The following is a 57119-nucleotide window of genomic DNA, read 5'->3' on the forward strand; positions in this document are numbered from 1 at the left end:
GCCGATCACGCAGTGCCCCATCATCGCGCCCGAGTACGACGACCCGCGTGGCGTGCCGATCTCGGCCATCCTGTTCGGCGGCCGCCGCGCCACCACGATCCCCCTGGTCACCGAGGCGCGCGACTGGACGCACGGGGTGTTCATGGGCGCGACGCTCTCGTCGGAGACGACCGCCGCGGCGGCCGGCCAGGTCGGCGTCGTCCGGCGCGACCCGATGGCCATGCTGCCGTTCATCGGCTACAACGGCGGCGATTACTTCGGGCACTGGATCGGCCTCGGCAAGGACGCCGACGCGGCCAAGCTGCCGAACATCTACTACGTCAACTGGTTCCGCAAGGACGACGACGGCGACATCGTCTGGCCCGGGTTCGGCGAGAACGGCCGCGTGCTCAAGTGGATCGTCGAGCGCCTCGAAGGCACGGCCGCGGCCACCGAGACGCCGATCGGCCACGTCCCGACGCGGGACGCGCTGGACGTCGACGGCCTCGGCATGACCGACGACGAGGTCGGCGAGTGCCTGCGTGTGGACGCCGAGGAGTGGCGGGCCGAGGTGCCGGGAATCACCGAGTGGTTCGAGAAGTTCGGTGACCACCTGCCGACCTTGTTGTGGGCCGAACTGGACGGGCTCAAGGCGCGGCTGGGGATGCTGTGACGTAGCCCGGGTGCCGGCGCGGGCCGAGGCGTCGGCACCCGGTCACATTCGTCCAAGCGCACCGTCGCCAGCGGGTTCTACGGTCGTGTCCAGCGGATCCACATGCAACGGAGGGACCTGAAATGACCACCGTCACCCCGTACCTGTGTGCCAACGGCGCCGTCGACGCGCTCGAGTTCTACGTGCGGGCGTTCGGCGCCGAGGAGACGTCCCGATGGACCGACCCCGACACCGGAACGATCGGTCACGCCGAGTTCGTCGTGGACGGTGCCCGGTTCTACATCGCTGACGAGTGGCCGGCCGGCGGCGTGTACGGCCCGACGCCCGGCCGCACGTCCGTGTCGCTCGTGCTCCAGGTCGACGACGTCGACGCGTTCTTCGACCGTGCCGTGGCGGCGGGCGCGACGGTCGACCGGCCGGTCACCGACTCCCCGCACGGCCGCGGCGGGTGGCTGTTCGACCCGTTCGGCCACCGGTGGCACATCACCGGCGTCGTGCGGCCGATGTCGGCGGACGAGCTGCAGCAGCGGGTCGGCGACGAGTACGTCATCAGCTGACGCTGCAGTACGCGGCCGGCGGCCGTGCGGACCTCGCCGTCGCGACGTGCTAGAACCGTCGGCGTGGAGTTGATGCACAGCGGCAAGGTCCGCGAAGTCTACCGGGACGGCCCGGACGAGTTGATCCTGGTGGCCAGTGACCGCGTCTCGGTGTACGACGTCGTCCTGCCCACGCCGATCCCCGACAAGGGCAAGCTGCTGACGGCGCTGTCCCTGTGGTGGTTCGAGCAGCTCGGCGACATCGTCGCGAACCACGTGATCTCGGCCACCGACGTCCCGGACGAATGGGCCGGGCGCGCCATCCGGTGCCGCGCCGTGGACATCGTCCCGGTCGAGTGCATCGCCCGCGGCTACCTGGCCGGTCTCGGCTGGGAGGCGTACGCGAAGGACGGCGCCATCTCCGGTGTCGAACTGCCCAGCGGGCTCGTCGAGGGTGACCGGCTGCCCGAACCGGTGTTCACGCCGACGACGAAGGTGGCGCCGGAGGACGGCCACGACGAGCCGATGACCTTCGACGAGGTGTCCGACCAGGTCGGAACCGAGCTCGCGGAGCGCCTGCGCGCGCTGACCCTGCAGCTGTACCGCCGTGCGGCCGAGCGTGCCGAGTCGCGCGGCGTGATCCTCGCCGACACCAAGTTCGAGTTCGGCTTGACGCCGGATGGCGACGTGGTCCTCGCCGACGAGGTGCTGACCTCGGACTCGTCGCGCTACTGGCGCGCCGAGGACTGGAAGCCGGGCGGGCGCCAGGTCGGGTTCGACAAGCAGTACGTCCGCGACTGGGCACGCGACCTCGGGTGGTGGGACCGTACTCCACCCGGCCCGGAGATCCCCGCCGACGTGGTCGAAGAGACGGCGCGCCGGTACCGGGTGATGTACGAGCGCATCACCGGCCTGACCTGGAACGGCTGACCCTTCTACAGTTCGCCTGTCCCGTGATCCCGGACAGGATCGCTCAGTGGTGTCGGCAAGGGGCGGGGAATTGGCGGGTCAGCTCCTCCGCCGGTACCTACCGGGCGCCATTTCGTACATTCGTTTGAACGCGTTGGCGAAGGCGAACTCGGATGTGTAGCCGACATGGGTGGCGATGGATCTCAAGGGTGCGTCCGATGTGCGCAGCAGCCGTGCTGCCGTGGTCATCCGCCACCAGGTCAGGTAGCCGAGGGGCGGTTGACCTGTCAGCAGGGTGAAGCGCCTGGCGAACGGGGCCCGGGAGAGCCCGGCTTCCGCCGCCAGTTTCGCCACTGTCCACGGCGCAGCCGGGTCTCGGTGGATGGCGTGGAGGGCGGCGGTGACCGCGGAATCGTTGAGTGCGGCGGCCCATCCGGTGGTGCTGCCCAGGGAAGACTGCCCGTCGAACCAGATGCGCAGGATGTAGAGCAGGAGCGCGTCCAGCAGCCCGGGGATGGCTGCGTCTGTGCCCGGACGCGGGTTCTCCACCTCCGCGGCCAGCAGCTCCACGGCTGAGCTCAGTTCCGGATGGCGGCCCTCTTGTGCCGGCAGATGGATCAGATCCGGAAGGGTCAGCAAGAGCGGGTGAGTGCGCGACGGGTCGAGTTGGTAGGCCCCGCAGAGCACCACGGTGACCGGGCCGTCGTCGCCGCTGCGGTCGACGCTGTCGGAGGCGTAGGTGGCGGACAGCTGGTGATCATCGGGGCCGCAGGCACGGCCCGTCACAGGGGTTTCGGGGCTGTCGGCCAGGGTGTGCCCGCTGCCGTGGGGTAGGAAGACGACATCGCCCGCGCCCAGCTGGACGGGCTGGGCCTCGGCGGGCAGCAGCCAGCAGGATCCCTGCAGGATCACCTGGAAGCCTGCCGATCCCGGGACGGATGTGAACTCCTGTCCCCACGGGGCGTGCCACCGCACGTGCGCCGACCGGGCGCGGCCAGTGCGCGTCACCGCGACCACGTCGCTGAGTACGTCCATGCGCTGAGCGTACGTTTACGGGACGTACGCGTATGAACCGAGCGCTCTGACGCATGGATCGTCTCCGTGAGCGATCGTAAGTTCATTGACATGATGATGAAGGCCGCACGTATCCACGAATTCGGCGATGCGTCCGTGATCCGCCACGACGCAGTTCCGCGCCCGCGACCCGCCTTCGGTGAAGTGCTCATCCGTGTCGCCGCGACCTCGTTCAATCCCACCGAGGCCGCGTTGCGCGCCGGAATGCTGCAGGCGTTCCTTTCTGTGGACCTGCCCTACACGCTCGGCTGGGACGTCGCCGGCACCGTGGCCGAGACCGGTGCGGGGACGCAACGGTTCGCCGTAGGCGACCGGGTCGTCGGGCGGCTCGACGGCGGAGGGGCCGCGGAATACGTACGGGCTCCCGTCGACGTACTGGTCACGGTGCCGGACGCCGTGCCTCTCGCGAACGCGGCGGCTCTTCCCGTGGCCGGCCTGACGGCATGGCAGTCGGTCTTCGAGCACGGGAAGGTAGCCGCTGGTCAGCGTGTGCTGGTCAATGGTGCAGGCGGCGGCGTCGGCGGCTTCGTGACGCAGCTCGCGAAGCATGCCGGAGCCGAGGTGATCGCCACGGCGGGTGCTCGAAGTGCCGAGGCGGTCCGGAGGCACGGCGCGGACCTGGTGATCGACTACACCACGCGGCCGGTGGGCGCCTCGCTCGACGGCCCGGTGGACACTCTGCTCAACCTGGTCCCGCTGAGCCCACCGGACGCCGCAGCTCTGGCGTCTCTGGTTCGGCCGGGCGGGCGTATCGTCTCGATCGCGACCCCGGTCGAGTCGCCTGCCGACGCAGAGGTGACCGCGACGCACATGGTCGCCCGAAACGATGTAGCGCATCTGGCGGCGCTTGTGGAACTCGTTGAGGCGGGCGCAGTCGCCATCGACATCAGCGAGTCACGCCCGCTGGCCGATCTTGCAGACGTCCATCGCCTCAGCGAGGCCGGCCGGACCCGAGGCAAGGTCGTCATCGTTCCGTGAAGCCCAGGCCACAAAGGGGACAACGGGCACCACCACGAAGACATGATCAACTTCACGTTACCCGAGCTCGGCCACCACTCGGGCAGCTGCCCGGACGTACGGGTCGAGTTCGCGAACGGCGACGATTCCGGCCGTTCGCTGGAGAAGTCACCGAACCCCGCTTCTTCGGTGGCTGCTGGGCACGGACGAACGTGCCTCTGCCGGCCTTGATGTCGTTCGTCGATGCAGCAAGCACGTGTCCGTAGGCGACCAGAGGTGCCTGTGGGTCAGCGAATCACGCGAACGGCAGACCTGATCGGCGGTCGCGGCGTTCCGAAACGTCGCGCGGTCTGGTCACGTATGCGCGACCATGGTGGCTGTCGATCAAGGGTGGTGGCCACGTTGAGACGGAATCAGCTGCTGGACGCTGCGCTGGGCTACGCCGGACTGGGAATGGCGGTGTAACCAGCTGCTCCCGCCGTTCGGCGGACGTCCAAGTGGTGGATGCGCAACGCTTGGACGTGCGGTTGTGGGCACAGCGACTGTGTCGCTCCGGGCGAGCATGTGCTGGAGGACGGCAGCCGGCAGGCGTTGACGGATCGAGCGGAGATCGAATCGGTCTGGGGTGTCAGCCAGCCGCCGAACCTACGGGTTTCCGCGTCGCCGGATATCGACGTGTGGGACGTGCCGCGAGAGATGGCGCGCTGGGTATGCGTGTGCTGGAACAACAACGTCTGACCATCTGGCCGCCCGTGATGCAGACACCCTCGGGTCGCTGGGTGTGGTGCACGCCGCACGTCGACGAGCCGGTCCCGCCCATTGCGGCGTTCGGCAGTGGCGTCCGACGGTTGGCCGAAGCGCAGACCATCTTGGTGCCACCGTCGCGTCGTCCTGGCGGCAAGCTCAGGTGGGTGTGGTCACAACGCTTTCCGCGTACGCCGCTCCCACGGCCATGGCCGATCCTGTTGGCGTTGGCGTCGGCGGCGGAGCGGTTGCATTCGTGGGAGGTTCACGATGAAGGGCCTCCACCGCGGTCGGCGCCCACGGCGTGACCTTGTCGCGACGGGTGGATACGACCGTTTCCCCGCGGTTCTGAGACTACGCATGGTTCGGGCCGGTTCCTGGTGTGGAACCGGCCCGGGTGTTTGTGCTGGTTGGGGCGGAGGCGGCGGGATTTGAACCCGCGAGAGGGTTTGAGCCCTCAACCCGCTTAGCAGGCGGGCGCCATAAACCAGGCTAGGCGACGCCTCCCCACCCGTCGCGAACAACGGGCGTCGCAAGAGTACCCGGCTCCGGGTGGGCGCGGCAAAGTGAGGGCTGAAGTGGATCGTGCGACAGCGCCCCGATCGGTCCGGCGAGCTCGTCTGCCGGGGGAATCGGGCCGTTATGCAACTTCTGAGCCGCCTCGAGCGTCTTCTCTCATGACCGACCTGATACGACGGTTCTCGGTTTGACTTATGGTGGCTCCGGCAACTGGCGAGGCGTGAGGGGTGAGACACCGCGTGGACAACGCCCGAGGTGGCTCCGGCGCGCGGCGCTCTCGACTGAACTCGCGCCGACGGCAGCGGAACGAGCGGTACGGCCGGTTCATCGGACTGACCGCGCTGGGGACCCTGCTCCCCGGCAGTGGGCTGGTCGCGGCCGGCAGGCGCCGGCTGGGCACGTTCATCCTGATCCTGCTCGGGCTCGCGCTCGTGGTCGCATTGGCGGTCGTGGTGCTGGTCCCGCAGTCCCGCCTCGCTTCGTACGCAGGCGACCGGCAGATGATGCTGCTGCTCGGCGGCGGGCTCGCCATCCTGGCGGCGGTGTGGATGCTCATCGCGCTGGGGACGCATCGTTCGCTCGAGCCGGACGGGCTGTCGCCGGGACGCCGCTTCGGCGGGGCGCTGGTGGTGGTGCTGGCCGCGTCGCTGGTGGTCGCGCCGATGGCACTCGGGTCGCGGTACGCGTTCACGCAGCGCGACCTGATCGGCTCCATCTCGTCCGGCGGGGAGAGTCACACGACGCCGGAAATCGACGAGAAGGACCCGTGGGCGGACAAACCCCGGCTGAACGTGCTGTTCCTGGGTGGCGACGCCGGCGATGGTCGGGAAGGGTTGCGTCCGGACACGCAGATCGTCGCGAGCATCGACACCGACACCGGCGAGACGACGATGATCTCGTTGCCCCGGAACCTGGAGAACGTGCCGTTTCCCGAGGACAGCCCGCTGCACGAGGTCTACCCCGACGGCTTCCAGGGGCCGGGGGACCAGCTGGAGTGGATGCTCAACGCGGTCTACCGCAACGTCCCGAACGCTCACCCCGAGGTGTTCAAGGGCGTCGAGCACCCGGGGGCCGACGCGAACAAGTGGGCCGTCGAGGGCGCGCTCGGCATCGACATCGACTACTTCATGCTGGTCGATCTGGCCGGCTTCGAGGCCGTCGTCGACGCTCTCGGTGGCATCACCCTGGACGTTCCCCACGACATCCCGATCGGCAACAAGACCCTGCCGAACGGTGAGTGCTCCGAGCCAAGGGGATACGTCGAGGCCGGCGAGAACCGGCACCTCGACGGCGACGAGGCGCTGTGGTTCGCGCGGTCTCGTTGTCCGGGCGACGACTACGTGCGGATGGCGCGCCAGCGGTGTGTCATGGACGCGATCGTGGCCCAGGTCAAACCGACGACGCTGATCAGCCGCTATCAGAAGCTCGCCAACACGGCCGGCGACATCATCACCACCGATGTGCCGGAGGGCATGTTCCCCGCCCTGATCGAGCTGATGCTCAAGGTGCAGAACGCCAGCCTCGAGAGCCTCACCCTGGACCGGGAGTTCTTCGAGAGCATGGGCACCACCTCGGGCGATCCGGACTACGACGCGCTGCACGAGCGCGTCGACGAGATCCTGAACGGTTCGTCGGGACAGTCGTCGCCGGGCGAGTCGCCGACCGGCTCCGGCGAGAACACGTCCGAGACCGACGACACCACCGAGGCGGCAGAGCGCACCTCCGGCGACGGCGCCGGCACGATCACGCAGGTCTCGGAGAGGACCAGCGACACCGGGTCCGAAGACGGCTCCGGCGACGGGGGCGAGGCCGAAGCGGACGAGCCGGTCGATGCCGGCAAGGTCTGCTGACCCTCACCGGCCGTCACTCGTAGAGCACGTAGTCCGGCGTCGGCTGTAGGGCCAGGACCTGCTGCGGTGTGATCAGTTCAGACCGGGAGGATTCTGTGACCGTCGCCGTCGTACCGCTGCGTGAGCTCGCCGAGCTCGCCGAGCTCGGCGGCGGCGCGGTCGAGGCCGGGCGGTGAGCCGTCCGAACGACGGCGAACGCCCGCCCGCGAAACCGATCAGCCGGTGTTCGGGCAGCACGCTGGTTCCGCCGCCGGGCAGGGTCGCCGCGTCCGGCGCACCGGGAGGTGGACGCGTTCCCGACGGCGGGCGGCTCCGGCCGAGGACGGTCAGGCGGGTTCCTTCGGTGGCGTGAGCGGACGGTAGCCGCGGTCGTCGTTGAGCCGTTTCCGCAGCTCGCGGGCGAGGGGCCGGGCTTCGACGCCGAGGGCGCTGGTGCGGACGAGGCTCTGCCGCCCGCCGGCGAGGTCGATCGAGACGATGGATCCGTCGGTCTGCACGCGGCGGACGTCGCGCCAGGCGCCGCGGCGCGCCCCCAGGCGGTAACCGGTCGTGTTGGTGAACCCTTCGTCGTCGAGCACCAGCCGCGTCCCGCGGCCGAACACCCGCAGCACGCCGACGACCAGGACGACGGCGCACAGCAGCCCGGCGACGGCGATCAGCACCACCGCCGCGACGGTGAGCCACGTCGGGAGGTCCGCCGCGAGCAGCAGACTCAGGGCGATGGTGAGGACGCCGACGCCGACGGCGCCGACGCCGACACCGCGGACCGCCACCGCCGTCGGCGGGCCGTAAACCGTGCGAGTCACGCCCTCCAGTGTGACACCGTGCAGGTCACCGTGTGGCACCGGTCATCGTGTGGCACCGGCGGTGCCGGTGTGCGTCAGCCGGGTGCGGCTCTCGGCGATCATGCGGCACAGCGGGCACAGGTCCATGCCGTGCCGCCGGCTCCAACCGTTGAGGACGGTGCGCGCGTCGTGCGGGGTCGACCCGACGTTTCCCAGGTCGCCGCACTGATCGCAGACGATGGCTACCTGTGCGCTCATCTTGCTCCTCGTTCTCCGCGTCCATGCCCTTCGAGGCAGTGGTCTCACTCGAGTCAAGTCTGCCTGACAGTGAGTGATCACGCCGGAAAACCCGGTGAATCCACGGTCGCGCGCAGGTGTCGACGCAGGCGCCGGAGGTGGTCCCGGCACTCGGCCGTGCGGACCACCTCGGGCGCGTTGAGCGGAGGGCATGGGATTCGAACCCATGAGGACGGAGAGGGCCCCGCCCTAGAACTTTTCAAGAGTTCCCCGTTCGGCCACTCCGGCAGCCCTCCCGGCCCTGTCAGTGTGCCACGGCCCGCGGGTGCGGATCGAGCCGCCGGAACGTCAGCAGGACCGACCGCCGCCGCGACCACTGCGGCACGGGCGGCCGACGGTGTTGTGACAGGATCGCAGGCGGTGACCGAGGAGCCCGAACCGATGCGCGACGGGGCCGCTCTGCCCGGCGGGAACGTCAGCGGCGCTCGCCGCAGCGGCGACGTGGTGCTGCGCCCGGCCGGTCCCTGGACGCCGGCGGTCCACGCGCTGCTGGGTCATCTGCAGCGTGCCGGGCTCGACGGCGTCCCGCGGGTCGTCGGCGTCGACGAGGGCGGACGCGAGATGCTGACGTACATACCGGGCCGCAGCATCGACCCGGACGCGGAGATCGTCAGCGACGCGCTCCTGGTCAGCGGCGTGCGGTGGCTGCGCCGGTTCCACGACGCGGTCCGCGACTTCCGGCCGGCCGGTCCGGTGCGGTGGCGGCACGGCACGCGGGAACTGGCTGCCGACGAGATCGTGTGCCACAACGATCCGGGCGCCTACAACTGGATCGCCGACGGCGACCGGGTGGTGGGCGTCATCGACTGGGACATGGCCGGTCCGGGTGTGCCCACGGACGACCTCGCGTTCATGGTCTGGATGTCGTTGCCGTTGCTGCGCCCGCTGCCGCTGCACGACGTCGTCCGTCGGCTGCGGCTGATGGCCGACGCCTATGGCGGACCCGCGCCGGGTGAGATCCTGCGACAGGTCGATCGGCGGATGACTCTGGCCGCCGACAACATCGAGGCCGGGCAGCGACGGGGCGACCCCGGCCTGCTCAATCTGGCCGCGATCGGTGAGCCGGAGCGCACCCGTACCGCGCTGCGCGGACTGCGGGCCAGGCTGCCGGAAATCGAAGCGGCGGTGGCATCATCCGGCTCCGCCGGCGGGGTCGGGCCCGGTGGCGACGGGACGACGCGGATCGGCGGACCACTGGGACCATGAACCCGGGTACAGTGCCGCGTCGATGCCGGCCGCCGCGAGCGCCGCGACCTCGTGCGCGGCGGTGACGCCTGAGCCGCAGTAGACGGCGACGGGACGGGAGCCGTCCGCGCCGAGTTCGGCGAAGCGCCGCCGCAGCTGTTCGGCGTCCAGGAAGTGGTGCGCCTCGTCGAGGTTGCCGGTGGTCGGTGCGCTGCGTGCGCCCGGGATGTGACCTGCGCGCGGATCGACGGGCTCGGCCTCGCCCCGGTAGCGCTCGCCGGCGCGGGCGTCCAGCAGCACGCCGTGGCCGGAGTGCTCGCCGGCGTCTTCCGGTCCGATGACCGGCATCCCGCCCGAGGTCAGTTCGACGTCTCCGGGTTCGGGCACCACCTCGCCGCGTTCGACCGGGAGGCCGGCCGCCCGCCAGGCAGGGAGTCCGCCGTCCAGGATCCGCACATCGCTCAGACCGGCCCACCGCAGCAGCCACCAGGCTCGTCCCGCCGAGGTCCCGCCGGCGTCGTCGTAGACCACGCAGGTGTCACCGGCGCGGACTCCCCATCGCCGCGCCGCCGCCTGCAGGTCGGCCACGTCGGGCAGCGGGTGCCGGCCGGCCTCCGCCGACGCCGGCGCAGCCAGCTCCGTCTCGAGGTCGACGTACACGGCGTCCGGCAGGTGCTCACGCAGGTAGTCGTCGCGTCCGTGCGGGTTGCCGAGTGCCCAGCGCACGTCCAGCAGTACGGTGCGCTCACCGGAGTCGAGGCGGCGCCGCAGCGTGTCGACGCCGATCAGCACGTCGGTCATGGCCGCTCCCTTCATCCGAGCGTGTCCGCGGGGGTGTCGTCCGGCAGGCGGGTCCACGTCTCGTGCGTCGCGATGAACGCGCTCGAGTGCGGCTGCTCGCCGTCGCCGTTGATCTCCGGACGGGCGAGCACCCGGGCGCCGTCGACCTCGAGCGTGGCGTCGGTGCAGAACGTGAGCAGGTTCGTCAAGGTCCACGACGCCGCGCCCAGGCGCCACCGCAGCGCGAGACCCGGGCGCGACTGCATCGGTTTGCTGATGGCCGCGATGACGCTGGAGCCGTCGGAGCCGAGCACCCGGGCGCGGGCGCTGTCGTGCCCGATCTGCCAGTCGAGCACGTCGCAGTCCACCGGCTCGGCGATCTCCGGGAGCCCGTCCAGCTCGGGGAAGTGCCGGGTGAACGTCTCGGCCAGCCAACTGCCCAGCTCACGGTCCGGCGTCAGCAGGCGCACGGCCTCGTCGCCGTCGACCCAGGCCAGAACCGCCACGCCCGGGCCGCGCACGCTCCATTCGGCTTCCCACAGCGAGACGAAGCCCGCGCGGGACTCGGCGCGGAACAGTGTCGCTCCCGGGTTGGCACCGATGAACTCGACTGGCATCACTCGAGGGTAGTGACGTTCAGGTCGTCGTGTGCGTATGCCGTGCGGATGATCTTCTTGTCGAACTTGCCGACGCTGGTCTTCGGGATCTCGTCGACCACCGCCCAGCGCTCGGGCAGTTGCCAGCGCGCGACCCGTCCGGCCAGGTAGTCGCGCAGCTCCGGTGCCGCCGCCTTCTCGCCGTCCTTCAGCACGACCGCGGCGAGCGGACGTTCACCCCAGGTGTCGTCGGGCACGGCCACGACGGCGGCCTCGGCGACGGCCGGGTGGTCCATCAGCTGGCCCTCCAGGTCGACCGAGCTGATCCACTCACCTCCGGACTTGATGACGTCCTTGACCCGGTCGGTCAGCCGCAGATAGCCGTCCGGGGTGATCGACCCGACGTCACCGGTGCGCAGCCACCCGCCGTCGAAGGACGTCTGGTCGTCCTCACCGTGGTACGCGCCGGTGATCCACGGGCCGCGGACCTCCACCTCGCCGACCGACTCGCCGTCCCAGTCGACGATCTCCCCGTCCGGGCCCACCAGGCGGGCCTCGACCGGTGCGACGAAACGTCCCTGCGACAGCCGGTAGCGACGGGCGTCCTCGCCGGTCACACCGGCCGGCGGCCGCGCCAGCGTGCCCAGCGGGCTGGTCTCGGTCATGCCCCACGCGTGCAGCAGCGTGATGCCGCGCTCGTCGTAGGCGCGCAGCATGCCCGGCGGGAGGGCAGAACCGCCGACGACCAGCTCGGTCAGCGACGAGACGTCGGTGCCGGGGTTCTCGTCCAGGTGACGTTGCAGGCCGCCCCAGACGGTGGGGACGCCCGCGCCCTTGGTGGGGCGCACCTGCTCGATGAACCGCGCCAGCGGATCCGGCGCGAGGAAACGGTCGGGCATGGCCAGCGACGTGCCGGTGGCGAACGCGGCGTACGGCAGCCCCCAGGCGAGCACGTGGAACTGCGGCACGACGGTCAGCAGCAGGTCGTGCGCGTGCAGCGCGAAGACGTCCGGCAGCGACTGGGTGATCGCGTGCAGGTAGATGGACCGGTGGCTGTAGACGACGCCCTTCGGGTTCCCGGTGGTGCCGGACGTGTAGCACATGGCCGCCGCGGCGCGCTCGTCCACGTCCGGCCAGTCGACCGTGCCCAGGTGGGCGGCGACGAGCTTCTCGTAGTCGTGCACGCCGACGCCGGTGCCTTCGAGCACCGACAGGTCGGCCTGTCCCGCGACCACGACGTGCCGGACGCTCTTGAGCGACGGCAGCAGCTTCGCGAACCCGGGCAGCAGCGAGTGGTCGACGATGACGACGCGGTCGGCGGCGTGGTTGGCGATGAAGGCGATCTGCTCGGGGAAGAGGCGGATGTTGAGCGGGTGTACGACGCAGCCCATGGCGGGGATGCCGAGGTAGGCCTCGACGTGCTCGGCGTTGTTCCACATGAACGTGGCGACCCGGTCGCCGGGGCGCACACCCAGTTCGCGCAGCCCGGCGGCCAGGCCTGCGGCACGGGTCGCCACGTCGGCGAAGGTGACCGACCGCGCCTCCTCGTCGGTGGCGGTGACGATCCGGGCGGTGGCGTGCACGGTCGCACCGTGCTCCAGCAGGCGACGGATCTGCAGCGGAACGTCCATCATCGTGCTCTCGGTCACGGCAGCCTCCCCAGTGAGGACATGACGACACGGCCGGCGGCGGAGCCGACATCCACGCCAACCCTGCCGCAGAATCCGCGACCGGGGAAGCCGCGGTCCCGCATTCCGCGGGTGAAGGACGGCAGAACATGTGCATACCGCGCCATGTCCGGTGAATTCTCCGGCGATTAACACGGCCGACATGTCCGTGTCGTCGCGACACGACCTTGTAACCAGGTGCGCGTCCTCATGAAACGTCCGGCACGGACGCTGACGGACGTCTGCGTTGCCGCAGTGTGGCGGCTCGACACACGGCGGACCGGACGTGGCCGTACATCGGCGCGTCGTGGTCCGGCCGGCGTATCTGCGATGGGAGGGACGGCACTCGATGGATACCGGAGACACCGCCTGGATCCTCGTTTCCACGGCGCTCGTCATGCTCATGACCCCGGGCCTCGCCCTGTTCTACGGGGGCATGGTCCGCGCCAAGAGCGTCATCAACATGATGATGATGAGCTTCGGCGCGCTCGGCGTCGTCAGCGTGCTGTGGATCATCTTCGGCTACTCGGTGGCGTACGGCGAAAGCATCGGCGGAATTCTCGGCAACCCGGGCGACTTCTTCGGCCTTTCCGGGCTGCTCGACAGCGCTGACGGCATTCCGACACTGGTCGACGTCGGGTTCCAGGCCATGTTCGCGGTCATCACGGTCGCCCTGATCTCGGGATCGATCGCCGACCGCGCGAACTTCTGGACGTGGCTGGTCTTTGCCGCGATCTGGATGACGGTCGTCTACTCCCCGGTCGCGCACTGGGTGTGGGGTGTCGGCGGCTGGATCGGTGACGAGCTCGGCGCGGTGGACTTCGCCGGCGGCACGGCGGTGCACATCAACGCCGGAGCGGCCGGGCTGGCGCTGGCTCTGGTGCTGGGACGCCGCCGCGACTTCGGCAAGGGTTCGCACCGGCCGCACAACCTGCCGCTGGTCATGCTCGGAGCGGGACTGCTGTGGTTCGGCTGGTTCGGCTTCAACGCCGGCTCGGCGTACGGCGCGAACGTCGCGGCCGGCGTCGCCCTGGTCAACACGATCGGCGCCACCGCCGCGGCGATGCTGGCCTGGCTGGTCGTCGAGAAGCTGCGTGACGGGCACGCGACGTCGCTCGGCGCGGCCTCCGGCGTCGTCGCCGGCCTCGTGGCCGTCACCCCGGCGTGCGGCGCGCTGAACCCGATGATGTCGATTGTGCTCGGCATCGCGGCAGGCGTCGTCTGCTCGCTGACGGTCAGCCTGAAGTTCCGGCTGCGCTACGACGACTCGCTCGACGTGGTCGGCGTGCACCTGGTCGGCGGTCTGGTCGGCACGGTCGCGATCGGCTTCCTGGCGACGGCGGACGCGCCGGACGGTGTGGACGGGCTGTTCTTCGGCGGTGGCCTCGACCTGCTGGGACGGCAGATCCTCGGTGCGGTCGCCGTGCTGGCCTACTCGTTCGTCGTCACGTACGCCATCGGATGGGTGCTGCAGAAGACGATCGGGTTCCGCGTCGAGGACGACCACGAGGTCGTCGGCGTCGACCGCATCCACCACGGCGAGTCCGGCTACGAGATCGGCAACGAGGAGGTCCCGGACGACGTGCTCGCCCGGGTCGAGGCCCCGGCCGCCGGCGCGGGCGCCGCAACCGCCCCGCCGGCCGCCTCCGGCCGGGTGCTGGGTTCCTCCGAGGGCGGGATGTCGCCGGCCACCTGATCTCCCTCATCCGAGGAGCCGGATCAGCTGTGCGGCTTGGTCCGTGGGTGTCCTCAGGACTGCCGTCCTGGCCCGCCGCGCTGGGGTGCTTGTTCGGGCGCTGGAGAGTTGACGGCGAGAACGCTGTCAACTCTCCAGCGGGCCGACACGTACCGGCCAGTGCTGCGTGACCGGGGTCGGGACGCCGACCCAGCAGCCCGCCCGAGACGTGCTCTGTTCGCAGTGCGGCCGGCGGCACCGTTCCGCGGCGGAGTCAGCAACGTCCGGCACTACGGCGAACGCCGTCCACGAGCGTCTATGGTGAGGAACGTCCCTGCGAGCGACCTCGTCGAAAAGGTGACTCGACCCGATGACCGTGGCACACGAGACCATCACATTGACCGGCAACCTCATCATCGGCGCGCAGGACGTCCGCGGCACCGACGGTGAGATCGCCGCGGTCGACCCGCGTACCGGACAGGCGCTGGAGCCGTCCTACGGGCTCGGCGGCGCCGCGGACGTCGAACGCGCCACGACGCTGGCCGCGGAGGCGTTCGCCACGTACCGGCAGACCGACCCTGACGTCCGCGCGGGCTTCCTCGAGCGGATCGCGGAGCGCATCGACGGGCTGGGCGAACAGCTCACCGAGCGGGTGCAGGCCGAGACGGGCCTGCCGCGTGCCCGGGCCGAGTCCGAGCGGGCGCGGACGACGAACCAGCTGCGGCTGTTCGCCTCGGTGCTGCGCGAGGGCAGCTGGCGCGGCGCGCGCGTCGACCCCGGGCAGCCGGAGCGTGAGCCCGTGCCCAGGCCGGACGTGCGCCAGCGCGCGGTCGCCCTCGGCCCGGTGGCCGTCTTCGGCGCGAGCAACTTCCCGCTCGCGTTCGCGGTGGCCGGCGGTGACACCGCGTCGGCTCTGGCGGCTGGCTGCCCGGTCGTGGTCAAGGCCCACGAGGCGCATCCCGGGACGTCGGAGCTGGTCGCCCGGGCGATCCAGGCCGCGGTGCGCGACAGCGAACTGCCGGCCGGGACGTTCTCGCTGCTGTTCGGCTCCGGCCCGGGCCTCGGCACGGCCCTGGTGACCGACCCGCGGATCAAGGCCGTGGGCTTCACCGGGTCGCGGTCGGCCGGGCTGGCGCTGACCGCCGCGGCTGCCGGCCGCGCGGAGCCGATCCCCGTGTACGCCGAGATGTCGAGCGTCAACCCGGTGTTCATCCTGCCGGACGCGCTCCGGCAGCGGCCGGAGGAGCTGGGCGCCGCCTACATCGCCTCGGTCACCACGGGTGCCGGGCAGCTGTGCACCAGCCCCGGGCTGGTCTTCGTCCAGGACGGCGAGGGCGCGGACGAGTTCCTGGCCGCGGCGGCGGAGGCGACCGGGCACACGGCGGCGGCGCCGATGCTCACGTCCGGTATCCGGGAGGCCTACGACCGTGGGGCGGACGCGCTCGCGTCCCGCGAGTCGGTACAGCGTGTCGCGGTGGGCTCCGCCGCCGACGACATCGCGTGCGCCGGACAGGCGCGACTGTTCGCGACCACCGGTGACGCGTTCCTCGCCGAACCGGAGTTGCACGGGGAGGTCTTCGGCGCGACGTCGCTGGTCGTGCTGGTGCGCGACCGCGCGCAGCTCGAGCGGGTCGTGGACGCGCTGGAGGGCCAGTTGACCGCCACGATCCACGCCACCACCGCCGACCACGACCTGGCCGGCGGCCTGCTGCCGGCGTTGGAGCTCAAGGCCGGTCGGGTGCTGTTCAACGGCTGGCCGACGGGTGTCGAGGTGGGTCACGCCATGGTGCACGGCGGTCCGTTCCCGGCGACCTCCGCGCCCCGGACCACCTCGGTGGGAACGCGTGCCATCGAACGGTTCCTGCGGCCGGTCGCCTACCAGAACGTCCCCGGGGAGCTACTGCCCGACGAGCTGCGTGACGGCAACCCGCTCGGTCTGTGGCGGCGGGTCGACGGCGAGCTGGGCCGGCACTGACGCCCTGTCTCCGAGGGAGGATGACCGGATGATGCGGGTCGCGCTCACCCAGCTGGCCGCTGACGTGGACGCCGAGCGGAACCTCGACACCGTCCGGAGGCTGACGACGGACGTCGAGGCCGACCTGATCGTGCTGCCGGAAGCGACGATGCACGACTTCGGCGACCCGTCCACCCCGCTCGGTCCGCCGGCGCAGGCGCTGGACGGCCCGTTCGTGACGGCGCTGGCCGCGCTCGCGCGCGAGCATGCGGCCACGGTCGTCGGTGGCATGTTCGAACGCTCCGACGACCCCGAGCGCCCGTACAACACGCTCGTGGCGCTCGGCCCCGACGGGACGCTCGTCGCGACCTACCGCAAGGCGCACCTGTACGACTCGTTCGGATACCGCGAGTCCGACCGGTTGCTCGCCGGTGCGCCCGTCCCCGTGGTGCTGACGGTCGGCGACGTCACGATCGGCCTTCTGACCTGCTACGACCTGCGATTTCCCGAGCAGGCGCGGGCGTTGGTGGACGCCGGCGCCGACGCGCTCGTGGTGCCGGCCGCGTGGGTGCGCGGCCCGTTGAAAGAGGACCACTGGGAGACGCTGCTGCGCGCCCGCGCCATGGAGAACACCGTCTACGTGGCCGCCGCGGCCCAGTGCGGACGCAAGTACTGCGGGCGCAGCATGCTCGTCGACCCGCTGGGTGTGGCGGTCGCCGCGGCGGGCGCGGACGAGAGCAGCACGCAGGCCCGGCTGGACCCGGCGCAGATCGCGGCCGCCCGCGAGCGCAACCCGGCGCTGCACCACCGCAGGGCCTGGCCCGTCGCCCCCGCCCGGCCGGCGGACGGCGCGCGAGACCCGTCGTGACGCCACCGCGGAGCGCGCGGTGACACCGCCGTGGGCGGCGCTCGTGCTCGCCGGAGGAGGCGCGCGCCGGCTCGGCGGGCGGGACAAGCCGGCTCTCGTCGTCGGCGGACGGACGCTGCTCGACCGTGCCGTCGACTCGTGCGTCGATGCCGGCGAGCTGGTGGTGGTGGGGCCGCCGCGGCCGACGGACGGGACGCCGCTGCGCTGGACCCGCGAGGAACCGCCGGGCAGCGGGCCGCTGGCGGCGCTGGCGGCCGGGCTGGACGCGCTGCTGACCGACCCGCCGGTCGTCGTGGTGCTGGCGGCCGACCTGCCCGCGGTCACGCCGGAGCTCGTGCGCGGACTGGTGGAGGCGCTGCCCGCGGAGGCGGACGCGCTGCTCGTGACCGATGCCGACGGCCGGTTGCAGCCGTTGCTCGGCGTGTACCGGAGGCCGGCGCTGACCGCGGCCCTGCGCGGCGTGGGCGACCCGAGGGGCCGGCCGTTGCACCGGATCCTGCCGTCGCTGACCGTGGCCACGGTTCCGGACGCGCGGGCCTCGTCGGACATCGACACCGCTCAAGACCTGGCACGATGGCAGACTCGTCCCGCCGAAGGGAACGACGGCGCACCGACCGACATGGAGCGTGATGACTGATGGAGCCGTGGGTGGCCGCACTGTGCGAGCAGCTGGGCGTGCCGGTCGACGACGTCGACGTCGGCGCGATCCTGGAGCTCGCCAAGGACGCCGCGCACCAGGTGGAACGCCCGGCCGCGCCGGTCACCGCGTTCGTCGCCGGGTACGCGGCGGCGTTGAAGGGCGGCGGCCAGGCGGCGGTGGCGGCGTCCGTCGGTACCGCGAGCGAGCTGGCGTGGTCGTGGAACGCCGGGCCGGACCCGTCGACTCCGACGCTGTCCTGATCTGGCCGCGTGGCCCGCGCGCCGGCCCGCGAGCTGTCCGCTAGCGTCGAGGACCGTGGAGACCAAGGGTTCTGTCCACCTGCCGAACGTGGACGAGGAGATCGACCCGCTGCGGCAGTTCAGCAAGCGCGTCCTGATCGCGGTCGGGGTGCTGCTGGCGACCGGCCTGATCGTGTGGCTGGACCGCGACGGCTACACCGACAGCATCGACGGCAACGTCAGCCTGCTCGACGCCTTCTACTACACCACGGTCACGCTGTCGACCACCGGCTACGGCGACATCGCGCCGATCACGGACGAGTCGCGGCTGATCAACATCGTTCTCATCACCCCGATGCGGGTGGCGTTCCTGATCATCCTGATCGGCACCACGCTGGAGACCCTGACCGCCCGCAGCCGGGAGCAGGTGCGGCTCAACCGCTGGAGGAAGAAGTTGCGTGAGCACACCGTCGTCATCGGTTACGGCGTCAAGGGGCGCAGCGCGGTCGCGACGCTGCTGGCCAACTCGGTGCCCATCGAGTCGGTCGTGGTGGTCGACCCGGACCCCGCGGCCATCACCGAGGCGAACGACGCCGGCCTGGTCGCGGTCCTCGGTGACGCCACCCGGGCGGACGTGTTGCGCCGTGCCGGGGTGCCGGCGGCGCGCAGCGTCATCATCACCACGGCTCGTGACGACTCCAGCGTCCTGGCGACGCTCACCTGCCGGCAGCTCAACCCGGAGGCGGAGATCATCGTGTCCGTCCGTGAGGCGGACAACGTGAACCTGGTGCGGCAGGGCGGTGCGAACGAGGTGGTCACCTCGTCGGACGCGGTGGGGCGCATCCTCGGTCTGGCCACCGTCAGCCCGGCACTGGGGCACGTCCTCGAGGACCTCACCACGTCCGGCAAGGGCCTCGAGGTCTCCGAGCGTGAGGTGCTGCCGCGTGAGGAGGGCAAGCAGCCGCGCCAGCTCAACGACCTGGTCGTCGCCGTCATCCGGGACGGAGCGGAGCTGCCGTTCCACTCCCCGGCCATCGGGCACCTGGTGCGTGGCGACCGGCTGATCGTCGTCCGCGCGTCGGCCAGCTTCCCGTGGGCGCGCCGGACGGAGCAGGGATCCGGCGGCGGCGACGGCGACACCGAGCCCGAGGACCCGGCGGACCGGCCGCCGGGCGGCGTCTGAGCCGAAGGAGAGTCCGTGCGTGCTGTGACGATCACCGAGCCGGGCGGTCCGGAGATGCTGGCCGTCTCCGAGGTCGCCGATCCGGTCTGCGGGCCGGACGACGTCCTGGTCGACGTGGCCGCCTCGGCCCTGAACCGCGCGGACGTGCTGCAGCGCCAGGGCCGGTACCCGCCGCCCGACGGCGCACCCCCGTGGCCGGGACTGGAGTGCAGCGGAGTGGTCCGCGCGGTCGGCGACCGGGTGGAGGGCGTGCGCGTCGGCGCCGAGGTCTGTGCGCTGCTCGCGGGGGGCGGGTACGCCGAGCGGGTGGCGGTGCCGGCGGGGCAGGTGCTTCCGTTGCCGGCGGGGGTCGACGTGGTCACCGCGGCGGCGCTGCCGGAGGCGATGTGCACGGTCTGGTCGAATCTGTTCATGACGGCCGGGCTCGCCGCGGACGAGGTCGTGCTGGTGCACGGCGGCGCGAGCGGGATCGGCACCGCGGCCGTCCAGCTCGCCCGTGCCCGGGGCGCGCGGGTCGCGGTGACCGCCGGCTCGGCGCCGAAGCTGGAGCGTTGTGCCGAGCTGGGCGCGTCGATCCTGGTGAACTACCGGGACGAGGACTTCGTCGACCGGGTGCGAGAGGCCACCGGTGGTCACGGCGCCGACGTCGTGCTGGACATCGTCGGCGCGAAGTACCTGAGCCGCAACGTCGACGTCCTGGCCGCGGACGGCAGGCTGGTGATCATCGGCCTGCAGGGCGGCCGGAAAGCTGAGCTCGACCTGGCGGCGCTGATGACCACACGCGCCAGCGTGTCCGGCACGACGCTGCGCGGGCGCTCGGCGGCCCGGAAGGCGGAGGTCGTCGCGCAGGTGCGGCGGCACGTGTGGCCGTTGCTCGAGTCCGGCGACGTGGTTCCGGTGGTCGACCGGACCTTTCCGATGTCCGAAGCCGCGCAGGCGCACCGCGACCTGGAGTCCGGTGCGCACGTCGGGAAGATTCTGCTGGTCAACTGAGCGTGCCGGTGTGGGCCGCGCGGCGCGACGGTTTGATCACGCTCGTGACTTCTCGTGCCACGGGTGGTCACGATGCTTGACATGAGGCGTACGCTGGCCGCGTGGTCATGCCTCTGGAGTCCGAGATCGACCGGCCGGTGACGCACCGGCACACCGCGCGGGTGGTTCTGACCGGTCCGGACGCGCGTGTGCTGCTGTTCGAGGACAGCGACCCGTCCGCGCCGGGCTCACCGACATTCTGGATCACGCCGGGCGGGGGTGTCGAGCCCGACGAGTCGCTGCTCGCCGCGGCCGCGCGCGAGGTCGCGGAAGAGACCGGACTGCACGTGGGCGCTGCCGACCTGCGCGGGCCGGCGGCCGAGCGCACCGTCGTGCACGGCTACTCCGACCACATCGCCGTGCAGACCGAGACGTTCTTCGTGGCCGCCACGCCCGAGGTCGAGGTCGACCCGGCCCGATGGACCGACGAGGAGCTGCGGACGGTCATCGGGTACCGCTGGTGGAGCCTCGACGAGCTGCGCCACACCGACCGGCCGGTGTGGCCCGTCGGACTGGCCGACCTGGTGGCGGCGGTGGACGTGCCGGGCGTGTGGCCGGTGCCGCTGGGCGTGGCCGAGGAGTCCACGGTGCACACCGATCACTCCACGCGCTGAGGTCGCGTTCGATCGGCGGAATCGCGGCGGCGGGTATCGAATCCGGCACCAGGTGTGCGCGGACCGTCACGAGCGCGTCACGATGGGGAGTATGACGGAGCCGAACGAGAACGCCGAACAGCAGGCCGGTGGGGGCGACAATCGCAAGGTCGTGGTCGTCGGGCCGGAAGGAATGGCCGTCGAGGGCGCGCCCGACAGCGACGACGAGCAGCGCTCGCTGACCGACCTGGTCGAGCAGCCGGCCAAGGTCATGCGGATCGGCAGCATGATCAAACAGCTGCTGGACGAGGTCAAGGCCGCACCGCTCGACGACGCCAGCCGCCGGCGGCTGGGCGAGATCCACCGCGCGTCGCTGGACGAGCTCGAGGACGGTCTGGCCCCCGAGCTGGTGCAGGAGCTCGAGCGGCTCGCGTTGCCGTTCAACCAGGACGCCGTGCCGACCGACGCCGAGCTGCGGGTCGCGCAGGCCCAGCTGGTGGGGTGGCTCGAAGGCCTGTTCCACGGCATCCAGACGACGCTGTTCGCGCAGCAGATGGCGGCGCGTGCGCAGCTGGAGCAGATGCGCCGGGCACTTCCGCCGGGCGCGCAGATTCCGGGGCAGACCCCACCGGGGCACCAGAGCCAGGGTGAGGGTGAGGGACCGAGCAGCGGGATGTACCTCTAGGTCGGTGTCGTCGGGGTGGGCGCGGCCGTGTCCGGCACCGCCACACCGGAACGCGGCCCGCGCCGACCCCGACGACCCGAGAGGCGTCAGGCTGCGGCGGTCACGTGCCGCTCGATGACCGCGGCCAGCCGCGGCAGCGCCTCTTCGACGTGCTTCTGAGCCTGTGGTCGCAGCTTCGCGTAGACCTTCTTGACGCTGTCGCGCTGCGAGGCCTGCGCCCGGTCGTCGGTGACGCCTAGCAGCGCATTGGCGACCTCGGCCGGCCGCTGCGCGAAGTACTGCTCGAGCGAGCCGCTGCCGCCGGCGCGGAAGTCCGCGTAGAAGGGCTCGGTGCGCTCGACGAACGCGTCGAGCATGCTGTCGATGGCGTCCGGGACGAACTGGGCGTTCATCTTCTTCAGGACCGAGTAACCGCCCTTGACGGCCATGCCGGAGACGCCGCTCTTCTCCGCCACTTCCGCGTCGACCAGCTCGTGGAGGTCCCGCACCACGGCCGGGCGCCGGCTCGGCTCCAGCAGCGCCTGCTTCAGCGTGTCTGTCATCGATGGTCTGCCCTTCGTATGGGAAATGATCATGTCATGGCGCGCCCCGTCACTGTAGAACACCGATGGTGCCGCTTCGACGATCCCGGTGGCGCCATCGTTCCGGGGCTAGGCCCCGGGCGGGAAGAACCGCTCGAGCAGTCCGGCCAGGCCGTCCTCGGTGACGTCACCGCAGACCTCGTCCGCGACGGCCTTGACGTCGTCGGCGGACTGGCCCATGGCCACGCCGAGGCCGGCCCAGGTGAGCATCTCGAGGTCGTTGTGTCCGTCGCCCACGGCCAGCGCGTCCTCGGCGGCCACGTCCAGCCGCTGTGCGACGTGGCGCAGACCGGAGGCCTTCGTGACGCCGGCGGGCATGATGTCCAGCCAGGCGGAGTATCCGATGGCGTAGTCGATGCTGCGCAGCCCCGACTGTGCGGCGATCTCGGACAGCCGGTGCCGGTCGCCGTCCGGCCACCGGACGACGAGCCTGGTCACCGGGTTGGCGATCAGGTCGTCGTGGTCGACGACAGTGACCTCGCCCTCCAGCTCGCCGACCGGGAACTCGCCGGTCACGCGGAAACCCCGGCCGAGCTCCTCGACCGCGAGCAACGCGTCCGGGACCTGCTCGGTGAAGTACCGGACCGGATCGCCGACGTCGAACGTCTCGACGTGGACCGGCTCGCCGGTGGCGACGTCGACGATGACGGCGCCGTTCGAGCAGACGGCGAACCCTTCCTTGAGGCCGAGCGGCTCGAACAGGTGCACCGTGGAGTGCACCGAGCGACCGGTGGCGACGACGACGTGCGAGCCGGCCTCGGTCACCCGCCGGACGGCGTCCGTGACGGCCTCGGTCGGCATCGCCTGGAAGCCCTCGTAGCCGACCACCGTGCCGTCGAGATCCAGGGCGACCAGCGTCGGCCGCCTCCGCCTGCGGCCGCTCACGTGCCGGCCGGTGTCAGCAGCTCACGGCCGCCGAGGTAGGGGCGCAGGGCGACGGGGACGCGTACCGAACCGTCCGGCTGCTGGTGGTTCTCGAGGATGGCGACGATCCACCGGGTGGTGCCCAGCGTCCCGTTCAGCGTGGCGACGTGCCGCGTGCCGCCGTCGGTGCGCTCGCGCACGCCGAGCCGGCGGGCCTGGAACGTCGTGCAGTTGGAGGTGGAGGTCAGCTCGAGCCAGCGCGACTGCGACGGCAGCCAGGCCTCGCAGTCGTACTTGCGCGCGGCGCTCGCTCCGAGGTCGCCCGCCGCGGTGTCGATGACCCGGTACGGCACCTCGATGGCGGCCATCATCCGCTCTTCCCAGCCGAGCAGGCGCTCGTGCTCGTCGACGGCGTCCTCGGCGCGGCAGTACGAGAACATCTCGACCTTGTGGAACTGGTGGACGCGGATGATGCCGCGGGTGTCCTTGCCGTACGAGCCGGCCTCCCGCCGGTAGCACGCCGACCAGCCCGCATACCGCAGCGGGCCGTTCGACAGGTCGACGATCTCGTTCGAGTGGTACCCGGCCAGCGCCACCTCGCTGGTGCCGACGAGGTACATGTCGTCGGCCTCGATGCGGTACACCTCGTCGGCGTGTGCGCCGAGGAACCCGGTGCCGCTCATGATCTCGGGGCGGACCAGCGTCGGCGTGATCATCGGGGTGAACCCGGCCTCGGCGGCCGTGGCGAGAGCGAGGTTGAGGATGGCGAGCTCGAGCTGCGCACCCACGCCGGTCAGGAAGTAGAACCGCGCGCCCGAGACCTTGGCCCCCCGCTCGGTGTCGATGGCGCCCAGGCTCTCGCCGATCTCGAGGTGGTCGCGAGCCTGTTCACCGGTGCCGAGGTCGGGACGCTCGCCCACCTCGCGCAGGACGGTGTAGTCGTCCTCGCCGCCGGCCGGAACACCGTCGACGATGACGTTGGACGGGACCAGCGCCAGCTCGTCGAGCTCGCGCTGAGCGTCGTCCGCCGCCGCTTCGGCATCTTTCACCTGCGCCGACAGCTCTTTCGCCCGGACCAGCAGCGCCTGCTTCTCGTCGCCGGAGGCGCTGGGGATGTCCTTGCTGAGGGCCTTCTGCTCGGCGCGCAGCCGTTCGAACTCGGTGAGGGAGGACCGGCGTGCCTCGTCGGCGGCGAGCAGCTGGTCGACGACGTCGACGCTTTCGCCGCGCGCTCGCTGCGAGGCGCGTACACGGTCGGGGTCCTCACGGATGAGACGCAGATCCAGCACCCTTGAGAGGGTATCCGCAGCACCCGGTCCGGTGCTCGGGGGTGTTGCTAACCGCGCAGCTGCTCCAGCCAGGCGGCCGCGTCGCGGAAGTCGGCGTTGGACGTTCCCTGCCGGATCGGCGGCCGGACACCGTCGGCACGCGGGTACGAGCCGAGGAACCGGACGTCGGCGCAGACCCGCCGCAGCCCCATCATCGCCTCCCCGACCCGCGCGTCGGCGACGTGTCCCTCGAAGTCGATGGCGAAGCAGTACCGGCCCATGCCGTTGCCGGTCGGCCTGGACTCGATCCGGGTCAGGTTGACGCCGCGGGTGGCGAACTGCTCGAGAATCTCCAGCAGCGCGCCCGGGTGGTCGTCGCGGATGTAGGCGACCAGGCTGGTCTTGTCCGAGCCGGTCGGTGCGGTCGGGGTGCGCGGCGGGGAGACGAGGACGAACCTGGTCAGCGCCTCGGCGTCCTCGCCGATGTCGTGGGCGAGCGTGTCCAGGCCGTAGCGCTCGCCGGCCAGCGGCGCGGCGATGGCGGCGTCGTAGGGGTGCCCGTCCGCGCCCGGCGCGCTCTCGGCCACCGCCACCGCGGCCGCCGCCGTCGACGAACCCAGCTCGACGACCGCGTCCGGCAGCTTGGTGCTGACCCAGGTGCGGCACTGGGCCTCGGCGACCGGATGCGTGACGATGCGGCGAACGGAGCCGAGGTCGGTGCCGGGCCGCGCCATCAGCACGAACGTCACGGGCAGCAGCACCTCGGCGGAGATGGCCAGCGCCTCGCCGCGGATCAGTTCGTCCAGGGTCGCGTTGACCGACCCCTCGACGGAGTTCTCCAGCGGCACCACCGCGCCGGTCGCCTCGCCGGTGCGAACGGCCGCGATGGCCGCGTGCACCGTCGGGTGCGGATCGAGCCGCTCGCCGGCGACAGCCGGCAGCCGCAGCGCCGCGGCCTCGGTGAACGTGGCCTCAGGACCCAGATAGGCGTATCGCGTCGTTCCCACCACCATTGCAGCCTAACCACGCGGCGCCACCGCACGTGGGGTGGTCGGCGCATCGTCGCGCACGGCACCGCCGGGGCGCGTATGACAGCCTGGCCACAATTCGTGCAGGTGACGCGTGACCGCCGCGGAGGTGCGGATACGGTCGACGGTGATGATTGCAGACCGGGCCGGCCGCGGTGGCGGGAGCTCTCCACGGCGAGGAGTGCACCCGCGCCGTCTCGGTGCGCGCCTGCTGCTGATGGTGCTGGCCGTCGCGTGCCTCGCCCCGTTCGGCTCGGCGACGGCGGCCGTGGCGGGGACGTCCGCGGCCACCGACGATGCCGGCAGCACCGCGGACGGCGCGGCGAACCCGCCGTCGCGGGTGGTGTTCGTCGGCGTCGCCGGGTTGGCCTGGCCCGACATCACCGAGCAGGACATGCCGAACCTGCACCGCATGGCCGGCTCCGACGCCGCCGGCTCGCTGACCGTGCGCACCGTGAGCTCGCACACCTGCGTCGTCGACGGCTGGTTGACGGTCGGCGCCGGCAGCCGCGCGTCGGACGTCAGCGACACGAACGGGGACGAGCGCGAGGACCGGTTCTGCCGGCAGCCGCCGGAGCCCGCGCCCACCGACGACGGTGGTGTCGCCGTGCCCGGGTGGACGGCGCTGCGCCAGCAACAGCAGGACAACTCCTACAACGCGCGGATCGGCCTGCTCGGCGACCGGCTGGGTGAGATCGGCGTCTGTGCGACAGCCGTCGGTCCCGGCGCGGCCATGGCCCTCGCCGACTCCGCGGGGCGCGTCGCGTCGTACCATCCGTCCCCCGGTGGCATCGACCGCGCGATCATGACCGAATGCCCGGTCACCGTGGTCGACCTGGGCGGGCTCCCGCCGCCGGCGCCCTCCGGGGCCGAGGAGGCCGAACAGCGCGCGGCGGAGCAGACCCGGCAGCAGGTCGCGGCGGGCGTGGACGACATCGTCGGGCAGATCGTCGACTCGCTGCCCGACGACACCGCGCTGCTGGTCACGGGGCTGTCCGACAGTGCGGCGACGTCGGTTCCGTCGCCGGAGGAACCGTCCCCGATCCCCCCGGCGGGGTTGCGCGTCGCGCTGGCCTCCGGGCCGCAGATCGAGGGCGGTTCGTTCGGTTCCACCTGGCTGACCTCCTCGTCCACGCACTGGCAGGGGCTGGTCCAGCTCACCGACGTCGCGCCGACGCTGCTCGGCTATGCCGGCGCCGACGAGCCGTCCCGGGGGTTCGACGGCCGGTACTGGCGTTCGTCGTCGGCGCATCCGTCGTCAGCCGCGGCGACGATCTCCGAGCTCGTCGGCGTCGACCGCGCCGCCGAGATCTACCGGGTCCAGTCCGGGCCGTTTTTCCAGATCCTGGGCATCGGCCACCTCGCGGTGGTCGCGGTCGCGCTGCTGGTGCTGTGGCGGCGCCGGGGCGCGAGCCGGTCGGGCACGTTCCGGGTGATCCAGGTGGTCGCGCTGGTCGCGGCGGCCGCGCCGGTGGCGTCGTACCTGGCCAACCTGAGCGGGTGGTGGCGCTACGAGCAGCTGAACGTGGTGCTGTGGTCGTCGATCGCCATGGCGACGCTGGTGCTGACGGTGCTGGCGCTGGCCGGACCGTGGAGACGCCGGGTCTACGGCCCGCCGGGCGTGGTCGCGGGCGTCACGGCGACGGTGCTGGCCATCGACGTCGCCAGCGGGTCGAGCCTGCAGCAGTCCAGCCTGCTGGGACTGTCGCCGCTGGTGGCCGGCCGGTTCTACGGGTTCGGGAACATCCCGTTCGCGATCTTCGTGGTCGCCAGTCTCGTGGCGGCCGCCGCGCTCGGGCAGTGGCTGCTCGATCGCGGGCACACCCGCCGGTTCGCGGCGACCGGGGTGGCCGTCGTCGGGCTGGTCGCGGTCGTGATCGACGGAGCGCCGCAGGCCGGCGCGGACGTCGGCGGCATCCTGGCCGCCATTCCGGGTTTCGCCGTCCTGGTGCTCGGTACCCTCGGCGCCCGCGTCACGGTGGTGCGGGTCGCGCTCGCGGGGGTCGGCGCGACCGTGCTGTTCTTCGTCCTCGCCTGGGTCGACTGGCTGCGTCCGCCGGGGGCGCGGACGCACTTCGGCGGCTTCTTCGCCGACGTGCTCTCCGGCGACGCGCTGACGGTCATCCTGCGCAAGGCCGAGGCCTCCGTCGGAACGGTCGAGCGCTGGCCGATCTACGGGCTGCTGGTGCCGATCGGGTACGTGATCATCATCTGGCTGACCCGCTCCACCGACGTGCCGGCGACCAGCGAGGCCGTCCGCCGGTGGCCGTTGTTCCGCTATGCGGTGTGGTCTGCCCTGCTCAGCGGTGCCGCGGGGTTCGCGGCGAACGACTCGGGGGTCATCATTCCCGCGCTGCTGCTCACCGCCGGGATCCCGCTGGGAGTGAGCACCGTGGCGGCGGCGCATCGGCAGGCCGGCCCGGCCGAGACCGGCTCCGAGCTCGTCGAGCGTGCCGGCGGGTCAGCGCCGACGTAGCCGCTCCGGAAGCGCCGGCCGGACGCCGCGGGTGGTCAGCGCACGCAGCACGTGCGCGTACTGCCGGCCGCGGTGCAGCTGGGCCTGCAGGTCCGTCCCGGTGACGCGGTGGTGGAACTGCACGTCCACCTCGACCACCCGGAAGCCCTGGCGTAACAGGTCGATCGTGAGCCCGGTTTCGACGCCGAACCCGGGCGCCAGCGGCAGCGCCGCGGAGAACGCCGCGCGGGTGAGACAGCGCTGCCCGGACAGGGGCTGCGTGGGCGACCAGCCGGTCGCCCGGGCCACGCCGGTGCGCGCCAGGTCGACGACGAGACCGCGGCCGCCGCCGGCGCTGCGCTGGGCCGGCAGCACGGCGATCGTCATGTCGGCGGTGCCGTCCACGATCGGCTCGACCAGCGGGTGCGCGTTCGCGGCGGTCTCCTCGAGGTCGCCGTCGAGGAACAGCAGCGCCCTGGGTGCGGTGCGGGCGGGCTCGCGTGCCTCGATCGCCGCGACCGCGGTGGCGCCGGTCTCCATGGCCGCCGCCTTGCCGCGGTTGCGCGAGTGCCCGACCACGACGGCGCCCGCTTCGGACGCCGCCGTGGCGGTGTCGTCGGCCGAGCCGTCGTCGACCACCACGACGAGATCGACGGACGGCAGGCTCCGTGTCGCCGTCACCGTGGCGCCGATGCGTTCGCGCTCGTCCTTGGCCGGGATGATCGCGGCGACGTCGGGCGTGGGCGTCTCGTCGTTCGTCATGACGGCCCAGCTTAGACGGGGAACCGGCGCCGTGTCCGGGTGGTGTCCCGGTGCGCCGGCGCCCGCGCCGGCCTCCGCGCCTGCGGTTACGGGAGCCGGGTCGCCTCGGCGAACAGCGCGGCGAACCGGTGCAGGTACAGCGGCCATCCGGCGTCGTCGTCGACACCGGCGCGGACGTTCTCCCACCCCGGACCGTGCCGGTCCAGGTTGCGGTGCTCCAACTCCACCCGGGTCCGGTCCGGGGTCTCCGCGACGAACCGGACCTCGACCTCGCTGGCCTTCTCCGGATCCGTCTCGAGCTGCCAGGTGGGACCGATGTCCCAGCTGAACACGACCCGGTCCGGTGGTTCGTAGGCGAGGATCCTGGCCCAGCGGCACACGCTTCCGTCGGTGCCGCGGTCGTAGATGTGCCCGCCGACCCTCGGCTCGAACACCGTCTCGGCGATGCTCACGTCCATCAGGTTGTGCTCCGGCGGTTTGAAGTCCCCGAACCGTGCGGTGAAGACCTCGAAGGCCCGCTCGGCCGGGGCGTGCACGACGATGTGCCGCTGGACGGTGGTGTCGGTCATTCCTTCTCCTTGTCCGGTTCGTCGTTGCCGTGCTCGACGACGTCCTTGTACGCCGCGAGCGCCCGGTTCCAGTACTGGTCGAGCTGGTCACGCAGTGCACCGACGGCCGCGGGATCGAGCCGGTAGATCCGCTTCGTCCCGGCGGCGCTGTCGTCGACCAGGCCGGCCTCCTTCAGAACCTTCAGGTGCTGGGAGACGGCCGGCCGGCTCACCGGCAGCGCGGCCGCGAGCTCACCGACCGCCTGCGGTCTCTGCGCGAGGCGCTCGACGATGGCGCGCCGGGTGTCGTCGCCCAGCGCTTCCCAGGCACGGGCAACTCGGTAAGTGTCCACGAACGGTAAGTCTCCACGAACGCAGTGCGCCCGTCAACAGACGCACGCGCCCACACACCAGCCACACACCATGAGCCGGGCCGGCGCGCCGTCGCGTAGCCTCAGCGACGATGACCACTTCGTCCACGCGCGTGGACGCCGTCGACAGTGAGGTCGGACGGCTCCGGACCGTCCTGCTTCACCGGCCCGGCGCAGAGCTGCAACGGCTGACGCCACGCAACAACGACACGCTGCTGTTCGACGGCATCCCGTGGGTCGGCCGGGCCCAGGAGGAGCACGACGCGTTCGCGGACGTGCTGCGCGGACACCAGGTCGAGGTGCTCTACCTCGCCGACCTGCTCGCCGAGACCCTCGCCGTCCCGCAGGCACGCCGGGCCTGCATCGACGCGGTGCTGACCGATCCACGCCACGGCGACACGCTGCGGGCCGTGCTCCGCGCCCACCTCGACGATCTGCATCCGGACGATCTCGCACAGGTGCTGATCGCCGGGCTCGCGCACGACGAACTGCGCGGTGGCCGGGGCCTGGTGTACGACCTGATGAACCGGCGCGACTTCGTCGTCGACCCGTTGCCGAACCTGCTGTTCACCCGCGACTCCGCGGTGTGGATCGCCGACCAGGTGGCGGTCACGAGCCTGGCGATGTCCGCCCGCCGGCGCGAGACCAGCCTGACCGCGGCGATCTACCGGCATCACCCGCGCTTCGCCGGTACCGAGGCGGTGTACGGGCCGGACCTCGAGAGCCTCGAGGGCGGTGACGTGCTGCTGCTCGGCCCGGGTGTGGTGGCGGTGGGGACCGGCGAGCGGACCACCCCGGCCGGTGTCGAGCGGCTGGCGCGGAACGTGCTCGGGCAGGGCCTGGCGCACACCGTCCTCGCCGTTCCCATCGCGCAGGACCGGGCCACCATGCACCTCGACACGGTCTGCACCATGGTCGACGAGGACGCGATCCTGGTGTATCCGAACGTCGCCGACGAACTGACGGCCGTCGCGCTGCGCTGGGCCGACGGCGACCTCGTGGGGCAGCCCTCGGAGCCGTTCGTGGACGCCGCCGCCACGGCGCTCGGCATCGACGCGCTGCGCACCATCGAGACCGGCCTGGACCCCGTCACGGCCGAGCGGGAGCAATGGGACGACGGGAACAACACGCTGGCCATCGGTCCCCGGCTGGCCGTGGCGTACGAGCGCAACGTCGAGACGAACGCACGGCTGGAGGAGTCGGGCATCGAGGTCGTGCGGATCCCGGGGAGCGAACTCGGTTCGGGCCGCGGTGGTCCCCGGTGCATGTCCTGCCCTGTTCGGCGTGAAACAGCACGTCGATGACCGGGTTGTCGGCTGCTGTCGAGCCCGGGATGACTGGGGGTCCGATCCGGGGACAACAGGCGTCATCCGAAATCCCACGGCATCCCACCGCGTCGAGACCTGACTGTAACGGTATGAAGATGAAGAAGTTTTCTGCGGGTGGATCTTTCGGGCCATCGACCGGGTAATCTGGGTCGGACCCCGGTCGCTCGTGTTCCCCCGTCGTGAGCGGCCGGGGCCTTTGGCGTCCGCTCACGACGGCTCGGCGTCACCGTGGACCGGTGTCGGTCCTCGTCACCGGATGGTCACCTGACGGTTGGCCAGACCCGCACGGGCGCGCCGCTGCTCACGGCTCAACGGCGCCGTCTCGGCCAGGGCCTCGTCCAGGCGTGCGCCGAACTCGGCGGCCGGCTGTTCGACGTCGCCGGCGCGGGTCCCCTCCACCAGGTCCCAGACCGGAACCAGCAGCCCGTGGGTGCGGAACGTCCCCAGCAGCCGGGTGCCTTCGCCGAGGGTGTCGGCGTCGGCGGCGTGCAGCCGCGCGAGCGCGTCCAGCAGCGGCTCCTCCTCGTGCGGCAGCACCCACCGGACCTGGTCGCGGTCGTCGAGGCTGCACCAGTACGCACCGGTGACCGAGTCGAGGCGTGCCGTCGGCACGACGGCCTCGTTGGCCTCCTCGAGCGAGGCGCGCGCCTCGGCCGGCGTCTCGGATTCGGGGTCGATCCAGAAGTCGAACGTGTCGTGGACCGTCACGACGAACTCGGCGTCGAGGTCGAGCAGGTCGTGCAGCCGGGGCGCGTCGGACGGCAGCGGTCCGGGCACGACGGACGAGCCCGGCTCGGCGGCCAGCGCCGTGGCCAGTGTGTGGCCGAGGTCGGCGCTGGCGTCACCGCCGCCGGCGACGGTCTGCAGCGCCAGTAGCACCTGGCCGTTGTCGCGCACCAGCGCCGGCATCGCGCCCGGAAGCAGGGTGCAGGCCAGGACGTCCCGGTCGGCGTGCTCGCCGGCGAGCACCAGTGGTGCGGTGGCCGCCGAGATGATCTCGCGCATGGCCACCCAGTCGCATTCGCCGGGCAGACCGGCGAACGGACGGGCGACGTAGGTCCGTTCGGCGGCACGTGTGTGCTTGCCGTGACAGACCTTGTATCGCTTGCCGGAGCCGCAGGGGCACGGTTGCCGAGGGCCGACCTCGGGGATCTCAGTACTCGCATTCACGGCAGGCGAGCGTATCCGCATCCGGGGGCGGCGGTCAGCTTCACGCCGGGCGCGGCGCGTCCGGCTCCCACGGGCCGACGACCGCGTGGACGGTGACGGCGGCCGGCTCGGTGCGCACGCCCCACTCGAGGGCGACCGCGTCGACGATGGCCAGCCCGCGGCCGGCGTCCTCGGCGGTGGCCGGCTGCTGCAGCCTGGGGTGCTCGGCGCCACCACCGTCAGTGACATCGATCATGACGGTTTCGCCGACGACGGTCCAGCGGAGGCTGACGCCGCCGGGGGCGGTGCCGCCGTTCAACGGCCGTGCGTGCAGCACGGCGTTCGTCACGAGCTCGGTGACGACGATGAGTGCGTTCTCGACGACCACGGGCGTGAGACCCGCGCCGTGAAGGCTCTCGGCGATGTGATGGCGGGCGCGCGGAACGCTGCCGACCGTGCTGGTCAGCTCGATGGCGCCGGCGCCGTCCGTCGGGGCCGCGTGATTCACGGTGACGACTCGGCCCACAGGTCGCTCTCCCTTCGCCGAACCCATGCCACACCCGAATGCAGTGGTGCCCACTATGGCGCTCGTTCAAACCTCCACGATAGTGAAGCACGTGCCACGGCGCTGTGTCCATATATTGAGATTCAGCTTTACGATTTCTCACTCTGCGTCATGGACGTACTTGCTGCTCGGTTGCGGTCACTGTCACCCTGGGTTACCAGCGGATATGCAGATGCACGCGCAGCCGGGACGCGCACAGCCTAGCGTGTGTGATGCCCTCCTCGCGCTGGTATGTCCGAGCGTGCCTCTTCCTTCCGTGTCGAAGTGGCCCGTGGACCGCTAAGTTAGTGCGGGGCGGAGAGGATGACGATGTGGACTCACTCCCGGTCTTCGGGACGACGCGGGGCGAAGAGCGGACGCACCGGGGGCGCGACGGGCGACGCCGTGATAGACGCGGCCGGTGTCGAGGCGCGCGCGCTCGACGAGACCGGCGCGTACACCGAGCCTGACGAGGCCTCGCTGCTGGGCGTCGATCACGTCCCGGTGCAGGCCGAGACATCGGCGGACAGCGACCACCGGATGGCGGAGGTCCACGAGTTGCACGGGGAACGCGAACGCGACGACGGCCACGCGTACACGAACGGCGCCGCACCGGCCGCCGAGGCGCAGCCACGCAACACCACCGGGCTCGACACCGAGGCGCTACGCGAGACCCTCGCGCTGGTGGGCGACCGCATCGACGAGCTCGGCTCCGACTTCTACGCCCAGTTGTTCGCGCTGGCGCCCGAGACCCGCGAGATGTTCGGCGCCGGCATGGCGGTGCAGCGGTCCCGGCTGCTCGGCGCCCTCGTGCACATCGTCGGCACCGCGGACGACCGTGACGACCTGGTCCCGTATCTCGAGGGCCTGGGGCGCGACCACCGCAAGTTCGGGGTCATCGATCAGCACTACGCCCCGGTCGGCTCGGCGTTGATCCTGGCGCTGCGCAACATGCTGGGCATTCAGTGGACGCCGCGGCACGAGCAGGCGTGGATCCAGGCCTACGACTGGATCGCGACGACGATGTCCGGTGCGGCTCAGCGCGACGCGGTCATCGCCCCGCCGTGGTGGGACGCCGAGGTCGTCTACCACCGCCGGGTGCTGGACGATCTGGCGGTCATCCAGGTGCGCCCGCACACGGACTACCCGTACCGGCCCGGACAGTACGCGTACCTCACGACCCCGCGCCGGCCCAAGATCTGGCGTGCGTACTCCATGGCCTCCGCGCCACGCGACGACGGCCTGCTGGAGTTCCACGTCCGCACGGTCGGTGCCGGCTGGGTCAGCAGCGCCCTGGTCTGGCGCACCGAGCCGGGTGACGTGCTGCACGTCGGGGCGCCGCAGGGCCACGACATCGCCAGTCCGCGCTCCGAGAGCGACCTGCTGTGCATCACCGGCGGCACCGGCATCGCGCCCATCCTGGCCACGCTGCAGGAGCTCGAGCAGCGCCAGGACGGGCGCCGGGTGCACGTGTTCTACGCCGGGCGCGACCGCGACAGCCTCTACGCGCTGCCGCACCTGGAGTCGATCGGCGTGCGCTACCGCCGGCTGACCGTGGTTCCGGTGGTCTCGCCGGAGGGTCCCACCGACCGCAGCCCGCACCTGATGGGCAACATCGTCTCCGCGTACGGCGACTGGCGGCGGCACCGTGTCTACGTCGCCGGTCCGTCGTCGATGGTGTCCACCAGCATCGAGCGGCTGCGCGAGCAGGGTGTCGCCGAGGATCAGATCGTCTTCGACGATTACGGTCTCTGGTGACGTATCCGCTCGTCTAGGTCTGTCTAAGGTCAGCTCTAGACACTCCTAGAGAGCACGAGAGCCCGCGTGACCTCGTCAGGTGGTCGCGTGTGTGCGCAGATAGATGCCGAAGTGCGGCACCGTGAACGCGATGGTTCCGCGTTCGGCGGAGTACACCAGCCCCTTCTTGATCAGCGAGTCACGCGACGGCGACAGCGACGACGGCTTGCGCCCGAGGTACGTGGCGACGTCGGAGGTCGGCACCGCGCTGTCGTTCTCGTCCGACAGTGCGGCCATGGCGCACAGGTAGTCGCGCTCGGCCGGCGTGGCGCGCTCGTAGCGCGAGCCGAAGAACCCCACCGCCAGCTCGGCCTGTGCGTCCGGGGAGGCCACCCGCACGTCGTCGGCCGCGATCGGGTCCGTCGGCGCGTGGTCCCAGGTGACCTTGCCGTAGGCCTGGACGAAGTACGGGTAGCCCTCGGTGACCTCGTACAGCGCGTCGAGGGCCGACTGCTCGTAGCTGACCCCCTCTTCCGCGGCCGGGGAGACCAGGGCGTAGCTCGCGGCGTCGCGGTCCAGCCGGTCGATGCGGACGTAGCGGAACAGCCGCTCGGAGTACGACTTGGACGCGGACAGCACGGCCGGCAGGTGCGGGAGCCCGGCGCCGACCACGACCAGCGGCAGTCCCTGCTGCGACAGCTCGTGGCAGGCCGCGCACAACGCCGAGACGTCCGCGGGCGGCACGTCCTGCATCTCGTCGACGAACACGGCGATGCCGACGCCGACGTCACGCGCGACAGACGCCGCGTCGACCAGCAGCTCGACCAGGTCGACCTCGAGGTCGCCGGTGTCGGCCCGGCCGGTGGCCGCGGGCACGTCGATGCCGGGCTGCCAGCGGTCGCGCAGCTTGGCGTCGTCGCCGGCGGAGCGCAGGGCGAAGGCCTTGAGCACGCCCAGGAACGTGTCGACCGCGTCCGGGTCGCGGTGCCGCGGCGACAGCTCACGCACGGCCATGTGCAGGGCTCCGGCGAGCGGGCGCCGCAGCGACTGGTCGGGCCGCGCCTCGATCTTGCCGGTTCCCCACATCCGGTTGATGGCCTGCGAACGCAGCGAGTTGAGCAGCACCGTCTTGCCGACGCCGCGCAGCCCGGTCAGCACCAGCGAGCGCTCGGGGCGGCCCCGGGCGATGCGCTCGAGGACGACGTCGAACTGCTGGAGCTCACGGTCGCGGCCGGCCAGCTCTGGTGGGCGCTGACCGGCACCAGGGGCATACGGGTTCCGCACCGGATCCATGATCGTCACTGTATGGGGTCGTCTAGCTCGAGCCGTAGATTTCGCTAGACGGACGGATACGCGTGTCGCGCCGCCCCTACCCCATGATCATCGGCACTTGGCCGTCATATAGGCCGGAAAGTGCCGATGATCATGGGGACATGGGGTGCGGTTCGGTCAGGTGGTCGTGAGCCGGATCGCGGTCCAGGACACCGCGGGCAGCGTCGCGGCGAGCGTCCCGGCGGTCAGTTGGACGTCTGCCGTGGGGTGCGGGGTGACCCGGTCCGGCTGCTGCTCGGTGTTGGTGGCCCGGACATCGGCGTCGTGGACGGTCCAGGCCTCGGCGACCTCGTGCGCGGCGAGCCCGCGCAGGTCGACCGTGACGCGCAGGTCGTCCTCGGTGGACCGGTTCACGACGAACAACGTCAGCGTGCCGGCGTCGTCGTCGTGGGTCGCGACGGCATCGACCACGTCGACCTCGCCGAACCGCGCGGTGCGCACCGACGGGGACGAGTTCCGCACCTGCAGCACCTCGCCGGACGCCAGCCGCGAGGTGAGTGCGAACGGATGGAACGTCGTCTGCCGCCACGCGTCGCCGCCGGGCTCGCTACGGATCGGGGCGATCACGTTCGCCAGCTGCGCCTGGCACGCCACCGCGACCCGGTCGGTGTTCCGCAGCAGCGAGATCAGCAGGTTGCCGACCACCACGGCGTCGGCGACGTTGTACTCGTCCTCGATGATGCGCGGAGCGACCTCCCAGTCGGTCGGGTTTCCGGTCTCGCGGTGACGGCTCTGGTACCAGACGTTCCATTCGTCGAACGAGACGCCGATCCGCTTCCGGCTCCCCCGCTTCGCCGCGACGTGGTCGGCGGTCGCCGTCACGGCGGCGATGAACCGGTCCATGTCGACCGCCGAGGCCAGGAACGACGACAGGTCACCGTCGAACTCCTGATAGTAGGCATGGCAGGAGATGTGGTCGACGAGGTCGAACGCCTCGTCCAGCACCTCGGCCTCCCAGGAGCCGAACGTCGGCATGCCCGAGCCGGAGCTGCCGCACGCGACCAGCTCCAGGTCGCCGTCGATCATGCGCATCGCGCGCGCCGTCTCGGCCGCGAGCCGGCCGTACTCCCGGGCGGTCTTGTGCCCGATCTGCCATGGGCCGTCGAGTTCGTTGCCCAGGCACCACAGGGCGATGCCGTACGGTTCCGGCGAGCCGTGCTCGTGCCGGAGCCGCGACCAGCGGGTCCCGCCCGGGTGATTGGCGTACTCGAGCAGGTCGATCGCCTCCTGCACGCCGCGGGTGCCCAGGTTGACCGCCATCATCGGCTCGACACCGGCCTTGCGCGCCCACCGGGCGAACTCGCCCAGGCCGAACTCGTTCGTCTCGATGCTGTGCCAGGCCGGGTCGAGGCGCCGGGGACGCTGGTCGACGGGCCCGACGCCGTCCTCCCAGCGGTACCCGGAGACGAAGTTCCCGCCCGGGTAGCGCACGAGGGACACGCCCAGCTCACGGGTCAGCTCCAGGACGTCCTTGCGGAAGCCGTCCTCGTCGGCGGTGGGATGGTCCGGCTCGAAGATCCCGGTGTAGACGCACCGCCCCATGTGCTCGACGAACGAGCCGAAGGTCCGCCGGTTCACCGGAGCGACCCGGAACGCCGGGTCGATGGTCAGGGTCGCGTTCAGCACGTGGTGTTCTCCATTCGGGTGTTCGGGGTGCACCGGCGGCGCTGCCGGGGCTGACGTGGTGGCGGCCGGCGTCACCTCACCCCTTGATGCCGGCGTCGCCGACGCCACGGATGACGTGGCGCTGGAACAGCGCGTAGACGACCAGCAGCGGCAGCCCGCCGAGCACGGCCGAGGCCATCACCTGGGCGTAGCGCAGGCCGTAGGAGCCCTGCACGTTCGCCAGGCCGACCGGGATGGTCATCATCTGCGGGTCGGTGGTGACGATGAACGGCCACAGGAAGTTGTTCCAGGCCTGGATGAACGTGAAGATCGCGACGGCGACGAGGATCGGCTTGGACATCGGCAGGATGACGCTCCAGACGATCCGCAGCCGCGACGCGCCGTCCACCCGGGCCGCGTCCTCGTAGTCCCTGGAGACGCCGTCGAAGAACTTCTTCAGGATGAACACCATGATCGGCGCGACGACCTGCGGAAGGGCGATGCCCCAGTAGGTGTCGACCAGCCCCAGCGTCACCATCTCGTCGAACAGCGGCACGATGAGCACCTGCGGCGGCACCAGGATGCCGGCGACGACGATCGCGAACAGCACCGACCGGCCGGGGAACCGGGTGCGCGAGAACCCGTATGCGGCGAGCACCGACACCACGAGCGTCAGCACGGTGACCAGGACCGAGACGACCGTGCTGTTCCAGAACCAGCGGACGATGTCGCCGTTGGAGAGCACGCTGGTGTACGCGTCCACGGTCACCGTCGAGGGAAGCAGCGAGAGCGGGATCCGTGTCGTCTCGGCCTCGGGCTTGAGCGACGTGGACAGCGCCCACGCGAGCGGGATCAGCCAGACGACGGCGAGCAGTGCCGCGCCGACCGCGACCGCCGCCGAGCCGAACGACCAGCGTGGCCCGGCTCCGCGGGCGGGGCGTGCGGCGCGGGCGGACGAGACGCCGGCACCGGGCTCACCGTTCCGGGCCGAGCGCGAACCGGCGACGTTGACCTGGGTCATTGCGACTCCTCCTTGCGTCCCGAGAAGAGCCGGAACTGGGCGACCGAGATGAGGATGATCACGGCGAAGAACATGTACGAGATCGCCGAGGCGTATCCGATGCGATAGCTCGTGAAGCCGGTCTCGTAGATGTACTGGATGATCGGCCGGGTCGAATTGTTCGGCCCGCCGTCGAGCATCAGATAGATCTGGTCGAAGATCTTCAGCGACGCGACCAGCTGCAGGACGACGATGAGCCCGGTGGTCCGGCGCAGCATGGGCAGGGTGACGCGCCACAGCCGCTGCCGCGGGGACGCGCCGTCGACCGCGGCGGCCTCGTAGAGGTGCTGCGGAATGCCCTGCAGCGCGGCGAGATAGAGCAGGAAGTTGAAACCGACGGTCCACCACGTCGTGGTGATGACCACCGAGAGCATCGCGACGCTCTCGTCGTTGAGCCAGCCCACCTCGGGCAGGCCGATGCCGGTGAGGAAGGCGTTCACCAGCCCGAAGCCCGGCTGGTACATCCACACCCAGATGAGCGTGACCACGGCGACGGGCAGCACGAACGGGGCGAAGTAGGCGAACCGAAGGAGCCAGCCGAACCAGCCGCTGCGGTTCGCGAGCAGCGCCATCACCAGCGCGATCGCGACCAGTGGCGGCGTGCTCATCAGCGTGAACGCCACGGTGTTCCACAGCGAGTCCCAGACGGCGGCGTCGCCGATCATCTCGGTCCAGTTGTCGAGTCCGAGGAAGGAGGCCTCACCGCCGGCGAGGCTGACGTTGAAGAAGCTCTGCCACAGCCCGGACACGACCGGCCAGATCATGAAGGCGGCGAAGAGCGCGAGGAAGGGCAGGACGAACCACAGTCCCGCCAGGCGTTCGGTCCGGGGCGAGCCGGTCCGGGCCGTTGCCGTGCCCGACCGTCCCGCGGCGGTGCTCGATACGTTGACTGCCATGTGAGTCTCCGTGGGGAAGAGGTCAGACCGGGGACGGGGTGTCCAGGAGCTTGAGCACGGCGGCGCGGAACTGCGCGACGGCCTGCTCGGGGGGCAGGTCTCCGGAGGTCACGCCGGCGAACGCGGCGGCGGCCTCGCTCTGCATCTGGGAGCCGGATCCGCTGAACCACGCCTGCGGATCGAACTGCACGTCGTCGGCCACCTCGCGGTACTCCGACTGCGGGGTGAGGGCCAGGTACTCGTCGCTGGTGGCGACGGGCTGGTAGGCGGGGATGTGTCCGCCCGCGGCCCAGTCGACGCTGTGCTCGAGCATCCAGGCGATGTACTCGACGGTGGCGCGGGTGTCCTCGGTGCTGCGGTCGCGCTGGTGCGGCAGCACGAAGGTGTGCGAGTCGCCGGCGGTGCGGATGGAGCCGTAGACGTCGGGGAACGGCGCCATGCTGAACGGCAGCTCCGCGGTCGTGTAGGTGGTCACCTCCCACTCGCCGTTGAAGCTGAGCCCGGCCTGGCCGTTGGAGAACATCGCCACGCAGGCCGGATAGTCGGCGAACCTGGGCAGCAGGCCCTCGTCCGCGAGGTCGCGCATCAGCGTGAGCACCTGCACGGCCTTGTCGTCGTCAAGGATCAGCTCGGTGCCGGACTCGTCGAAGAACTCACCGTCGAGCTGGCGGTACAGCGAGTACCACAGCCGCCACGGGTTCGTCGTCTCGACCGACGCCCCGAACTGCCCGGTGACCTCCCGGACGGCGCGCAGCGCGTCCACCAGGCCGTCGACGCCGGAGAACGGCGCCAGCCGCCCGTCCGCGTCGAGCAGCCCGGCCTCGGCGCAGATCTCGGTGTTGTAGTAGGTGACGAACGGGTGGGTGTCGAGCGGGACGGCGTAGAGGTCGCCGTCGACGAGACACCGTCGCCAGACGTCCGGGAGGAACTTTTCCTCGGTGATGCCCGCCTCGGTGAGCATGTTCCGTGGGAACGGGTCCAGCAGCGTGGTGGGGCTGAACCCGCGCAGCCGTGACAGGTGCAGCGTCGCGACCTCGGGCGCCCGGCCGCCGGCTGCCGACATCGCGAGCTTGGTGTAGAACGGCGCGCCCCACGCGAACGTGTAGGCCTGCAGGGCCGTCCGGGGGTGTTCGTCCTGGAACTGCTCGTGCATCTGCACCAGGCGGGCGCCGTCCCCGCCGCCGAACAGGTTCCATTGCCTGACGCGTGCCCGTCCCGCGGCGACGTCCGGGGCGCCGCAGCCCGCCAGCGCGAGGCCGGTGGCGGCCGAGCCGGCGAGGAACGCCCGCCTGCTGAGTGGCGACGGGTGTCGTGCCCGTCCGTGAGTACCCATCCGTGACTCCTCCCGACCCGTCCTGGCGGCGGTTCATGTCGAGGTGACGGCAGTGTGAGCGCTCACATTCGGGTGAGCGTCAACAGGTCCGTGCTCGTCGTTTCCGGGGCCGACGAGGCGTCGGCGCCATGATGTCTACATCGATGTAGGAAGGAATGATGCCGAGCGGTGCCGGAGACGTCAACCCCCTCGCGGCACGTACGCGGATCGCTCAGGACAGCTCGCCGCCGACCGTCGACTCCCGGGGCTGCAGCGTGAAGTGCGCGAAGATCTCCCGGTGGGCGTCCGCGTCGTCGTCCGTCGACATCCGTCTGACCAGCAGTTCCACGGCCGTGCGGGCGATCTGCTCGCGGCCCGGGTCCACCGTCGTCAGCGTCGGCGTGCTGTAGCGCGCCTCCTCGATGTCGTCGAAGCCGACCACGGCGACGTCGTCGGGCACCCGGATGCCGTGCCGCAGCAGCACCCGCAGCGCGCCCAGGGCGAGGGTGTCGTTCATGGCGAACACGGCGTCGAACCGGACGCCGGAGTTCAGCAACCGCACCATCGCCTCGGCGCCGGTCGAGCGGTGCCAGGCTCCGGCGTCGGCGACCAGTTCGGGTGTCTCGTCGATGCCGGCGTCGCGCAGTGCCTGCAGGTAGCCCTGGTACCGCAGTGCCGCCGTGCCCATGAGCTCGCCGGAGTGGGTGCCGATGACGGCGATCCGCCGCCGGCCGGTCGCGGTCAGGTGCTGGACGACCGCCCGCGCGCCCGCGACGTTGTCGATGGTCACGTGGTCGACGGGGCCGTGGAAGATCCGTTCGCCGAGCAGCACCATGGGGAACGACACGTTCAGGTGCTCCGCGTCGTCGGGCCCCATGGCCAGCGGGCTGAAGATCACGCCGTCCACGAGGTGGCCGCGCAGCCCCGAGAGCACGGTCAGCTCCCGCTCGCGGTCGGCGCCGGTCTGTTCCACCAGCACCGTGAGCCCGTTCTCGCGGGCGATGCGGATGACGGCCTCGGACAGCTCGGCGAAGTACGGCAGCCCGAGCTCCGGCACGGCGAGCGTGATGATGCCGCTGCGCCCTGCCCGCAGGTTCCGCGCCGTCAGGTTCATCCGGTAACCGAGCTCGTCGATGGCCTCGACGACCTTGGCCCGCGTGTGGTCGCGGATGTAGGGGTAGCCGTTGACGACGTTCGACACGGTCTTCACCGACACGCCCGCACGCTTCGCGACATCGCGCATGGTGACGGGCGCGCCGTCCGGACGGCGTTCCGGGGCGTCGGTCACGATCGCCATCGTAGGGCGCGCGGCACCGTCCGCGGATCGGTGTCGGCGCCACGGTGTACGGGTCGAGGACAGGACGCCACAATGAGCCGCATGACTGAGGACACCGCCGCCCGCTACCGCCGTCTCGCCGCCGACCTGACCCGCCGGGTGGAGACGGTGCCGGCGGCGCGCTGGGACTCGCCCTCGCCGTGCGCCGAGTGGACCGCCCGCGGCGTGCTCGGGCACGTCATCGAGGCGCATGAGCGCGCGCCCGGTTTCGTCGGCCTGCCCTGGCCGCCGGGGCCGTCCGTGGACGACGACCCGGTGGCCGCCTGGGCGCACACCCGCGACCGGACGCTGGAGATGCTCGAGGACCCGTCGCGCGCCGAGCTGGAGCACGACGGCGTCTTCGGCCGCACGTCGCTGGCCCAGACCGTCGGCACGTTCGTCTGCTTCGACCTGATCGTGCACGGATGGGACATCGCCCGTGCGACCGGCGGCGACGAGACCATCCCGCCGGGGGACGTCGAGGACGCGTTCGCGTTCACCGCGCGCCTGGGCGACATGATGCGTACGCCCGGCGTGTTCGGCCCGGCGGTACCGGTTCCCGACGACGCCGACCGGCAGGCGCAGCTGCTGGGTTGGCTCGGCCGGCAGCCCTGACCGCCGGCCCATCCGGGTTGCACCGGGGTTCACAATGGGTGGATGGTCTCCATCGAGCTGGCCCGGAAACTTCGCGAGGCGGGCCTGAAGTGGGAGCCGCAGCCGGGTGACCGGTTCGTCATCCCCGATCGCGGCATGGACGACGACGTCTTCGTGGTGAGCCAGATGGTCGTGGACGTCCACGACTTCCCCGAGGGGCGTGTGCTCGGCTTCAACGGCACCGTCGAATGGGCGCTGGACAGTCTGGAGAAGGACAGCGCGCTGTGGTTGCCCAGCGAAACCCAGCTACGCGACCGGCTCGGCGGCTCGTTCGTCAGCCTCACGAGTGCGGACGACGGGTATCACGTCACGCTGGACATCGCCGGGCGTCGGCAGGACGTCGTCGACGACGATCCGGCGGAGGCGTACGGCAAGGCGCTGCTGTACCTCGCCTCCGGCGAGTAGCGGAGCCGGGGCCGGCTGTCGTCCGGCATCGGCCCGTATCCGGCCGTCTAGGGCCGTCTAGGAAATTCCGTAGAGATCTCTAGAAGTGCTGAGAGTGATCGCCAGGGTTGTGCTGTCGCGTCGGCGGCAGCAGAACCCTGACGATCACCGGTCGAGGTGACCGGTCAGGTCACCGGGTCAGCATCACCGGGCGACGTCCGATCGGGCCGCCGCGGCCAGCACCTGCTGTGCCTCCTGCCTGGTGAACAGCTCCTCGGCCCGCCACGCCTCGACGAGGTCACGGACCGTCCGCACGAACGCGCCGTGGTCGTCGAACGGGCGCTGCTGATCGACCAGGTCGAGGAAGGTGCAGCCGTCGCCGCGGTCGTGGTTCGGAACGCCGGAGTCGTCGTCGCCGAACGCGATCGACTCGTCCGCGGAGTGCCCACCCGGACACGCGTCCGCGCCCGGGTTCTCGGCCACGGTCACCGTCGCCCGTGCCCGGATGCCGGTGCCGTCCACGGTCCCGCCGACGGTGAACTCTCCCGGCGCCACGTACTGCGCCGGTTCGACGGCGTCCCAGGTCACCGGTATCCGGCTGTCCTTGGAGCCGTCGTTGTAGGTGGCGACGACGGTCGCGGGCAGGCTCGGCGCGACGCCGACCCGGGTGCGGACCGACACGTCGGCCACGCTGGTGATCTCGACCGCGTCGGTGACCCGGACCCAGACCGTGGCCTCGACCGGCAGGGTGGTGTCCTCGGCGATCCCGGAGACGGTGAAGCTGGTGCCGCCTTCGGCCACCTGCCCCGGCTCGACGCTCGCCCAGGAGACGGACGACCGCGCAGTGGAGCCGTCGGCGTACTCCAGGGTGACCGTCGACGGAAGGTCAGGGAGCTCACCCTCGAGGGTCGGGGTGTGGACCGCTGCGACGTCGACCGGCTGCTCGGCGAGGATCTCCCACTCACTCACCCCGACGGCGGAGTAGCTGGTGCCGTCGGCGTTCGGCGCCGCGTCGAACGTCGCCCGCAGCCGGGTGGTCGTGACCGGGTCGAACGTGGTGGTGTTCGTTCCGGTGCGGGCGGTTCCGTACCCGCTCGGGTTCGGCAGGTCCGTCCACGCCTCGGCCGAGCCGTCCCAGTACTGCACCGACCACGACTCCGGCACCGCGACGCCGTCACCGGTTCCGGCGGCGGTGTCCGTCCAGAACATCATCTCCGACCCGCTCACCCGCACCGGCTCCGGCCAGGTGTACTGCAGCCACTGGCTGGCCGGGCGCTCGCCCGACCAGGTGGCCCACACCTCGGCCTGGTCGCCGCCGGAGTTGGTGCCGCGGCCGTTGTTGACGGCGTCGACGCTGTTCCAGTCGGCGGTGTACGACGCCGACGCAGTGGCGTCCCCGGCGACGTTGACCCCGCCGTCACCGCCGTCCACCTCGACGACCACCTGCTCGGCGGAGTCGAGCTCACCGTCCGAGGCGCGGAGCTCGAGCGTGTAGGTGCCGGGCTCGGTGAACCGCGCCACCGTCGTGGCCGCCGACGGATCGTCGAAGACCACGGTCGCGCCTTCCGGCGCGCCGGCGACCTGCCAGGTCGAGGACAGCTCACCGGCGGGCAACGCGTCGTCCTCGACGATGCCGGTCAACCGGGCCCGGCCGGCCCCGGAGCCACCGGAGTCCTGCCATGCCCGTACGTACGGCGCCTTGTTCTCGCCGGCGGGCGCATCCGCCGCGGTGGCGAACGCCTGGAACTCGGTGAGACCGGTGGCGTGGGCGGGCCGGTGCGTCATCCGGACCCGCAGCTTCTGGGTGGTGACCGCCGGGAAGCGCACCCGGTTCCGGTTCGCGCGCGGATAGCTCGGCGACTTCACCTGGCCCGCCACGTCGCGCCAGGTGTCACCGTCCAGGTACTGCACGGTGTACATCGCCGGTTCCGCGTATCCGCCGTCCGACTTGTCGCTGTAGAAATGCAGACGGACGTCGTCCACCGTGGTCGGCTCGCCGAAATCGAGCTGGAAGGTGTCCGCCGGATTCGGTGAACCCTGCGAGCCCCAGAACGGCTCGTTGATGGTGAAGCCGTCCACGGCGCCGCCGGGTCCGCGTCCTTCCGCCGAGAACGAGGCCGAGGCGGTGGCGTCGGCGGCCAGGTTCGGCCCGCTGCCGGCGGCGGTGATGTCGCGGCCCGCCTTGGCGAACATGTCGACGACGCGGGAGTCGTCGCCGAAGCCGACCTCGTCCGCCGCGGCGAGGGTGGCGGTCGTGCTCGACAGCACTCGCGCGTCGCCGCCGTCGGGGAAGGTGACCTCGCCGGTGGCGGGGTCGTAGACGAGATGTGTCAGCGTGTCGACGGTGAAGGCGTGCTCGCCGTCGAGGTACACCGAGTACCCCTCCGGCACGCTCTCGCCGTACGGGCGCTCACCGTCGCCGGGCTCGTCCCAGGTGATCGAGAGGTCGGTCCCGTGGTAGTTGATGTCGGTGACGGTGAAGTGCGGCCAGTCGATGTCGATCGGCGACAGTTCGACCTTGTCGTCCGAACGTGGCCGGAAGCCCATCGCGTCCTCGATGACCGTCCAGTTCGTCGTGCCGAGGATCGTGTGGTGGATCCACGAGCGGTATCCGATGTTCTGCGGGTCGGCGCTGCCGTCCGCCCAGAACTCGTTCTGGTCCGGCCAGCGGTTGTCGCCGTCGACGTAGTGCGCCCACGCGTTCCACGACAGCAGTTTCTTGTACCACTCGTTGCCGATGTACTGGTTCGGGTAGTCGCGCAGCACCGAGGAGAGGAACCGGAACGTCACGGTCGAGTTGATGACGGAGAAGTTGTTGCTGCCCGGATGGCCCTGCTCGGCGGCCTCGGCCTTGTCGGCCTGGTTCGCGGTGTAGAAGGGGAAGATCGGGTACTCGCCCGCGTCCGCCCACAGCCGCAGTGCCTCGAGGTACTGCGGGTCCTCGTCCGGCTTCGGCATCAGCCCGACGGCGTACGGGTAGTAGTTGTTGATCTCCTTCCACGGCACCAGGTCGCCGGACTCGACGTGGCGATGTTTGACCAGCTTGTCCTCGGGATCCCACAGATGCTCGAGGACGGCGTCGCGCACGCGCTGCGCGATCGCGCGCATCTCGTCGGCCTTCGCGGTGTCGCCCAGGGTCTCGTACGCGTCGGCCGCGGCCTTGGCGTTGCTGTAGACGTAGGCGGACTCCGCCCGGTCGAGGTTGCCGGGGCGCCAGTCGAACGAGACCGCGTCGGCGTCGTTGCCGGTCATCGCGCCCCAGTCGTACTCGATCAGGCTGTTGCCGTCGGTGTCGTAGTGCTCCAGCTGCCCCTTGACGTCCTTCTCCGCGTACCGGGCGAGGTTGCGCACGATCTCGGTCGGGCCGCCGTGCACCTGGTACGACTGCCAGGCCGACTCGGACAGGTACTGGGTGTAGCTGTTCGACCAGTTCTCGGGGTCGCCGGGGTTGTCGGTGTACTTGGTGTTGCGCGACGTCTCTCCCGCGGAGACCCAGGGGCCGTACGAGTAGATCGGGTTGCGCAGGTACTTGAGGTCGTCGACGAACATGCCGATGGTCAGCACGATCGCGTTGTTGTAACCCAGCACGCCTTCCATCGAGGTCGGGAACTGGTAGTCCTGGCCGGGGATGTTCGCGTCCAGGAAGTTGTACCGCAGCAGCCACCAGCGGTAATAGAGGGTCTTCTCGATGTTGTCGTCGGGAATGTCGATGTACGGCAGGTTCTCCGCCCACCAGCGGTTGTACTCCTGCACATGGTCGCGGTAGGCGTCCCGCGGAGCGGCCGCCCGCACGGTGTCGTAGGCGGTGCGCGACTCCGGGATCTCCTCGGTGACGAACCCCAACTGGACCTTGGTCCGGGCGGAGCCTCCCGCGGGCACCGTGACGGTCCCGGTCAGCGCGCCGTCGGCGGGCTCCAGGCCATCACCGGAGAACCGGGGGAAGACCGTGGTCAGGTCGTTGCGCGCGGGCACGGTCCCGGTCAGCTCCGCGCCCTCGGGCTCGGTCGTGTACGGCGACGCCGCGCGCACCGCCACGTCCAGCCCGGTGGTGCCCGGGTTCCGGATCTCGAGGTTCGTCACGGCCACGTTGGCGTCGGTGATGTACTTCGTCTGCACCACGCGCAGGTCCAGCCCGTCCGCGGTGAACTCACTGCGCCAGTAGCTCGGGGTCTGGAGCCGGGCGTCGACGTCCTCGTTCAGGGTGACCGTGGTGCCGTCCACCGCGAGCTCGACGGTGTAGGCGTCGCGGCCGTCGATGCTCTCCCAGTAGGCGACGTCGCCGCCGAACCCCAGCTCGGAGGCGTCGTGTTCTTTCATGAACACCGCGCGGCCGCGGGTGAACAGCCAGTCGCCGGACGGGTCCGCGCCGTGCCGGGCCAGCATCCGGTCCATCCAGAAGCTGGTGCCGTCACCGCTGGCGAGGTCGGCCTGGTACATCTCGCGCATCGTGCCGTTCACGGTGAAGTCGGTCGGCAGGTCCGGCACCGGAGTGTCCGAGCCGGTGTAGGTCGGGTATCCGATCGCGCTGTTGTCGGCGGGCGCCGGCGCGGCCGTGCCCATGGACGCGAGCATGCCCGCGGCGATGCTTCCCGCTGCCAGCCGGCGTGCGTGTCGTCGTGCGTGTCGTCTTCGTGTGTGCACGTGTTGACCTCCGTTGGATCTGGGCCGGTGGCCGTGATCTGACCAGAGACGGTTCAGGTGTGTTCGTCGGCCGGACCTCCTTCGGGCGTGAGGGTGGGGAGCCAGACCCGCATGGTCGACGGGCCCCGCTCGGCCCACGTGAAGTACGGGACCAGCGGGATCCGCGCCGGCGTGCGCGTACCGGACGACGAAGCCGGCGACTGATACGGCCAGGACGCGTCGCCGACCTGTTCGTACGAGCCGGCGACCGTCACCGTGCCGTCGGCGTCCGCCGGGGCGGACGCGGCATCGACCCGGACGTCGTCGACCTCGTGGCCGGCCGGCAGGTCGGGCGATTCCACGCACATGACCAGCGGGCCCCGTTCGACGGCCGCGGTGCCGCGGACGGCGTCGATCCGCGGATCGGCCGCGACCCAGCGCGGCGACGTCGGCAGCTCCAGCCGCACCACCTCGCCGACCGCGAACCGCCTGTGCACGTCGGCGGTACCGGGCTCGACCGGACGCCGGCGACCGTCAGGCTCGACGAGCACGCCACCCCGTGTCGCCCACGCCGGAACCCGCAGCGACAGCGTCCAGGGCGTGCCGGGCGCCTCGGTGATGCGCACGGTCACGACACCGTCGTGCGGATAGCCGGTGGTCGTCTCGAAGCCGACGGGTGCGCCGTCGTCGAGGTGCGTCGAGACCACAGCGTCCGCGTACTGGTGGATCTGCAGGCCCGACGGTCCCGCCGTCACCAGGTACGTCGCGAGGCCGGCGAGGGTGCGTGCGACGTTGGGTGGGCAGCACGACACCGCGAACCACGGCGCGCGCATGCTGGACGCCGCCCGCGGGCTGTCGGTGTCCGCGGCCGGGACGGCGCCGCGGCGGCGCTGATGCAGCGTGTTGGCGTAGAAGAACGACCTGCCGTCCGCGGCGGGTGACGCGGCCACCACGTTGTACAGGGTGCGTTCGGCCAGGTCGGCGAACCTGGGCTCGCCGGTGGCCAGCAGCAGCCGCCAGCTGAGCATCACCGACGCGACGCCCGCGCAGGTCTCGGAGTACGCGCGGTCGGGCGGCAGCACGAAGTCGTCGCCGAACGCCTCGTCCATGTGCTGCGAGCCCATGCCGCCGGTGATGTAGGTGCGCCGCGCGACGGTCGCCTCCCACTGCCGGACCACCGCGTCGAGCAGGTCGTCGTCCCGGCTCTCGACGGCGACGTCGACCGCTCCCGACGCGAGGTAGAGCGCACGCACCGCGTGCCCGCGGAACACGTCCGCCTCGCGCACCGGGACGTCGTCCTGGTAGTACGTCCGGCCGAACTCGATGTCGGCCAGCGTCCCGTGTCCCCGCCGCTCGACGAACGCCACGGCCTGGTCGAGGTAGCGCTGCTCCCCGGTGTAGCGGGCGAGCTCGACCAGGGCCATCTCGATCTCCGGGTGCCCGCAGACGCCGTCGAGCCCGTCCGGGCCGAAGACGTCGCAGACGTGGTCGGCCGCGCGCCTGGCGATGGTGACGAACACGTCGTCGGCGCCGGCGGTGCGAGCACGGGCGACACCGGCCTGGATCAGGTGGCCGTAGCAGTAGAGCTCGTGCCCCCACTCGAGGTCGCTGTACCGACCGGGCTGGCCGGGCCGGCCGAACGCGGTGTTCAGGTAGCCGTCGTCCTCCTGGACCGGCGCGATGATCGCGGTGAGCTCGCGGATCGCCGCGTCCGGCCCCGGGTCGCCGGTCCGGCCGTGTTCCCAGGCCATCGCTTCGATCAGCTTGTACACGTCGGAGTCGGAGAACTCCCGCCCGCGCCGGTCGCGCGGCAGCCGCCCCTCGACGGCCGCCCGGAAGTTGTCGATCCAGCCGACGTGGTGCATCCAGCGCAGGCAGTGCTCGAGCGTCGCGGCGGCGTTCGTGCGCTGCCGCTCGCCCCAGAAGCCTCCGGTGATGCGTACCTCGCCGATCCCGAGCGGACGCAACCGCCCGCGGGACGGCGCGACCGGAAGCGCGGACTCGTGGACTCCGGACAGGGGATTCGCCGTCACTCGGGGCGCACCTTTCACTCGGCGATCGGGACCGCTGGTGGTCGACTCGGTGTCCTGCAGCGGCCTCATCCCTTCAGCGCCCCGGACATGAAGCCGCGGATGTAGTGCCGCTGCAGGAGGAGGAACAGCGCCAGGCACGGCACGGCGAGCACCACCACGCCGGCCTCGGTGGCCCCGTAGTCGATCGCGCCCATGCTCTGCTGGCGCAGGTTCGCGATCGCGAGGGGCAGCGGCGCCTTCGAGCTGTCGCTGATCAGGATGAGGGGGGCGATGAAGTCGTTCCAGGCGGCGAGGAAGGCGAACAGGCCGACGGTGATGAGGCCGGGCTTCACCGCCGGGAGCAGGATCCGGCGCAGCGCACCGAACGTGCCGCACCCGTCGACCTGCGCGGACTCCTCAAGCTCGCGTGGCACCGCTTCGAACGAGATGCGCATCATGAACGTCGCGAACGGCAGCTGGTACATCGCCAGCACCAGGCTCAGCCCGATCAGCGTGTTCGACAGGTTGAGGTTGCCGAGCAGCACGTACAGCGGGATGAGCAGGGTCGCGTACGGGACCATCAGGATCGCCAGCGTCAGCAGGAACAGCACGTTCTTCCCCGGGAAGTCGAACCGGGCGAACGCGTACCCGCCCAGCAGCGAGACGCCCAGGGTCAGCACGACCGTCGCGATCGAGACGTACGTGCTGTTCCACAGGTACTGCCACAGTCCGGCGTCGTACTCGAGCAACGTCCGGTAGTTGCCGAAGCCGAAGCCCTCGTCCTGCGCGGTGCCGGCCTGCGGTGAGACCGACGCGAACGCGCTCCACACCAGCGGGAACATGAAGATGACGGCGAGTCCACCGGCCAGGACGTAGTACGGGGTGCGGCCCAGGTGGGAGGTGAGCTTCATGCGTGGCTCCATGTCAGGCCTCGTCCGCTCGGCGCAGCCCGAGGAACTGGGCGATGTTGAGGATCAGCAGCACGACGAGGACGATCATGGAGATCGCGGCGGCGGTGCCGAGGTCGAGGCGCTGGAAAGCTTCGCGGTAGATCAGCTGCACCACGGTGACGGTGCTGTTGTCCGGCCCGCCCTTGGTGAGGATGAAGAACTGGTCGAACGCGAGCAGCGAACCGGTGACGCACAGGATCAGCGTCAGCGCGATCGACGGGCGCAGCAGCGGCAGCGTGATGCTGCGGAAGGTCTGCCAGCGGCTCGCGCCGTCCATCCGGGCCGCCTCGTACACGTCGTGCGGGATGCCCTGCAGGCCCACCAGCAGGATGAGCATGTAGAAGCCGGCGAACTTCCAGACGATCAGGAACACCGTCGACCACAGCGCCGAGGTCGACGTGCCGAGGAACGATATCGGCCCGTCGGCGAGGCCGAGCCACTCCAGGATCGGCCCGATCGGGCCGATGGAGGGGCTGTAGAGGCCCCAGAACAGCAGTGAGGCCGACGCCAGCCCGAGTGCACTGGGCAGGAAGAACACCGTCCGGAAGAAGCCGACACCGGGACGCTGCTCCTGGACCATCAGCGCCAGCAGCAGCGCCAGCCCGAGCAGGATGACGGTGACGATCACGGTGTACAGCAGCGTGAACCGCACCGCCGGCCAGAACAGCGCGTTGTCCGCGACGGCGGTGTAGTTGTCCGGGAGGTTCAGGCCCTGGTCGCCGCGCAGCAGCGGCCAGTCGCTGGCCGACATCCGGCCGACGAGCAGCAGCGGCACGATGAAAAGCACCAGCACGAACAGCGCTGTGGGGCTGGCGTAGCCGATGCCCTTGAGTGCACGTGAACGCCACCAGGGTGTCCGGCGAGTCGGGGCGCGGTCCCGGACGGGCGACGCGACCGGACGGTCTGTCACCTGTGACTGCATGGTTCTCCTTCGCCGTCAGCTGCTCAGCGAGCTGCTGACCGCCTCGTTGTTCTCCTCGAGCTTGGTCTCGTCGCCGTAGACGGCGTCGCGCATCAGCGTCAGCCACGGCCCGTTCGGGTCGTTGAACGTCTGCCCGAAGTTCAGCGAGTACGGCGTCCGGCCGCTGGCGAGTAGCTCGTTGACGGTCACCAGCCGCGGGTCCGCGTCGGAGTGCTTGTTGCTGGCCAGGTCGGTCCTGGCGACGACGTCACCGTTCGCCGCGACCACGTCGATCTGTGCTTCGTCGCCGAGGGACCACGCCAGGAAGTTCCAGGCCTGGTCGACGTGCTCGCTCGCGGCCGAGATGCCGATGGCGTCGCCGCCGACGAAGGTCGACTCGCCGCCGTCCGGGCCGGGAATCGGCGCCACCCCGAAGTCGAGGTCGTCGGGCATCAGGCCGAACGTCGTGGACGGCATCGGCATCACGCCGATGTTTCCCTCGGGGAAGTAGCCGGTCCATGTGGTGCCGGTCTCGTCGCGCGCCCCCGGAGCGGTGACGTCGTCGGCGGCCCAGCCGCGGTACACGTCGTAGACCTGCTGGGCGACGTCGGAGGCGAGGTTGGCTTCGGTGCCGTCGTCGTTCATGACGTCCTCGCCGGCGGCCCAGATCGACGGCCACCAGGTGAACACGCCGCATCCGCCGCAGTTGCCGCCGAAGAACGTGCCGTGGACGTCGTCGCCGAGCGCGTCGATGGCGCGGGCGTGCTGGTCCCACTCGGCGAGGGTGGTGGGCGGCTGCTCGGGATCCAGCCCGGCCTTGGCGTACAGGTCCTTGTTGTAGAACAGCACCGACAGGTCGAGGGTGTGCGGGACGACGTACTTGCTGCCCTCGAACGTGCCCGCGTCGATGTGCGCCGGGGCGAGGGCGTCGGCGTACGGCAGCGACTCGATCCGGTCGGTCAGGTCGGTGAACAGCCCGCTGGACGTGTAGTTCGGCACGAACACCACGTCGGAGGCGAACAGGTCCGGCAGTTCACCGGAGCCGGCGGCGGCGCCGACCTTGGCCTGGTAGTCGTCGGTGGGGATGACGGTGAGCTCGATCTGGTTCTCGTGGCTCTCGTTGTAGGCGGCGACGAGTGCCTCGCTCTGCGCCTGCGTCGCGGCGCGCGTCCACATGGTCAGGGTGGTGCCGTCGTCGACGCCGTCGGGGCCGCCGGCTCCGGTTTCGCCGGAGGTCTCGCCGGAGCCGCCGGATCCGCAGGCGGTCACGAGGCCGACGGCCGCGATGGCCGCGATCGTTCTCGTGCTGCCGCGGCCGGGGTGTCGCCGCGCTCTGGTCGCTGTCCGCATTGTCCATCTCCCTCGCGTGGACGGTGTGTCGAGGCCGGTCGGACGGGCGTCGGTGCCTGGCCGCCACAGAAAAGACCGAAAAGGATTTCAGTGCAACATAGAGGGGTTGGCCGGACGCGTCAACCCCTGTTTCAGCGGTACTTTCGCGTCATACGTGCATAGGAAGGCGTCGGCTACCGAAAGCCGGCAACCCTACTTTCGGTGCATCGCTGTATACTGAACGCGCTCAGCTGGGTGGACCGACGACGAGGAGCGCGACGATGGTCGAGGGGACACGGCCGGCCGGTGCTCGCGCGGTGACGCTCAGCGACGTCGCCCGGCTGGCGGGCGTGTCCGTCCCTACGGCGTCGAAGGCGCTCAACGGGCGTAGTCAGGTCCGCGCCGAGACGCGCGAGCGCGTGTTCGAGGCGGCCGAGCAGCTCTCGTTCCAGCCGAACCAGCTGGCGCGCGGGCTGCTGGCCGGGCGCAGCGGCACCGTGGGACTGCTCACGAGCGACCTCGAAGGACGCTTCAGCATCCCGATCATGATGGGCGCCGAGGACGCGTTCGGCGCCGGTCAGGTGGCGGTCTTCCTCTGCGACGCCCGCGGTGACGCCATCCGCGAGCAGCACCACGTGCAGGCGCTGCTCAGCCGCCGCATCGACGGGCTGATCGTCGTCGGCAGCCGCACCGATCCACGGCCGTCGCTCGGGCCGGACCTTCCGGTTCCGGTCGTGTACGCGTACGCGCCGTCGGATCAGGCGGACGACACGTCGATCGTGGTCGACAACGTCGGTGCCGGCAGGCAGGCGGTGGAACACCTGCTGGCGTGCGGCCGGCGCCGGGTCGCGCACGTCACCGGCGACCCCGGGTACGGCGCTTCCCGCGAGCGGGCCGAGGGCGCTCTCGCGGCGCTGGACGAGGCGGGCACCGCCCTGGTCGGCGGCGTCCGGTACGGAACCTGGTCGGAGGGGTGGGGGCGCGCGGCCACGTCGATGCTGCTCGACCAGCACCCGGACGTGGACGCGATCCTGGCCGGCAGCGACCAGGTCGCCCGCGGCGTCGTCGACGTGCTACGCGAACGCGGCCGGGAGATCCCCGGCGACGTCGCGGTCATGGGCTTCGACAACTGGGAGATCCTGACCACGAACGCCAGGCCGCCGCTGACCAGCATCGACATGAACTTCGAGCGGCTCGGGCGGGTGGCCGCGCAGCGCCTGTTCGCCGCCATCGACGGCGCGCCGCCCGGTGGCGTCGAGGCGTTGCCCACCCGGCTGGTCATCCGCGAGTCGACCGCGCCGCAGACCTGACGCCGGTCGAGGTCACCGGCCCGTCGGGGCCGCGGTGCTGTCGCGCCGGGCCAGCCGTGGCGGCAGCAGGGTCAGCCCGGGCGCCTCGCGTCCGTGCAGCTTGTTCATGACCATGTCGACGGCGCGGCTGCCGATCTCGGCCGCGGGGATCGCGATGGACGTCAGCGGCACCCGCATCCGCTCGGCGACGTCGTCGGTGCACATCGAGACGATCGAGATGTCGTCCGGGACCTTGCGGCCCATGCTCGACAACGTCTCGAGCAGCATCGGCGCCGCGTGCTCGTTGTGCACCACCAGCGCGGTCAGCTCGGGCAACTCGGCGAGCAGCGCCTCGACCGCGGTGGCGACGCCGGCGTAGGTGAACTCGCAGGGTCGCACGGCGACGCGGGCGCCGTGCCGTTGCGACGCCGCGGTGAACCCCTCGATGAAGCGGTCGGCGAATCCGGTCCGCCGCGAGTACACGCTGGGCGGCTGGCCGACCAGGCCGACGTGCCGGTGACCGAGCTCGGCGAGATGGTCGACGGCGAGCTCACCGGCCGCGACGAAGTCGAGGTCGACACTGGTCAGCTCGCCGGCGTCCCCGGCGACGCCGATCAGCACGCACGGCCGGTCGAGTGTGCGCAGCACCGGGATGCGGGCGTCCTCGCGTTCGACGTCCATCACCACCAGCGCGTCGGCCATGGACCCGGTGGCCACCCGCGAGATTCCGTCGCCGCCCTCGTCGTGGGTGAGCAGCAGGACGTCGTGGTCGTGCCCGCGTGCGGCGGTGACCACCCCGGTGGCGAACTGCAGCAGCGTCGGCACGTGCATGTCGTCGCGCAACGGCAGCATGAGGGCGACGACGTTGGACTTGCTGCTGGCCAGGGCGCGGGCGCCGGCATGGGGCCGGTAGCCCAGCGTGCGGATGCTGTCGTCGATGCGGCGCCGGGCGGACTCCGAGATCGGGCGCTTGCCGCTGAGGGCGTACGACACCGTGCTGGGTGCGACGCCGGCGTGCCGAGCCACGTCGGCGATGGTTGCCATGGCACCAAGGATAAGTCCCGCACGGATCTTGACACCGGCAGATGTCGCTGCCACTGTCGAAGCGCTTCGATACAGCCATGAGGCCGGACGCCGCATGTTTCGACAGCCGGCGACACCGGCCCCAGAACGAGAGGTGGTCGATCGATCGTGGCTCGTCTCCGCCGGCTCCTCGGCGTTCTCGCCGTTCCACTCCTCGCCGCGCCCGCGTTGTCGCAGGCGGCGGCCGCCCAGGAGCCCGACATGCCGTTCCGGAACCCGGATCTCCCCGTCGACGAACGCATCGACGACCTCCTCGGCAGGTTGACGCTGGAGGAGAAGGTCTCGCTGATGCACCAGTGGCAGCCGGCGATTCCACGGCTGGACATCCCGGCCTTCCGCACCGGAACCGAAGCCCTGCACGGCGTCGCCTGGCTCGGTGAGGCCACCGTGTTCCCGCAGGCCATCGGCCTCGGCAGCACGTGGAACCCGGAGCTGCTCGAGGATGTCGGCTCGGTCGTGGGAACCGAGGCGCGGGGGTTCAACGCGATCGATCCGGACTACCACGGGCTCAACCTGTGGGCTCCGGTCGTCGACCCGCTGCGTGACCCCCGAGCCGGACGGAACGAGGAGGGCTACTCCGAGGACGCGCTGCTCACCGGTGTGATGTCCACCGCCTACGCGCAGGGCATGCGCGGCGACCACCCCGATTACCTGAAGAGCTCACCGATGCTCAAGCACTTCATCGGTTACAACAACGAGGTCGACCGGTCGACGACGAACTCCAGCATGCCCGCGCGGATGCTGCAGGAGTACTACCTCGAGTTCTTCCGCCCGGCCATCGAGTCCGGAGCCGTCAGCGGCATCATGGCCTCGTACAACTTCGCCAACGGGCGGCCCGCCCACCTGTCGCCGCTGATCGAGGACGAGGTCCGGTCGTGGAACGACGTCTTCGTCGTCAGTGACGCCTACGCGCCGACCAACGTGACCGGGTCGCAGAACTACTACGACACCCCCGCCAAGAGCCACGCCGCCCTGGTGAAGGCCGGCATCGACAGCTTCACCGACCGCGGCGAGGACTCCTCGTTCACCACCGCGAGCATCACCGCCGCGCTCGACGCCGGCCTGCTGACCGAGTCCGACCTGGACCGGTCGCTGCGGAACATGCTGCGGGTCCGCTTCCGCCTCGGCGACTTCGACCCGCCCGGGCTCAACCCGTACGAGGACATCGGCCCCGAGGTCATCAACGCCCCGGAGCACCAGCAGCTGGCGCGTGAGGCCGCGACCGAACAGACCGTCCTGCTCAAGAACGAGGGCGACGCGCTGCCCCTGGACGAGGACGGCGCCGGCGACGTCGCCGTCATCGGACCGCTGGGCGACACCCTCTACGAGGACTGGTACAGCGGCACCATGCCGTACAAGGTCACCCCGCTGGACGGGCTGCGTGAGCGGCTCGGCGCCGACCGGGTGTCGGCACACGAGGGTGTCGACGAGATCGCGCTGCGCGTCGCCGAGACCGGCGACTACGTGACCGCACCCACCGACGAGTCCGGCGGGCAGCTGACCACGAGCGGATCCGGCGTCGGGACCGCCGAGACGATGTCGCTGTTCGACTGGGGCCAGGGCGTCTACGCGCTGCGCACCGAGGCGAACGGCAAGTACGTGTCGCGCGGCTGGGACGACGTCCTCCGCAACGATCAGGTGCAGCCGAACGGCTGGCAGGTACGCGAGACGTTCACCTTCACCGACGCCGAGGACGGCACGGTCCTGGTGCGCAACGTGCAGAGCGGCAACTACCTGACCGTTGGCGCCGACGGCGGCCTCACCACCGGGACGGCGGACGCCGCCGAGGCCACCCGGTTCGTCCGCGAGACGGTGAGCAGCGGCATCGACGAGGCCGTCGCCACCGCCGAGGCCGCCGACACCGTCGTCATGGTCGTCGGGAACAACCCCTACATCAACGGTCGCGAGACCGACGACCGCGAGGACATCAGGCTGCCGGCCGCGCAGCGCGAGCTGATCCGCGCCGTCACCCGGGCCAACCCGGACACCACCCTCGTCGTCGAGTCCAGCTACCCGCTGGCGATCAACTGGGCCGACGAGAACGTGCCGTCGATCCTGTGGACGTCGCACGCCGGCCAGGAGACCGGTCACGCGCTCGCCGACGTGCTGCTCGGCGACGTCTCTCCGGCAGGCCGGCTTCCGCAGACCTGGTACCGCTCGGTGGACGAGCTGCCGAGCATCCTGGAGTACGACATCGCCCGCGGCGACACGACGTACCTCTACTACGACGGCGACCCGCTGTACGCGTTCGGGCACGGGCTGACCTACACCGACTTCACCTACTCGCAGCCGCGGGTCAGCAGCTCCACGCTCGACCCGGAC

The 57119-nt window shown here is 71.1% G+C and carries 50 protein-coding genes and 2 tRNA genes (2 of these 52 only partly in view); 23 read left to right on the forward strand and 29 right to left on the reverse strand.

What is annotated here, in order from left to right:
• The 3 genes from CLV30_RS06830 to CLV30_RS06840 form a co-directional block, all read left to right on the forward strand.
• On the forward strand, positions 1–652 hold the 3' portion of the coding sequence (locus CLV30_RS06830) for a phosphoenolpyruvate carboxykinase (GTP) (protein ID WP_106536465.1). Its footprint begins 1196 nt before the window's first position; the window shows 652 of its 1848 coding nt (coding positions 1197–1848); its start codon lies off the left edge, out of view; the stop codon is at positions 650–652.
• A 122-nt stretch (positions 653–774) separates the two neighbouring features.
• Positions 775–1209 (forward strand): VOC family protein, encoded by a 435-nt coding sequence (locus tag CLV30_RS06835; RefSeq protein WP_106536466.1) that lies wholly within the window; start codon positions 775–777, stop codon positions 1207–1209.
• Positions 1210–1272: 63 nt separating this feature from the next.
• Positions 1273–2118 carry a phosphoribosylaminoimidazolesuccinocarboxamide synthase gene (locus CLV30_RS06840; protein ID WP_106536467.1) on the forward strand — a complete coding sequence of 282 codons (846 nt, stop codon included), beginning with the start codon at positions 1273–1275 and terminating at the stop codon, positions 2116–2118.
• Between the two features lie 78 nt (positions 2119–2196).
• On the opposite strand, the gene CLV30_RS06845 is transcribed toward CLV30_RS06840, so the two are convergent.
• Positions 2197–3132 (reverse strand): AraC family transcriptional regulator, encoded by a 936-nt coding sequence (locus CLV30_RS06845; protein ID WP_106536468.1) that lies wholly within the window; start codon positions 3130–3132, stop codon positions 2197–2199.
• Positions 3133–3222: 90 nt separating this feature from the next.
• Here CLV30_RS06845 and CLV30_RS06850 point away from each other — a divergent pair, with 90 nt between their 5' ends.
• The gene (locus CLV30_RS06850) at positions 3223–4149 is read left to right on the forward strand and encodes an NADP-dependent oxidoreductase (protein ID WP_420841963.1); all 927 of its coding nucleotides are present in this window, start codon (positions 3223–3225) and stop codon (positions 4147–4149) included.
• A gap of 543 nt (positions 4150–4692) precedes the next feature.
• Positions 4693–4866: a hypothetical protein gene (locus CLV30_RS26320; RefSeq protein WP_165358474.1), complete on the forward strand. Its 174-nt coding sequence runs from the start codon at positions 4693–4695 to the stop codon at positions 4864–4866.
• Between the two features lie 422 nt (positions 4867–5288).
• On the opposite strand, the gene CLV30_RS06855 is transcribed toward CLV30_RS26320, so the two are convergent.
• Positions 5289–5379, reverse strand: a tRNA-Ser gene (locus tag CLV30_RS06855).
• Positions 5380–5630: 251 nt separating this feature from the next.
• Here CLV30_RS06855 and CLV30_RS06860 point away from each other — a divergent pair.
• Positions 5631–7241, forward strand: a complete 1611-nt coding sequence (locus tag CLV30_RS06860; RefSeq protein WP_106536469.1) for an LCP family protein — start codon at positions 5631–5633, stop codon at positions 7239–7241.
• A gap of 326 nt (positions 7242–7567) precedes the next feature.
• On the opposite strand, the gene CLV30_RS06865 is transcribed toward CLV30_RS06860, so the two are convergent.
• From CLV30_RS06865 to CLV30_RS26325, 3 genes are all read right to left on the reverse strand, one after another.
• Positions 7568–8047: a hypothetical protein gene (locus tag CLV30_RS06865; RefSeq protein WP_129710873.1), complete on the reverse strand. Its 480-nt coding sequence runs from the start codon at positions 8045–8047 to the stop codon at positions 7568–7570.
• A gap of 42 nt (positions 8048–8089) precedes the next feature.
• Positions 8090–8284 carry a hypothetical protein gene (locus CLV30_RS06870; protein WP_106536471.1) on the reverse strand — a complete coding sequence of 65 codons (195 nt, stop codon included), beginning with the start codon at positions 8282–8284 and terminating at the stop codon, positions 8090–8092.
• Positions 8285–8466: 182 nt separating this feature from the next.
• Positions 8467–8559: transfer RNA gene (locus CLV30_RS26325), tRNA-Ser, on the reverse strand.
• Between the two features lie 124 nt (positions 8560–8683).
• Here CLV30_RS26325 and CLV30_RS06875 point away from each other — a divergent pair.
• Positions 8684–9529, forward strand: a complete 846-nt coding sequence (locus CLV30_RS06875) for a phosphotransferase (RefSeq protein WP_205740534.1) — start codon at positions 8684–8686, stop codon at positions 9527–9529.
• Here CLV30_RS06875 and CLV30_RS06880 read toward each other — a convergent pair.
• The 3 genes from CLV30_RS06880 to CLV30_RS06890 are packed head-to-tail and all read right to left on the reverse strand — an operon-like array spanning position 9455 to position 12518.
• The gene (locus tag CLV30_RS06880; protein WP_106536717.1) at positions 9455–10309 is read right to left on the reverse strand and encodes a sulfurtransferase; all 855 of its coding nucleotides are present in this window, start codon (positions 10307–10309) and stop codon (positions 9455–9457) included. The genes CLV30_RS06875 and CLV30_RS06880 overlap by 75 nt on opposite strands.
• 11 nt (positions 10310–10320) lie before the next feature.
• A complete protein-coding gene (locus tag CLV30_RS06885) occupies positions 10321–10905 on the reverse strand; it encodes a hypothetical protein (protein WP_106536472.1) in 585 nt (194 codons plus the stop codon).
• Entirely contained in the window at positions 10905–12518 is a 1614-nt protein-coding gene (locus tag CLV30_RS06890; RefSeq protein WP_106536718.1) for a long-chain fatty acid--CoA ligase, read from the reverse strand. The genes CLV30_RS06885 and CLV30_RS06890 overlap by 1 nt, the downstream gene beginning before the upstream one ends.
• Positions 12519–12900: 382 nt before the next feature.
• Here CLV30_RS06890 and CLV30_RS06895 point away from each other — a divergent pair, with 382 nt between their 5' ends.
• From CLV30_RS06895 to CLV30_RS06930, 9 genes are all read left to right on the forward strand, one after another.
• Entirely contained in the window at positions 12901–14247 is a 1347-nt protein-coding gene (locus tag CLV30_RS06895; protein WP_106536719.1) for an ammonium transporter, read from the forward strand.
• Positions 14248–14596: 349 nt separating this feature from the next.
• Entirely contained in the window at positions 14597–16201 is a 1605-nt protein-coding gene (locus CLV30_RS06900; protein ID WP_106536473.1) for an aldehyde dehydrogenase (NADP(+)), read from the forward strand.
• A 28-nt stretch (positions 16202–16229) separates the two neighbouring features.
• Positions 16230–17048: a carbon-nitrogen hydrolase family protein gene (locus tag CLV30_RS06905; protein WP_205740533.1), complete on the forward strand. Its 819-nt coding sequence runs from the start codon at positions 16230–16232 to the stop codon at positions 17046–17048.
• A gap of 19 nt (positions 17049–17067) precedes the next feature.
• The gene (gene mobA, locus CLV30_RS06910; protein WP_205740532.1) at positions 17068–17685 is read left to right on the forward strand and encodes a molybdenum cofactor guanylyltransferase; all 618 of its coding nucleotides are present in this window, start codon (positions 17068–17070) and stop codon (positions 17683–17685) included.
• A gap of 11 nt (positions 17686–17696) precedes the next feature.
• Positions 17697–17948 carry a DUF6457 domain-containing protein gene (locus CLV30_RS26915; protein ID WP_205740531.1) on the forward strand — a complete coding sequence of 84 codons (252 nt, stop codon included), beginning with the start codon at positions 17697–17699 and terminating at the stop codon, positions 17946–17948.
• Between the two features lie 55 nt (positions 17949–18003).
• Positions 18004–19110 carry a potassium channel family protein gene (locus CLV30_RS06915; protein WP_106536474.1) on the forward strand — a complete coding sequence of 369 codons (1107 nt, stop codon included), beginning with the start codon at positions 18004–18006 and terminating at the stop codon, positions 19108–19110.
• 15 nt (positions 19111–19125) lie between these two features.
• Positions 19126–20103 (forward strand): NAD(P)H-quinone oxidoreductase, encoded by a 978-nt coding sequence (locus tag CLV30_RS06920; protein WP_106536475.1) that lies wholly within the window; start codon positions 19126–19128, stop codon positions 20101–20103.
• Positions 20104–20210: 107 nt separating this feature from the next.
• Positions 20211–20756: an NUDIX hydrolase gene (locus CLV30_RS06925; RefSeq protein ID WP_240723190.1), complete on the forward strand. Its 546-nt coding sequence runs from the start codon at positions 20211–20213 to the stop codon at positions 20754–20756.
• A gap of 91 nt (positions 20757–20847) precedes the next feature.
• Complete coding sequence (locus CLV30_RS06930; RefSeq protein ID WP_106536477.1) at positions 20848–21420, forward strand: bacterial proteasome activator family protein; 573 nt, start codon at positions 20848–20850, stop codon at positions 21418–21420.
• 86 nt (positions 21421–21506) lie between these two features.
• On the opposite strand, the gene CLV30_RS06935 is transcribed toward CLV30_RS06930, so the two are convergent.
• From CLV30_RS06935 to pheA, 4 genes are all read right to left on the reverse strand, one after another.
• The gene (locus tag CLV30_RS06935; RefSeq protein WP_106536478.1) at positions 21507–21962 is read right to left on the reverse strand and encodes a DUF6918 family protein; all 456 of its coding nucleotides are present in this window, start codon (positions 21960–21962) and stop codon (positions 21507–21509) included.
• 108 nt (positions 21963–22070) lie between these two features.
• The gene (locus tag CLV30_RS06940; RefSeq protein ID WP_205740530.1) at positions 22071–22886 is read right to left on the reverse strand and encodes an HAD family hydrolase; all 816 of its coding nucleotides are present in this window, start codon (positions 22884–22886) and stop codon (positions 22071–22073) included.
• Positions 22883–24154, reverse strand: coding sequence for a serine--tRNA ligase (gene serS / locus CLV30_RS06945; protein ID WP_106536479.1), 1272 nt, complete (start codon positions 24152–24154; stop codon positions 22883–22885). Before serS ends, CLV30_RS06940 begins: the two co-directional genes overlap by 4 nt.
• Positions 24155–24201: 47 nt before the next feature.
• Positions 24202–25146: a prephenate dehydratase gene (gene pheA / locus CLV30_RS06950; RefSeq protein ID WP_106536480.1), complete on the reverse strand. Its 945-nt coding sequence runs from the start codon at positions 25144–25146 to the stop codon at positions 24202–24204.
• A gap of 196 nt (positions 25147–25342) precedes the next feature.
• Between pheA and CLV30_RS06955 the strand changes: the two genes are divergently transcribed.
• Positions 25343–27637 (forward strand): hypothetical protein, encoded by a 2295-nt coding sequence (locus CLV30_RS06955; RefSeq protein ID WP_106536481.1) that lies wholly within the window; start codon positions 25343–25345, stop codon positions 27635–27637.
• On the opposite strand, the gene CLV30_RS06960 is transcribed toward CLV30_RS06955, so the two are convergent.
• The 3 genes from CLV30_RS06960 to CLV30_RS06970 form a co-directional block, all read right to left on the reverse strand.
• Entirely contained in the window at positions 27623–28378 is a 756-nt protein-coding gene (locus tag CLV30_RS06960) for a glycosyltransferase family 2 protein (RefSeq protein WP_106536482.1), read from the reverse strand. The two genes, CLV30_RS06955 and CLV30_RS06960, sit on opposite strands and share 15 nt — an antisense overlap.
• A gap of 86 nt (positions 28379–28464) precedes the next feature.
• Positions 28465–28947, reverse strand: coding sequence for an SRPBCC family protein (locus tag CLV30_RS06965; RefSeq protein ID WP_106536483.1), 483 nt, complete (start codon positions 28945–28947; stop codon positions 28465–28467).
• A complete protein-coding gene (locus CLV30_RS06970) occupies positions 28944–29279 on the reverse strand; it encodes an ArsR/SmtB family transcription factor (protein WP_106536484.1) in 336 nt (111 codons plus the stop codon). Before CLV30_RS06970 ends, CLV30_RS06965 begins: the two co-directional genes overlap by 4 nt.
• A 110-nt stretch (positions 29280–29389) precedes the next feature.
• Between CLV30_RS06970 and CLV30_RS06975 the strand changes: the two genes are divergently transcribed.
• Entirely contained in the window at positions 29390–30601 is a 1212-nt protein-coding gene (locus CLV30_RS06975; protein ID WP_106536485.1) for an arginine deiminase, read from the forward strand.
• Between the two features lie 273 nt (positions 30602–30874).
• Here the strand turns inward: CLV30_RS06975 and CLV30_RS06980 are convergent, their stop codons facing one another.
• Positions 30875–31816: a DUF5926 family protein gene (locus CLV30_RS06980; RefSeq protein WP_165358473.1), complete on the reverse strand. Its 942-nt coding sequence runs from the start codon at positions 31814–31816 to the stop codon at positions 30875–30877.
• 19 nt (positions 31817–31835) lie between these two features.
• A complete protein-coding gene (locus tag CLV30_RS06985) occupies positions 31836–32282 on the reverse strand; it encodes an ATP-binding protein (protein WP_165358472.1) in 447 nt (148 codons plus the stop codon).
• 441 nt (positions 32283–32723) lie between these two features.
• Here CLV30_RS06985 and CLV30_RS06990 point away from each other — a divergent pair, with 441 nt between their 5' ends.
• Positions 32724–34076: a globin domain-containing protein gene (locus CLV30_RS06990; protein ID WP_165358471.1), complete on the forward strand. Its 1353-nt coding sequence runs from the start codon at positions 32724–32726 to the stop codon at positions 34074–34076.
• Between the two features lie 75 nt (positions 34077–34151).
• On the opposite strand, the gene CLV30_RS06995 is transcribed toward CLV30_RS06990, so the two are convergent.
• From CLV30_RS06995 to CLV30_RS07020, 6 genes are all read right to left on the reverse strand, one after another.
• Complete coding sequence (locus CLV30_RS06995; RefSeq protein WP_106536722.1) at positions 34152–35348, reverse strand: AAA family ATPase; 1197 nt, start codon at positions 35346–35348, stop codon at positions 34152–34154.
• 156 nt (positions 35349–35504) lie between these two features.
• Positions 35505–37013 carry an arabinosylfuranosidase ArfA gene (gene arfA, locus CLV30_RS07000; RefSeq protein ID WP_106536489.1) on the reverse strand — a complete coding sequence of 503 codons (1509 nt, stop codon included), beginning with the start codon at positions 37011–37013 and terminating at the stop codon, positions 35505–35507.
• Positions 37014–37089: 76 nt separating this feature from the next.
• Positions 37090–38013: a carbohydrate ABC transporter permease gene (locus tag CLV30_RS07005; protein ID WP_106536490.1), complete on the reverse strand. Its 924-nt coding sequence runs from the start codon at positions 38011–38013 to the stop codon at positions 37090–37092.
• Positions 38010–38948 carry a carbohydrate ABC transporter permease gene (locus CLV30_RS07010; RefSeq protein WP_106536491.1) on the reverse strand — a complete coding sequence of 313 codons (939 nt, stop codon included), beginning with the start codon at positions 38946–38948 and terminating at the stop codon, positions 38010–38012. The genes CLV30_RS07005 and CLV30_RS07010 overlap by 4 nt, the downstream gene beginning before the upstream one ends.
• A 22-nt stretch (positions 38949–38970) precedes the next feature.
• Positions 38971–40281, reverse strand: a complete 1311-nt coding sequence (locus tag CLV30_RS07015; RefSeq protein WP_106536492.1) for an extracellular solute-binding protein — start codon at positions 40279–40281, stop codon at positions 38971–38973.
• A gap of 211 nt (positions 40282–40492) precedes the next feature.
• Positions 40493–41557: a LacI family DNA-binding transcriptional regulator gene (locus CLV30_RS07020; protein ID WP_420841960.1), complete on the reverse strand. Its 1065-nt coding sequence runs from the start codon at positions 41555–41557 to the stop codon at positions 40493–40495.
• A 72-nt stretch (positions 41558–41629) separates the two neighbouring features.
• Here CLV30_RS07020 and CLV30_RS07025 point away from each other — a divergent pair, with 72 nt between their 5' ends.
• Positions 41630–42190, forward strand: coding sequence for a TIGR03086 family metal-binding protein (locus CLV30_RS07025; protein ID WP_106536493.1), 561 nt, complete (start codon positions 41630–41632; stop codon positions 42188–42190).
• 42 nt (positions 42191–42232) lie between these two features.
• Complete coding sequence (locus CLV30_RS07030; protein ID WP_106536494.1) at positions 42233–42634, forward strand: pilus assembly protein CpaE; 402 nt, start codon at positions 42233–42235, stop codon at positions 42632–42634.
• Between the two features lie 183 nt (positions 42635–42817).
• On the opposite strand, the gene CLV30_RS07035 is transcribed toward CLV30_RS07030, so the two are convergent.
• The 5 genes from CLV30_RS07035 to CLV30_RS07055 form a co-directional block, all read right to left on the reverse strand.
• Positions 42818–47173 carry an Ig-like domain-containing protein gene (locus CLV30_RS07035; RefSeq protein WP_165358470.1) on the reverse strand — a complete coding sequence of 1452 codons (4356 nt, stop codon included), beginning with the start codon at positions 47171–47173 and terminating at the stop codon, positions 42818–42820.
• Positions 47174–47307: 134 nt separating this feature from the next.
• The gene (locus tag CLV30_RS07040) at positions 47308–49266 is read right to left on the reverse strand and encodes a glycoside hydrolase family 127 protein (RefSeq protein ID WP_205740526.1); all 1959 of its coding nucleotides are present in this window, start codon (positions 49264–49266) and stop codon (positions 47308–47310) included.
• 65 nt (positions 49267–49331) lie between these two features.
• Positions 49332–50156, reverse strand: a complete 825-nt coding sequence (locus CLV30_RS07045; RefSeq protein ID WP_106536724.1) for a carbohydrate ABC transporter permease — start codon at positions 50154–50156, stop codon at positions 49332–49334.
• 13 nt (positions 50157–50169) lie between these two features.
• Complete coding sequence (locus CLV30_RS07050) at positions 50170–51117, reverse strand: carbohydrate ABC transporter permease (RefSeq protein WP_106536497.1); 948 nt, start codon at positions 51115–51117, stop codon at positions 50170–50172.
• Between the two features lie 15 nt (positions 51118–51132).
• The gene (locus CLV30_RS07055; RefSeq protein ID WP_106536498.1) at positions 51133–52446 is read right to left on the reverse strand and encodes an ABC transporter substrate-binding protein; all 1314 of its coding nucleotides are present in this window, start codon (positions 52444–52446) and stop codon (positions 51133–51135) included.
• A 260-nt stretch (positions 52447–52706) separates the two neighbouring features.
• Between CLV30_RS07055 and CLV30_RS07060 the strand changes: the two genes are divergently transcribed.
• The gene (locus CLV30_RS07060) at positions 52707–53735 is read left to right on the forward strand and encodes a LacI family DNA-binding transcriptional regulator (protein ID WP_106536499.1); all 1029 of its coding nucleotides are present in this window, start codon (positions 52707–52709) and stop codon (positions 53733–53735) included.
• Positions 53736–53747: 12 nt separating this feature from the next.
• On the opposite strand, the gene CLV30_RS07065 is transcribed toward CLV30_RS07060, so the two are convergent.
• A complete protein-coding gene (locus CLV30_RS07065; RefSeq protein WP_106536500.1) occupies positions 53748–54758 on the reverse strand; it encodes a LacI family DNA-binding transcriptional regulator in 1011 nt (336 codons plus the stop codon).
• 147 nt (positions 54759–54905) lie between these two features.
• Here CLV30_RS07065 and CLV30_RS07070 point away from each other — a divergent pair, with 147 nt between their 5' ends.
• Positions 54906–57119: the 5' portion of a glycoside hydrolase family 3 protein gene (locus CLV30_RS07070; protein ID WP_205740525.1), read on the forward strand. It continues 711 nt past the right edge of the window; 2214 of the gene's 2925 nt are visible here — the first part of the coding sequence; its start codon is at positions 54906–54908; its stop codon lies off the right edge, out of view.

It is taken from the genome of Haloactinopolyspora alba, assembly GCF_003014555.1.
Classification (GTDB): domain Bacteria; phylum Actinomycetota; class Actinomycetes; order Jiangellales; family Jiangellaceae; genus Haloactinopolyspora; species Haloactinopolyspora alba.

Excerpts from the sequence above, each read along its gene's own strand:
- CLV30_RS06835 (WP_106536466.1), top strand. The coding sequence starts at position 775 with ATGACCACCGTCACCCCGTACCTGTGTGCCAACGGCGCCGTCGACGCG.
- CLV30_RS06845 (WP_106536468.1), bottom strand. The coding sequence starts at position 3,132 with ATGGACGTACTCAGCGACGTGGTCGCGGTGACGCGCACTGGCCGCGCC.
- CLV30_RS06850 (WP_420841963.1), top strand. The coding sequence starts at position 3,223 with ATGATGATGAAGGCCGCACGTATCCACGAATTCGGCGATGCGTCCGTG.
- CLV30_RS06870 (WP_106536471.1), bottom strand. The coding sequence starts at position 8,284 with ATGAGCGCACAGGTAGCCATCGTCTGCGATCAGTGCGGCGACCTGGGA.
- CLV30_RS06880 (WP_106536717.1), bottom strand. The coding sequence starts at position 10,309 with ATGACCGACGTGCTGATCGGCGTCGACACGCTGCGGCGCCGCCTCGAC.
- CLV30_RS06885 (WP_106536472.1), bottom strand. The coding sequence starts at position 10,905 with ATGCCAGTCGAGTTCATCGGTGCCAACCCGGGAGCGACACTGTTCCGC.
- CLV30_RS06890 (WP_106536718.1), bottom strand. The coding sequence starts at position 12,518 with ATGATGGACGTTCCGCTGCAGATCCGTCGCCTGCTGGAGCACGGTGCG.
- CLV30_RS06895 (WP_106536719.1), top strand. The coding sequence starts at position 12,901 with ATGGATACCGGAGACACCGCCTGGATCCTCGTTTCCACGGCGCTCGTC.
- CLV30_RS06900 (WP_106536473.1), top strand. The coding sequence starts at position 14,597 with ATGACCGTGGCACACGAGACCATCACATTGACCGGCAACCTCATCATC.
- CLV30_RS06905 (WP_205740533.1), top strand. The coding sequence starts at position 16,230 with ATGATGCGGGTCGCGCTCACCCAGCTGGCCGCTGACGTGGACGCCGAG.
- CLV30_RS06925 (WP_240723190.1), top strand. The coding sequence starts at position 20,211 with ATGCCTCTGGAGTCCGAGATCGACCGGCCGGTGACGCACCGGCACACC.
- CLV30_RS06930 (WP_106536477.1), top strand. The coding sequence starts at position 20,848 with ATGACGGAGCCGAACGAGAACGCCGAACAGCAGGCCGGTGGGGGCGAC.
- CLV30_RS06935 (WP_106536478.1), bottom strand. The coding sequence starts at position 21,962 with ATGACAGACACGCTGAAGCAGGCGCTGCTGGAGCCGAGCCGGCGCCCG.
- pheA (WP_106536480.1), bottom strand. The coding sequence starts at position 25,146 with ATGGTGGTGGGAACGACGCGATACGCCTATCTGGGTCCTGAGGCCACG.
- CLV30_RS06960 (WP_106536482.1), bottom strand. The coding sequence starts at position 28,378 with ATGACGAACGACGAGACGCCCACGCCCGACGTCGCCGCGATCATCCCG.
- CLV30_RS06965 (WP_106536483.1), bottom strand. The coding sequence starts at position 28,947 with ATGACCGACACCACCGTCCAGCGGCACATCGTCGTGCACGCCCCGGCC.
- CLV30_RS06975 (WP_106536485.1), top strand. The coding sequence starts at position 29,390 with ATGACCACTTCGTCCACGCGCGTGGACGCCGTCGACAGTGAGGTCGGA.
- CLV30_RS06980 (WP_165358473.1), bottom strand. The coding sequence starts at position 31,816 with ATGCGGATACGCTCGCCTGCCGTGAATGCGAGTACTGAGATCCCCGAG.
- CLV30_RS06995 (WP_106536722.1), bottom strand. The coding sequence starts at position 35,348 with ATGGATCCGGTGCGGAACCCGTATGCCCCTGGTGCCGGTCAGCGCCCA.
- CLV30_RS07005 (WP_106536490.1), bottom strand. The coding sequence starts at position 38,013 with ATGACCCAGGTCAACGTCGCCGGTTCGCGCTCGGCCCGGAACGGTGAG.
- CLV30_RS07010 (WP_106536491.1), bottom strand. The coding sequence starts at position 38,948 with ATGGCAGTCAACGTATCGAGCACCGCCGCGGGACGGTCGGGCACGGCA.
- CLV30_RS07015 (WP_106536492.1), bottom strand. The coding sequence starts at position 40,281 with ATGGGTACTCACGGACGGGCACGACACCCGTCGCCACTCAGCAGGCGG.
- CLV30_RS07020 (WP_420841960.1), bottom strand. The coding sequence starts at position 41,557 with ATGGCGATCGTGACCGACGCCCCGGAACGCCGTCCGGACGGCGCGCCC.
- CLV30_RS07025 (WP_106536493.1), top strand. The coding sequence starts at position 41,630 with ATGAGCCGCATGACTGAGGACACCGCCGCCCGCTACCGCCGTCTCGCC.
- CLV30_RS07030 (WP_106536494.1), top strand. The coding sequence starts at position 42,233 with ATGGTCTCCATCGAGCTGGCCCGGAAACTTCGCGAGGCGGGCCTGAAG.
- CLV30_RS07035 (WP_165358470.1), bottom strand. The coding sequence starts at position 47,173 with ATGGGCACGGCCGCGCCGGCGCCCGCCGACAACAGCGCGATCGGATAC.
- CLV30_RS07045 (WP_106536724.1), bottom strand. The coding sequence starts at position 50,156 with ATGAAGCTCACCTCCCACCTGGGCCGCACCCCGTACTACGTCCTGGCC.
- CLV30_RS07050 (WP_106536497.1), bottom strand. The coding sequence starts at position 51,117 with ATGCAGTCACAGGTGACAGACCGTCCGGTCGCGTCGCCCGTCCGGGAC.
- CLV30_RS07055 (WP_106536498.1), bottom strand. The coding sequence starts at position 52,446 with ATGCGGACAGCGACCAGAGCGCGGCGACACCCCGGCCGCGGCAGCACG.
- CLV30_RS07060 (WP_106536499.1), top strand. The coding sequence starts at position 52,707 with ATGGTCGAGGGGACACGGCCGGCCGGTGCTCGCGCGGTGACGCTCAGC.
- CLV30_RS07065 (WP_106536500.1), bottom strand. The coding sequence starts at position 54,758 with ATGGCAACCATCGCCGACGTGGCTCGGCACGCCGGCGTCGCACCCAGC.